At 68.1% G+C, this 53,727-nt stretch carries 63 protein-coding genes and 1 pseudogene (2 of these 64 running past the window's edge); 31 read left to right on the forward strand and 33 right to left on the reverse strand.

The window, feature by feature from the left end:
• The 13 genes from CKO33_RS02775 to CKO33_RS02835 form a co-directional block, all read right to left on the reverse strand.
• On the reverse strand, nt 1-1,037 hold the 5' portion of the coding sequence (locus tag CKO33_RS02775) for a hypothetical protein (protein WP_200179087.1). The gene continues 487 nt to the left of window position 1, outside the view; only the first 1,037 of its 1,524 coding nucleotides appear in the window; it begins with the start codon at nt 1,035-1,037; the stop codon falls past the left edge of the window.
• Nucleotides 1,030-2,037 (reverse strand): hypothetical protein, encoded by a 1,008-nt coding sequence (locus CKO33_RS02780; protein WP_200179089.1) that lies wholly within the window; start codon nt 2,035-2,037, stop codon nt 1,030-1,032. The genes CKO33_RS02775 and CKO33_RS02780 overlap by 8 nt, the downstream gene beginning before the upstream one ends.
• Entirely contained in the window at nt 2,037-2,624 is a 588-nt protein-coding gene (locus tag CKO33_RS02785) for a helix-turn-helix domain-containing protein (RefSeq protein ID WP_200179091.1), read from the reverse strand. The genes CKO33_RS02780 and CKO33_RS02785 overlap by 1 nt, the downstream gene beginning before the upstream one ends.
• 99 nt (nt 2,625-2,723) lie before the next feature.
• Nucleotides 2,724-2,921 (reverse strand): hypothetical protein, encoded by a 198-nt coding sequence (locus tag CKO33_RS02790; RefSeq protein WP_200179092.1) that lies wholly within the window; start codon nt 2,919-2,921, stop codon nt 2,724-2,726.
• The gene (locus CKO33_RS02795) at nt 2,918-3,388 is read right to left on the reverse strand and encodes a RuvC family protein (RefSeq protein ID WP_200179093.1); all 471 of its coding nucleotides are present in this window, start codon (nt 3,386-3,388) and stop codon (nt 2,918-2,920) included. Before CKO33_RS02795 ends, CKO33_RS02790 begins: the two co-directional genes overlap by 4 nt.
• Nucleotides 3,385-3,732: a DUF968 domain-containing protein gene (locus CKO33_RS02800; RefSeq protein ID WP_200179095.1), complete on the reverse strand. Its 348-nt coding sequence runs from the start codon at nt 3,730-3,732 to the stop codon at nt 3,385-3,387. The genes CKO33_RS02795 and CKO33_RS02800 overlap by 4 nt, the downstream gene beginning before the upstream one ends.
• Nucleotides 3,729-4,187 carry a recombination protein NinB gene (locus CKO33_RS02805; protein WP_200179101.1) on the reverse strand — a complete coding sequence of 153 codons (459 nt, stop codon included), beginning with the start codon at nt 4,185-4,187 and terminating at the stop codon, nt 3,729-3,731. Before CKO33_RS02805 ends, CKO33_RS02800 begins: the two co-directional genes overlap by 4 nt.
• Entirely contained in the window at nt 4,184-4,684 is a 501-nt protein-coding gene (locus CKO33_RS02810; protein WP_200179103.1) for a hypothetical protein, read from the reverse strand. Before CKO33_RS02810 ends, CKO33_RS02805 begins: the two co-directional genes overlap by 4 nt.
• 2 nt (nt 4,685-4,686) lie before the next feature.
• A complete protein-coding gene (locus CKO33_RS02815; RefSeq protein ID WP_200179106.1) occupies nt 4,687-5,508 on the reverse strand; it encodes an ATP-binding protein in 822 nt (273 codons plus the stop codon).
• Nucleotides 5,505-6,359, reverse strand: a complete 855-nt coding sequence (locus CKO33_RS02820; RefSeq protein ID WP_200179107.1) for a hypothetical protein — start codon at nt 6,357-6,359, stop codon at nt 5,505-5,507. The genes CKO33_RS02815 and CKO33_RS02820 overlap by 4 nt, the downstream gene beginning before the upstream one ends.
• On the reverse strand, nt 6,359-7,099 hold the full coding sequence (locus CKO33_RS02825) for a BRO family protein (protein ID WP_200179108.1): 741 nt from the start codon (nt 7,097-7,099) through the stop codon (nt 6,359-6,361). Before CKO33_RS02825 ends, CKO33_RS02820 begins: the two co-directional genes overlap by 1 nt.
• Nucleotides 7,100-7,236: 137 nt before the next feature.
• Nucleotides 7,237-7,482 (reverse strand): hypothetical protein, encoded by a 246-nt coding sequence (locus CKO33_RS02830; protein ID WP_200179110.1) that lies wholly within the window; start codon nt 7,480-7,482, stop codon nt 7,237-7,239.
• 14 nt (nt 7,483-7,496) lie between these two features.
• A complete protein-coding gene (locus tag CKO33_RS02835; RefSeq protein WP_200179111.1) occupies nt 7,497-7,742 on the reverse strand; it encodes a hypothetical protein in 246 nt (81 codons plus the stop codon).
• 177 nt (nt 7,743-7,919) lie between these two features.
• On the opposite strand from CKO33_RS02835, the gene CKO33_RS02840 reads away from it, so the two are divergent.
• The 26 genes and pseudogenes from CKO33_RS02840 (at nt 7,920) to CKO33_RS02970 (ending at nt 24,572) form a co-directional block, all read left to right on the forward strand.
• Nucleotides 7,920-8,426 carry a helix-turn-helix domain-containing protein gene (locus CKO33_RS02840; protein WP_200179112.1) on the forward strand — a complete coding sequence of 169 codons (507 nt, stop codon included), beginning with the start codon at nt 7,920-7,922 and terminating at the stop codon, nt 8,424-8,426.
• Nucleotides 8,427-8,434: 8 nt separating this feature from the next.
• Nucleotides 8,435-9,493, forward strand: a complete 1,059-nt coding sequence (locus CKO33_RS02845) for a hypothetical protein (RefSeq protein WP_200179113.1) — start codon at nt 8,435-8,437, stop codon at nt 9,491-9,493.
• Between the two features lie 429 nt (nt 9,494-9,922).
• On the forward strand, nt 9,923-10,231 hold the full coding sequence (locus CKO33_RS02850) for a response regulator transcription factor (RefSeq protein ID WP_200179114.1): 309 nt from the start codon (nt 9,923-9,925) through the stop codon (nt 10,229-10,231).
• Between the two features lie 296 nt (nt 10,232-10,527).
• Nucleotides 10,528-10,743 (forward strand): hypothetical protein, encoded by a 216-nt coding sequence (locus CKO33_RS02855; protein WP_200179115.1) that lies wholly within the window; start codon nt 10,528-10,530, stop codon nt 10,741-10,743.
• Nucleotides 10,744-11,005: 262 nt separating this feature from the next.
• Nucleotides 11,006-11,143, forward strand: a complete 138-nt coding sequence (locus CKO33_RS02860; protein ID WP_200179116.1) for a hypothetical protein — start codon at nt 11,006-11,008, stop codon at nt 11,141-11,143.
• Complete coding sequence (locus tag CKO33_RS02865; protein WP_200179118.1) at nt 11,140-11,286, forward strand: hypothetical protein; 147 nt, start codon at nt 11,140-11,142, stop codon at nt 11,284-11,286. The genes CKO33_RS02860 and CKO33_RS02865 overlap by 4 nt, the downstream gene beginning before the upstream one ends.
• Complete coding sequence (locus CKO33_RS02870; protein ID WP_200179120.1) at nt 11,283-11,519, forward strand: hypothetical protein; 237 nt, start codon at nt 11,283-11,285, stop codon at nt 11,517-11,519. The genes CKO33_RS02865 and CKO33_RS02870 overlap by 4 nt, the downstream gene beginning before the upstream one ends.
• Nucleotides 11,520-11,616: 97 nt before the next feature.
• Nucleotides 11,617-11,817: a hypothetical protein gene (locus tag CKO33_RS02875; RefSeq protein WP_200179121.1), complete on the forward strand. Its 201-nt coding sequence runs from the start codon at nt 11,617-11,619 to the stop codon at nt 11,815-11,817.
• The gene (locus CKO33_RS02880) at nt 11,814-12,092 is read left to right on the forward strand and encodes a hypothetical protein (RefSeq protein WP_200179122.1); all 279 of its coding nucleotides are present in this window, start codon (nt 11,814-11,816) and stop codon (nt 12,090-12,092) included. Before CKO33_RS02875 ends, CKO33_RS02880 begins: the two co-directional genes overlap by 4 nt.
• Nucleotides 12,093-12,176: 84 nt before the next feature.
• Nucleotides 12,177-13,274 (forward strand): YqaJ viral recombinase family nuclease, encoded by a 1,098-nt coding sequence (locus CKO33_RS02885; protein ID WP_200179123.1) that lies wholly within the window; start codon nt 12,177-12,179, stop codon nt 13,272-13,274.
• Complete coding sequence (locus CKO33_RS02890; protein ID WP_200179124.1) at nt 13,271-14,293, forward strand: hypothetical protein; 1,023 nt, start codon at nt 13,271-13,273, stop codon at nt 14,291-14,293. The genes CKO33_RS02885 and CKO33_RS02890 overlap by 4 nt, the downstream gene beginning before the upstream one ends.
• 48 nt (nt 14,294-14,341) lie before the next feature.
• Entirely contained in the window at nt 14,342-14,899 is a 558-nt protein-coding gene (ssb, locus tag CKO33_RS02895) for a single-stranded DNA-binding protein (RefSeq protein WP_200179125.1), read from the forward strand.
• A gap of 25 nt (nt 14,900-14,924) precedes the next feature.
• Nucleotides 14,925-16,007, forward strand: coding sequence for a hypothetical protein (locus CKO33_RS02900; protein WP_200179127.1), 1,083 nt, complete (start codon nt 14,925-14,927; stop codon nt 16,005-16,007).
• A gap of 220 nt (nt 16,008-16,227) precedes the next feature.
• Nucleotides 16,228-16,377, forward strand: a complete 150-nt coding sequence (locus CKO33_RS02905; RefSeq protein WP_200179128.1) for a hypothetical protein — start codon at nt 16,228-16,230, stop codon at nt 16,375-16,377.
• Nucleotides 16,374-16,994 (forward strand): hypothetical protein, encoded by a 621-nt coding sequence (locus tag CKO33_RS02910; RefSeq protein WP_200179130.1) that lies wholly within the window; start codon nt 16,374-16,376, stop codon nt 16,992-16,994. The genes CKO33_RS02905 and CKO33_RS02910 overlap by 4 nt, the downstream gene beginning before the upstream one ends.
• A gap of 94 nt (nt 16,995-17,088) precedes the next feature.
• Entirely contained in the window at nt 17,089-17,268 is a 180-nt protein-coding gene (locus CKO33_RS02915) for a hypothetical protein (protein WP_200179132.1), read from the forward strand.
• Nucleotides 17,269-17,404: 136 nt separating this feature from the next.
• Nucleotides 17,405-17,608, forward strand: coding sequence for a hypothetical protein (locus CKO33_RS02920; protein WP_200179134.1), 204 nt, complete (start codon nt 17,405-17,407; stop codon nt 17,606-17,608).
• A complete protein-coding gene (locus CKO33_RS02925) occupies nt 17,601-19,340 on the forward strand; it encodes a DNA cytosine methyltransferase (RefSeq protein WP_200179142.1) in 1,740 nt (579 codons plus the stop codon). Before CKO33_RS02920 ends, CKO33_RS02925 begins: the two co-directional genes overlap by 8 nt.
• 41 nt (nt 19,341-19,381) lie before the next feature.
• A pseudogene (locus CKO33_RS02935) lies at nt 19,382-20,209 on the forward strand (DNA adenine methylase).
• A 44-nt stretch (nt 20,210-20,253) separates the two neighbouring features.
• Complete coding sequence (gene rdgC / locus CKO33_RS13455; RefSeq protein WP_274600722.1) at nt 20,254-21,411, forward strand: recombination-associated protein RdgC; 1,158 nt, start codon at nt 20,254-20,256, stop codon at nt 21,409-21,411.
• Nucleotides 21,408-21,677, forward strand: a complete 270-nt coding sequence (locus CKO33_RS02945; protein WP_200179145.1) for a hypothetical protein — start codon at nt 21,408-21,410, stop codon at nt 21,675-21,677. Before rdgC ends, CKO33_RS02945 begins: the two co-directional genes overlap by 4 nt.
• A gap of 25 nt (nt 21,678-21,702) precedes the next feature.
• Nucleotides 21,703-22,476, forward strand: a complete 774-nt coding sequence (locus tag CKO33_RS02950; protein WP_200179146.1) for a hypothetical protein — start codon at nt 21,703-21,705, stop codon at nt 22,474-22,476.
• On the forward strand, nt 22,473-23,828 hold the full coding sequence (locus CKO33_RS02955) for a dATP/dGTP pyrophosphohydrolase domain-containing protein (RefSeq protein WP_200179147.1): 1,356 nt from the start codon (nt 22,473-22,475) through the stop codon (nt 23,826-23,828). Before CKO33_RS02950 ends, CKO33_RS02955 begins: the two co-directional genes overlap by 4 nt.
• Nucleotides 23,828-24,085, forward strand: coding sequence for a hypothetical protein (locus tag CKO33_RS02960; RefSeq protein ID WP_200179148.1), 258 nt, complete (start codon nt 23,828-23,830; stop codon nt 24,083-24,085). Before CKO33_RS02955 ends, CKO33_RS02960 begins: the two co-directional genes overlap by 1 nt.
• Nucleotides 24,078-24,368: a hypothetical protein gene (locus CKO33_RS02965; RefSeq protein WP_200179150.1), complete on the forward strand. Its 291-nt coding sequence runs from the start codon at nt 24,078-24,080 to the stop codon at nt 24,366-24,368. Before CKO33_RS02960 ends, CKO33_RS02965 begins: the two co-directional genes overlap by 8 nt.
• Before the next feature lie 15 nt (nt 24,369-24,383).
• Entirely contained in the window at nt 24,384-24,572 is a 189-nt protein-coding gene (locus CKO33_RS02970; RefSeq protein WP_200179152.1) for a helix-turn-helix transcriptional regulator, read from the forward strand.
• Here CKO33_RS02970 and CKO33_RS02975 read toward each other — a convergent pair.
• The 5 genes from CKO33_RS02975 to CKO33_RS02995 form a co-directional block, all read right to left on the reverse strand.
• Complete coding sequence (locus CKO33_RS02975) at nt 24,545-25,786, reverse strand: tyrosine-type recombinase/integrase (RefSeq protein ID WP_200179153.1); 1,242 nt, start codon at nt 25,784-25,786, stop codon at nt 24,545-24,547. The two genes, CKO33_RS02970 and CKO33_RS02975, sit on opposite strands and share 28 nt — an antisense overlap.
• A gap of 406 nt (nt 25,787-26,192) precedes the next feature.
• A complete protein-coding gene (locus CKO33_RS02980; protein WP_200179155.1) occupies nt 26,193-26,696 on the reverse strand; it encodes a DUF3106 domain-containing protein in 504 nt (167 codons plus the stop codon).
• Nucleotides 26,693-27,070 (reverse strand): hypothetical protein, encoded by a 378-nt coding sequence (locus tag CKO33_RS02985; RefSeq protein WP_200179157.1) that lies wholly within the window; start codon nt 27,068-27,070, stop codon nt 26,693-26,695. Before CKO33_RS02985 ends, CKO33_RS02980 begins: the two co-directional genes overlap by 4 nt.
• Nucleotides 27,067-27,678, reverse strand: a complete 612-nt coding sequence (locus tag CKO33_RS02990; protein ID WP_274600723.1) for an RNA polymerase sigma factor — start codon at nt 27,676-27,678, stop codon at nt 27,067-27,069. Before CKO33_RS02990 ends, CKO33_RS02985 begins: the two co-directional genes overlap by 4 nt.
• Before the next feature lie 9 nt (nt 27,679-27,687).
• Nucleotides 27,688-28,161, reverse strand: coding sequence for a hypothetical protein (locus CKO33_RS02995; RefSeq protein ID WP_200179158.1), 474 nt, complete (start codon nt 28,159-28,161; stop codon nt 27,688-27,690).
• Nucleotides 28,162-28,375: 214 nt separating this feature from the next.
• On the opposite strand from CKO33_RS02995, the gene CKO33_RS03000 reads away from it, so the two are divergent.
• Nucleotides 28,376-31,033: an ATP-binding protein gene (locus tag CKO33_RS03000; RefSeq protein WP_200179159.1), complete on the forward strand. Its 2,658-nt coding sequence runs from the start codon at nt 28,376-28,378 to the stop codon at nt 31,031-31,033.
• A 21-nt stretch (nt 31,034-31,054) separates the two neighbouring features.
• Here the strand turns inward: CKO33_RS03000 and CKO33_RS03005 are convergent, their stop codons facing one another.
• From CKO33_RS03005 to CKO33_RS03020, 4 genes are all read right to left on the reverse strand, one after another.
• A complete protein-coding gene (locus CKO33_RS03005; RefSeq protein WP_200179161.1) occupies nt 31,055-35,161 on the reverse strand; it encodes a chemotaxis protein CheB in 4,107 nt (1,368 codons plus the stop codon).
• A gap of 103 nt (nt 35,162-35,264) precedes the next feature.
• Nucleotides 35,265-35,732, reverse strand: coding sequence for a ribosomal protein S18-alanine N-acetyltransferase (gene rimI / locus CKO33_RS03010; protein ID WP_200179165.1), 468 nt, complete (start codon nt 35,730-35,732; stop codon nt 35,265-35,267).
• A 44-nt stretch (nt 35,733-35,776) separates the two neighbouring features.
• On the reverse strand, nt 35,777-36,484 hold the full coding sequence (locus CKO33_RS03015; protein WP_439099414.1) for a uracil-DNA glycosylase: 708 nt from the start codon (nt 36,482-36,484) through the stop codon (nt 35,777-35,779).
• 340 nt (nt 36,485-36,824) lie between these two features.
• Entirely contained in the window at nt 36,825-38,375 is a 1,551-nt protein-coding gene (locus tag CKO33_RS03020) for a 2-isopropylmalate synthase (RefSeq protein WP_200179167.1), read from the reverse strand.
• A 434-nt stretch (nt 38,376-38,809) separates the two neighbouring features.
• Here CKO33_RS03020 and folD point away from each other — a divergent pair, with 434 nt between their 5' ends.
• Complete coding sequence (folD, locus tag CKO33_RS03025) at nt 38,810-39,682, forward strand: bifunctional methylenetetrahydrofolate dehydrogenase/methenyltetrahydrofolate cyclohydrolase FolD (RefSeq protein ID WP_200179169.1); 873 nt, start codon at nt 38,810-38,812, stop codon at nt 39,680-39,682.
• Nucleotides 39,683-39,911: 229 nt separating this feature from the next.
• On the opposite strand, the gene cysS is transcribed toward folD, so the two are convergent.
• Both cysS and gltX read right to left on the reverse strand, forming a co-directional pair.
• The gene (cysS, locus tag CKO33_RS03030) at nt 39,912-41,297 is read right to left on the reverse strand and encodes a cysteine--tRNA ligase (RefSeq protein WP_200179229.1); all 1,386 of its coding nucleotides are present in this window, start codon (nt 41,295-41,297) and stop codon (nt 39,912-39,914) included.
• Nucleotides 41,298-41,417: 120 nt separating this feature from the next.
• Entirely contained in the window at nt 41,418-42,842 is a 1,425-nt protein-coding gene (gene gltX / locus CKO33_RS03035; protein WP_200179171.1) for a glutamate--tRNA ligase, read from the reverse strand.
• A gap of 402 nt (nt 42,843-43,244) precedes the next feature.
• Here gltX and CKO33_RS03040 point away from each other — a divergent pair, with 402 nt between their 5' ends.
• Nucleotides 43,245-43,817 (forward strand): peptidylprolyl isomerase, encoded by a 573-nt coding sequence (locus tag CKO33_RS03040; RefSeq protein ID WP_274600724.1) that lies wholly within the window; start codon nt 43,245-43,247, stop codon nt 43,815-43,817.
• Between the two features lie 9 nt (nt 43,818-43,826).
• Complete coding sequence (locus CKO33_RS03045) at nt 43,827-44,555, forward strand: UDP-2,3-diacylglucosamine diphosphatase (protein WP_200179173.1); 729 nt, start codon at nt 43,827-43,829, stop codon at nt 44,553-44,555.
• A gap of 100 nt (nt 44,556-44,655) precedes the next feature.
• Here CKO33_RS03045 and CKO33_RS03050 read toward each other — a convergent pair whose 3' ends face one another.
• From CKO33_RS03050 to rpsF, 7 genes are all read right to left on the reverse strand, one after another.
• Nucleotides 44,656-45,855, reverse strand: coding sequence for an O-succinylhomoserine sulfhydrylase (locus tag CKO33_RS03050; protein WP_200179175.1), 1,200 nt, complete (start codon nt 45,853-45,855; stop codon nt 44,656-44,658).
• Between the two features lie 53 nt (nt 45,856-45,908).
• The gene (alr, locus tag CKO33_RS03055; protein WP_200179177.1) at nt 45,909-47,003 is read right to left on the reverse strand and encodes an alanine racemase; all 1,095 of its coding nucleotides are present in this window, start codon (nt 47,001-47,003) and stop codon (nt 45,909-45,911) included.
• Nucleotides 47,000-48,397 carry a replicative DNA helicase gene (gene dnaB / locus CKO33_RS03060; RefSeq protein WP_200179179.1) on the reverse strand — a complete coding sequence of 466 codons (1,398 nt, stop codon included), beginning with the start codon at nt 48,395-48,397 and terminating at the stop codon, nt 47,000-47,002. Before dnaB ends, alr begins: the two co-directional genes overlap by 4 nt.
• Nucleotides 48,398-48,503: 106 nt before the next feature.
• Nucleotides 48,504-48,953: a 50S ribosomal protein L9 gene (gene rplI, locus CKO33_RS03065; protein WP_200179182.1), complete on the reverse strand. Its 450-nt coding sequence runs from the start codon at nt 48,951-48,953 to the stop codon at nt 48,504-48,506.
• Nucleotides 48,954-49,005: 52 nt separating this feature from the next.
• Nucleotides 49,006-49,917, reverse strand: coding sequence for a YybS family protein (locus CKO33_RS03070; protein ID WP_200179183.1), 912 nt, complete (start codon nt 49,915-49,917; stop codon nt 49,006-49,008).
• Nucleotides 49,918-49,943: 26 nt separating this feature from the next.
• Entirely contained in the window at nt 49,944-50,168 is a 225-nt protein-coding gene (rpsR, locus tag CKO33_RS03075) for a 30S ribosomal protein S18 (protein WP_090484306.1), read from the reverse strand.
• A 37-nt stretch (nt 50,169-50,205) separates the two neighbouring features.
• On the reverse strand, nt 50,206-50,565 hold the full coding sequence (rpsF, locus tag CKO33_RS03080) for a 30S ribosomal protein S6 (RefSeq protein ID WP_200179185.1): 360 nt from the start codon (nt 50,563-50,565) through the stop codon (nt 50,206-50,208).
• Between the two features lie 176 nt (nt 50,566-50,741).
• Between rpsF and CKO33_RS03085 the strand changes: the two genes are divergently transcribed.
• Entirely contained in the window at nt 50,742-51,425 is a 684-nt protein-coding gene (locus CKO33_RS03085) for a rhomboid family intramembrane serine protease (RefSeq protein ID WP_200179187.1), read from the forward strand.
• Here CKO33_RS03085 and rlmB read toward each other — a convergent pair.
• Nucleotides 51,394-52,161 (reverse strand): 23S rRNA (guanosine(2251)-2'-O)-methyltransferase RlmB, encoded by a 768-nt coding sequence (gene rlmB / locus CKO33_RS03090; protein ID WP_200179189.1) that lies wholly within the window; start codon nt 52,159-52,161, stop codon nt 51,394-51,396. The two genes, CKO33_RS03085 and rlmB, sit on opposite strands and share 32 nt — an antisense overlap.
• 3 nt (nt 52,162-52,164) lie before the next feature.
• Nucleotides 52,165-53,727, reverse strand: the 3' portion of a protein-coding gene (gene rnr / locus CKO33_RS03095) for a ribonuclease R (protein WP_200179191.1). The gene runs 795 nt beyond the window's last position; the window shows 1,563 of its 2,358 coding nt (coding positions 796-2,358); its start codon lies off the right edge, out of view; it ends in the stop codon at nt 52,165-52,167.

Raw genomic sequence — 53,727 nt, forward strand, 5'->3', positions numbered from 1 at the left:
ACGGCGCCGGCGAAGACGTTGGCGCGCACGTTGTTGGTCACCACCGGCACGGTCACGATCTCCACGCGCCGGGCGTCGGGCCCGCGCTCACCATAACCGATGACCCGCGCCACGACGATGGTCGACTTGTCGCGCAGTCCCTCGCCGCTGGCGATATCGGACAGCACCACCCAGCCATAGGGCTCGTCGTCGCCGATGATGCGCCCCCGGCGGTACATGGCCTCGGCCACCGGCAGGTTCATCATGTGCTTGCCCGACTCCTGCGGGAACTGGCCCAGCAGGCGCACACGGCGCTCGTCCTCGTCGTAGCTGCCCCACAGCTCCTTCAGGGCCTGGTCGCTGACCAGCGGCGACTCCAGCGAGGAGAACACCAGCGGCGTCCAGTCGCCACCGTTGAGCTTGCTCAGGTCGTGGTGCGTCCGGTAGAAGAACCCCGAGTTGCGGGTCGGCTGCGAGGTCAGCAGCATGCGGTTGTGTTCTTCGGTCAGGGCGCCGCGCAGCGTGGTCAGCACCGCGTCGGGCAGCGTCGACGCCTCGTCGCCGATGATCATCAGCCATTCGCCGTGACGGCCGGCCATCTTGTTGGCGGTCTTCTCGTTGGCGGTCTTGGACTCGACGAACCACGTATCGGGGAAGCCGATGATGCGCATCTGGCCGTTGGCCAGGATCTCGATATGGTCGGCGATCCAGCCGTAGGGCCCCTTGCGGATGCGCTCGACGGCCATGCCGATTTCCTTCCACAGCGTGGCCTTGAGCTGTGCCATGTCGTTGGCGGTCAGCAGGGTGATCGACTGCGGGTAGCAGAGCATGTGCCACAGCACGATGGTGGCCAGGGCCGTGGTCTTGCCCGTGCCGTGACCAGACGCCACCGACACCATGGAGCGCGACGGCGCCACGCTGTTGTAGAGCGTGATCTGCTGAGGCGTGGGCGGCAGCTCGACGACATCGATGGCGAAGCCCACCAGGTCGCCGGCGAAGTCGTCGCTGAACTCCTCCCAGCGCGGATCCTCGTGCAGCAGGGTGCGCTTCCTAGCCATCGCCCACCCCGCCTATGCCGCCATCGTCGACCTCGCCCGTGCTGCCGTCGATGATCAGTCCCAGGCGGTCGGCACGGTTGCGCATCTCGCGCTCGACCTGTGCGGCCTTCTCCAGTGCCGCCTCGATGCGCTCCCGGCGTGCCTCGCGATCCACCAGGGCGATGCTGGGCTTCTCCTCGACCTCCACCTTGTCCTTCCACATCTCGGGCTGGCGGTTCTTCAACCAGAACTTCGCAGCCTCAGTGTCCGGCGGAACGATCTCGGTATAGGGCACCACCACGGGCTGGCCCTGGTACTGGAACACCTTGACCGCCTGGTGGGTGTAGCCGGTGGCCTTCTTGTACAGCGAGCGCGCCACATTGGCATCGGCGTCCATGCGGCCCTGCTCCATGGCGGCGCGGAACTCGGGGTGGGCGCTCATCCAGTCGTAGACGGTCTGCTCGGTCACCTCCAGCAGGCTGGCGACGTGGGCCGGCGTCGCGCCCAGCAGGGCATGCTTGTAGGCCAGCCGGGCGTACTGGCGGCGGTACTTGGTGCGCCCCGGGGCGTCGGTCTCGTAGATGTCGTGAAGCGGGCTGTCGCCGAAGTCGTCCTCGAGCGAAATCGTGGTCACGCGCGTTAGGGTCAAGCCGTGAAGTGGCGCACCCTGCCCCTCCTCCCCCTCATTGAACGGGATGGAATCGGCCTCATCCAGCGGTACCGCCTTATCCTCGAGCTCCGGCGGCAGCTCCTCCAACTCCTCCACAGGGGTTTCCGGTTTCTGCCGTGGTTTCCGGTTTCCGGTTTTCGCCTTGGGTTTCTGGGTTTTCGGTTTCCGGGCCGGTTTCGCCCTGGCCTTGCCGCTGCCCTTGCTCCACTCCTCCTTGAGGGCTCGCTTGCGCACGGCAGGGCCCGACACGTCGAGCCCCAGCTCCCGAATCAGCCAGGCATACCCGCCACGAGAATCCGCCTCCCAGGTTTCTCTCGCCTTCTGCCACTGCTGCTCCGTCAACTTCGCCATCAGGTGTACACCAGCTCCAGTTCGGGTTGCACACCCCCGGCAGCGGCACGGGCTTCGCGATGCAGGCGCTTCAGCTTCGACTCGGCGGTACGCCCGGTGGCGGCAGCGCGCTCGACGGCGGACTGGAGGCGGGCCCCACCCTTGACGTTCTCCCAGCGGCGCGGATTCAGCTCCTCGACCCGGGACAGGGCGTCTTGGGCTTCCTGGAGCTGCTGTGCCATGAGCATGGCCAGCTCTTCCACGGCTTCGACACGCTCCTGCACCTCGCGGGTGACCAGCATGTCCCGCCAGCGGTGACGCTCCCATTCCTCGCGCATCAGGATGATGGTGTCCCGGGCGGCGTGGCAGCGGCGCTCGTCGACCTCCATGTTCTCCGTGTTGCCCAGCAGGTAGTCGATGGACACGTCGTACAGCAGGGCGGCCCGCTTCACCACCCACAGCGGTATCTGCGAGCTGTCACGACCGCCCTCGATCTTGGCCAGCTTGGTGGAGTTGGCATAGCCCAGCAGCTGGGCGGCCTTGACTTGCGAATACCCCTGCATCTCGCGGGCTTCGCGCAGCCGCTCCCCCACCTTGCACGCCAGCAATACCTGCTCCTGGCGAGACGGGACGCCGCGCCCACCTCGGCGCTTGCGCCCCACTACCGCATTGGCTGCCGCCTCGACCTGCTCCATGCCACCCCCGTGTCAGCTCGATGTGCCGTTGCTGTGCGCCTGCGCGGCCCGTTTCGCGGCGGCCGCATTCCCGCGCCACATGCCCAGACGTTCATCCCCGGCATGCAGCTCGAACCACTCCTCGCCGGACAACACCACCTTGGCGATGCGGTGCTGCCCGGCCCGGATGCAGTAGTTGCTGACCTTCTGCCACTCGAGACCCGCCTTCACGCCGCCCCCTTGGCCATGAGCTGGCGGCCGTACTCGGCCAGGCATACGGCGTCGGCGATACCGTCATGGGGCACCCGCTTCTTGCCCGGCGTGAGGTCGACCATGGGGAAGGCGCGCTTCACGAAGGCGATGGCGGCTTCCTTGTCCTTGGTGGTACCGGCGAGCACGCGCTTCTTCCAGGCCTGCGGGGTCACCAGGCGATACGGGATGCCCAGGGCCTCGCACACGCCCAGCAGGCGCCCATAGCCGGCCCCGAAGGTGAACGTCGACGTCACGCCCTGCTTGGGCATCGCGCCGACCTTCTCGATGATCACCAGGTCAGGGGCGGTAGCGGTGAGGATCCGGGCCAGCTCGTGCCCATCGATCTCCTTGCCGATGATGGGCATCACGTCGCCGGAGGCCTGGCCGGTGGCGTTGATGGAGGCGATGCCGCCGGACTTGCCGGGGTCGATACCGATGATGTTCATGCCGTAGCGCCCTCCCTGGCGTCGATGAAGGCGAGCGCATGGCTCAGCTGCTCGCGAATGTCGGGGTCGTTGGCGAACTGAGCCAGGCCGGCGCGGATCGTCTGCTGCAGCCACTCCACCTGCCAGGGCTGCCATTCGGCGCGCTGGTGCACCATGCGATGCGCCCACGGGGTCAGGGGCATCACGAACGAGTCGGGCGCCTTGAGCCCCCAGCCGGACAGGCCCCACCCCAGCCCGATGACGTGGTGAGCCTCACAGCCCTCCTCGCCGGTCATGCAGCACGGCAGGCTGCGCACCCATGCCAGATAGCGCTCGCTGCGCCAGGCCTTACTCTTGGCGATCATTGGCGGGCCTCCTTGTATTCCTCGTAGAGGGCCAGCGCGGGCTCGCTCCACTGGACGCCCTGCTCGGTACCGAAGGCGTACATGCACTCGATCAGGTCGCAGAACACGCGCTTGCTCATGCGACTGGTACTGAGCCCCACCATGACAATGCCCCCGTCGATACCGGGCACCATGCGATGGCGCTTCAGGGCCGCCGTAGAGAAGTCCTTCCACTCCGCCGGCGTGAGCTTGTAGCCGTACCAGGTGACCTGCTCGGAGAGGTCGTTCAGCATCGGCCACAGCTTCTTGTTCTGGCTGTCAGTGCGCTTCTCCTCGATGCGAGTCAAGATCACGCGCACCGGGCCGCCCTTGAGGCCGCGGCCGGCCATCTCCATGGCCTGACTCATGACCGGGGCCAGCTGCCCCGGGTGCTGGATCACGTACTCGACCTGGTTGGCGGAAGCGGTGCGGGTCATGGCTCGACACCTCCCGCGGCAAGCAGCTGCTTGCCTGTCTCGGCCAGCCAAAGGAGATCGCCGGCTGCGCCTGCCTCCCCTCGCTCATACGCCGCGGTGGCCTGCTTCCACAAAGCCTGGTGCATAGCGGCGCAACGGTTGACGAGCTCGGCTGATATCGCGGCAGACTCCTGGCGAACGATGGTTGCGATAGCAGTGGTGTCGGGGCCCTTGGCAAGATCCACGCCCACAATATCCGGCGCGGGCTCGGGCTCCGGCGTCTGTTCGACGGCCTCCAGGTCAACCGTCATGCCGTGCACCGTCGGCAGCCAGGCGCCTGAGGCAGCCCCTACCAGCCCCTTGTCGCGAAGGCGCTCCAGGGCGCGGTTCACGGCGCGCGCGGCGGCCTGGCTCGTGGCATTGCAGCCAATGCGGACGATTTGCTCGGTGACGGGGCGGCGCGTCTGGCGGTGCTCGTTGCGGATGACGGCCAGGGCCTCACGCTCATATCGCGTCATGGTTACGCCCCCTTGCCGCGGCTGCGGTAGTCTTCCCAGTCGAGCACTAGCGTGGTGCCGCCGCCCTCCTCGGTGCGGCTCATGACCCGCGGCCCCAGGTATCCCTCGAGCTCGGGCTTGTCCAGGTTGGAGATCAGGATGGTCGGCAGCTCCTCCTTGTAGCGCTCATTGATCACTTTGAAGAGCATGACCATCTCCCAGTCGGTACCCAGCTGGGCGCCCACCTCGTCGAGAATCAGCAGATCCAATCCATCCACCAGGGTGCGCACGGCCTGACGCTCGGACATTCCGCCGTCGCGGTAAACCTTCTCCTTCACCAGGTCGATCAGCTCGTAGACGTCGATGCCCAGCACGGTGTGCTCGCGATCCAGAAGGGCGTTGCCGATGGCGTAGGCGAGGTGCGACTTGCCGGTGCCAACGCCGCCGACGAACACCAGGCCGCCACCCTGCGCCAGGCGGTCATCAAAGCGGTCAACGTATGCCTGGCAGATGGCCTTCACACGGGCCTTGTCGCGGTTGTCGTCGGTCTGGTAACCGGCCAGGGTGCGGTTGCGGAAGCGCTTGGGGATCATGGCGCCTTCGCGCAACTTGGCGCGGCGCTGCTTCACAGACGTCGAGCGCTGCTCGCGGATGGCGGCCTGGCTCTGTGCCTTGAGGTCGTCGTCCAGGCACTGCGGGCACTCGCTCCACTTGCCGTTGGGCATCAGCGTCGCCACGTAGTCGCCGTGGATCCGGCACGCCTTGTCGTCCGTCTTGGCCTTGCCGGCCATCAGACTCGCCAGCTGGCCGCGAACTTCCGGGGTGGTGGTCAGGTGCTGGCTCATGATCCCTCCGTGGCCCACTGGGGCATGTCGTTATCGGCCGGGCGCTGGTAGCTGCCGGCAGGCTTGGGCTGGGCGAAGCCTGCTCGCCCGGGCTTGGCATTCGTCTGGGCGGGCGGGGGCGGCATGTCGTCTTCCCAGCGCTCGCCGTTCAGGTAGGTCGTGGGGTGCATGCGATCGAAGCCGAGCTGTTCGGCAGCGATGCGTCGGGCGATGTCGTCAGCCAGGAACAAGGCGAACTCTGCCACGGGCTTGTCGGAAGCCTTGGCAGCCGACTCGAAGGCCTTGCGGGCCGCCTTGCGGTTGGCCTTGCGCATGCCGGCTTGCCAGAAGGTCTCGAAGGCAGCGTCCAGGGAATCGACTCCAGGCGCTGAGTCCTCAGCCGAACCGGGCACATCGGGATTGTTGGTATCCTGATTCTTGGTCCCCTGATTACTGGTATCCTGATTTGTCGGAGATTTTTCCGACCCACCTCGGATATTTTTCCGACCCTCCTCGGATTTATTTCCGACCCCCCTCGGATATTTTTCCGACCCATCGCCCTTGCGGTTCCAGGTCTTCCCCTTGTCGGTCAGTCGCACCAGAGTGATGCTGCCGTTGGTCGACATTTCGATGACGCCCGCCTTGGCAAGCGCTCGAAGAAGCCGATAGGCGGTGTCCTTCTTGTTCGTCAGCAGGGGGAGCTCGTCGACGATCTTTTGCTTCGATAATGCGAAGAACAACACGCCGTCATCTGTGGTGATAGGGTTGCACCAGGACGGGCACTCGTACACGAAGGCGAACAGCAGGGCTTGCTGGGAGTTGAGCTCCCATTCCAAGGCCTTCTGCTGGTTGATAGTGAGCGTGTACTGCATCAGGCCGCTCCTTCCATGCCCACCAGGGCCAGCAGGTCGAGGAAGCGGTCGCGGTACCAGTGGGGCTGGGTCTCGCGGGGTGACTGCGGAGCGGTGATGTTCTTGCCGTAGGCCTGTCCCTCGTCGGTCACGCACCAGTAAGACTTGGTGCCGCTGCGCGCCTTGCGGTTGCGGCGCTCGAGGAGTCCCATGGCGGCCAGGCGCTGGTTGAATACCGGCGTGGTGATGCGCACGCCGAACTCGGCCAGTAGCGCGGTGGCGCTGTCGGTATCCAGGGAACCCTGTCCGGCATCGGGGGCGTCTTCGACGTATCCGGGCAGCCAGGCGGTATTCAGGCCGTGGGCGCTGCCGATCTTCTCCAGCAGCACGACGCGGCTCGACGGCGCCGGATTGTTCAGGGTGCAGAAGCACTCCAACAGGGCCAGCTCGCCGGTGAGTCGTGCTTGGTCGGGCTGCGTGGTCGGCAGCTGGTAGCCGCCGGTCTGGCGGATGGCGGGAAGGACCTCATGGGTTACCCAGCGCTTGAAGCGCTTAGCCTCCGGCTTGCGGCTGCCCAGCACGAGGCCGAAAAGCCCCGGCTCGTTGATCACGACCACGTTCTGGCGGCCGCCAGGGGTGTGAATTGAACTCACCCCCTTTTCGTCATCGTCCAGGCGCTCCAGGGCCTTGCGGTCAAGGCTCAGGGCGGCAAGCACGTCAGCCGCCACGAAAAGCGGTTCGCCGTCTTCGCCTTGAATCACACGAACTTGGCGTTCATCGAACGTGAACGGAGTCAACTGGACGCTTGGTGTTTTGTCGTTCATAATGGACCTCACAATCTAGGTGTGCAGCAACGCCCCGCGGTGCCAGCCGATCGGGGCGTTGTTGTGTCCGGGGGTTACCCGGCGTTTTGCACATCGGAAACCTCAACCGTCTCCCCGGCTTCCAGCCGAGAGAGTTCCGACGTGCTGATGCCCGCCAGGTCGGCGAGCACTCGGCGATAATGCTGGGCTCGGCGCTTGGGCTGCGCGGGAAGCCCCTTGGTACGCCAATGCCATGGAGTGGCGTGATGGACGTCGCAAGCCGCTGCCAGGCGACCATTGCCCACTACGTCGATCAGCTCTGACACACTGGAAACCACCATTGCCGTACCTCCTGTCAGATGCCGAACCCAATGCGGCGAATCTGGTCGGCCGTGAGCTCTCCCTCCCGCTGCATCCCGGCAAGCACGTCGGCACGAGACCTCTCGCGAAGCTCGGAGTACGGCAGGTGGCCGCGCTGGATCATCTTGTGGACGTTCTGCGTCGAGCAGCCGAGCTCACGCGCCACGGCGGTCGGGCCGCCGCAATCACGGATGAGCTCTCGAAGGGTCGGCATGTCTGCCTTGCAAGCGTTCTGCGTCACGGGCCTTCCACCAGAAGAATCAACATTATGGTAGAGAGTATGCCACGTAGTTTCGATTCTGCAAAAAAATGGTTGTTTCCGATGAATTGGCAAGGCGGGAATGGCGCCTATAATCAACCAAACGATTGTTGATTCGACGTTCACCACCCATCGCTGGCATGGCGGAGGAACAAGCCAATGCCGAGACCTGCCTCGGAAGAAGAAGAGAAGCGCCTTGTCTGGGAACGGATCCTTGAGTCCGCCCTCAAGCATCATCGCCGGGAGAAGGTCTACGGCATGCAGAAGGTCATTGCTCAGGACTCCGGCGCCGGCACGGCGGCGGTATCGAAGTGGGCCAAGGGAAAGTCGAAGCCGGAACGCGAAACCCTGAGACGGCTGGCCGATCTTTACGGCGTGTCGCTGGCCTGGCTATCGGGGCGGACTGGAGTGTCGAGCGGAGAGGGCAGTTTTGGACCCGCGGACCAGCTGCTTGGCATCGCCTACGACATTACCGAGCTCGTGGTCTCTGAGCTCCTTCCCAACGGCTCCATGGAACAATTCCTGTGGGTGATGCGGCGGGCGCATGATCTGCTGCTGGCCGGCAAGACGGAAAGCGAAGCGCGCGGCGACCTGCTCCTTGAGGTTGCTCAGAAAAAGCGCGAGTGGCAGTCGCGCGCTGACGGCGAACCCGAAGCCAACGGCTGAAACCCCCCATGAAGGAGCATTATCTGTCCGTCGCTGCTCTGCCCGGCGTGAAAGGTCACGACCTGGTGACCTGGGCGGAGCGCCGTGGCGGGTGGCTGTGGTGCCTGTGGGACATCGCGCCCAGCCCTGACGTGAGGCGCGCCCCGCTGATCTCGGGCTATGTGGCCAGCCAGGATGACATGCTGGCAACCGCCGCCATGCTGGGCATGACCAAGCGCCTGCGCTTCAGCCCCGACCACCATGTCAACGCCAACCTGGTCGAGCTGGCTCGCGATGCTCGCCCCTTCTTGTCCGTGCATGGCGGCCAATGGGCGGTGTGGGCCAGCCCAACCAGCTACCTTATCGGCCAGCCGCCGCTCGCCCTTCGCGACGACGACGCATTGCCGCTGCGGTCTATTGCCTGCGGCGATACGATCAGGCGTCCAGCCTCCTTCCTACAGAGGTACCGCGCACGCCAACGGCTCGCCGCCAGGGCGGCCCGGCCCGCCTCGGAGCGCTGCCAGCCAACGATCGTGACCCTGCTGTACGCCCGCGATTGGTACGGTCGCGACACTCTCCACCGCGTCATTCGTCACACGCCCCGGCGCGTGATGGTCGACGCCCTGCCCTTCCGGCCGACAGTCGGCTTCCTGCATCCCGCCTGGCGCCTTCATCTGGTCGACATCGCCGCCCTGCCCCGCGACACGCTGGAGGCGACTGGGCAGGTCGAGCACCGCCCGACCGGGCGTGCCTATCATGTGGCGCCGCCAGCCGGCTTCCTGCTTTATGGCGAAGAGGCCGACGACGACCTCGACGCCTTCATGAACGACGACTACCCGCCCGAGCGACACCGCCTCGGCTCGACATCACCGCCCAACACTCTGATCGAACTCCCCGAGAACAGCCTGCCCTGGGCGCTCACCGCGCTGGGCTTTCCGGCCGATACCTGGCCGCTACCCCTCACCTCCCTCAAAGCCGCCTATCGGCGAGCCGCTCGCCACACCCACCCCGATCGCGGCGGTCAGGCCGCCGACTTCCGCGCCGCCAGGGGCGCCTACGAATATCTCGCCTCCCTTGCCTTGCGCTAACCCACTTGCCTCCGTCCCTTTTTGACCGAATTCCCGCCAATCTCCGAAATCAACTGCGGACTTTCCCAAAAGTCAGTTAGCCGGCGATATAATGGAATTTCCCTCCGGGAGGGCCATCGCAACCAAGTCACCGTGCACAGCGGGCAGGAAAGACCCGCCAGCACAGCTATGCCGTGGGGTGCCAATGGAGAACCGCAACAACCAGCCTTCACCAGCGCCAGGGACGATGACACGCGACGCCCTCCGCCGCTTGGACACCGCCTTCGACCGACTCAGGGAGGAGCGTGCAGGGAAATTTTTTTCTACTTTAGATTCAACTCTTTACGCCAAAAACAGGCGTCCCGCCCGGTAGAAAGTCAATTCTATAGTTGACTGGTTCCGCCTCGACTCCTACTATCAACGCGTCGGTTGATTGTTGAGGCGGACGAGATGAGCCTGACCAAGCGTCAAACACAGATAGTCGAGCTCCTGGCACGCGGCAACACCGCTCAGGAAGTCGCCGACACCCTGTGCTGCGCCCTGGCCACGGTTCGTCGTCATCTCCAAATCGCTTGCGAGCGTGAAGGTGCACGCAACACCGCCCACCTCGTCGCCCTCTCTATCAGCCGTGGATTCATCAAGCCGCTGTGCCTGCTGCTCATCGTCGCCATGTGCGACGGGCATCCGGACAGCCTTCGTCGCAACGCGCCTCGGCGCCTGACGAAGCGACACGATGACATCCCGGCCGTCGTCATCTGACGCGGCCACCACGGCTCTTTAACAACTGGTCACGCCTCCCCCTGGCCTGGTAAGGGGGCGCCATCCGGCCTCATGCCGGACAGGCGGGCACGCCGACCCTAGCGGGTCGTCAGGATAATCGCGGTGGGATGCCGTAGACCCTGGCGGGCGCCGGCAAGCGCGGAGGAAAGCGACTCCACGGCGTGTCACCAGCAATACGCGGCAGCTGCGACAGTGGCACTTAGCGCCCCGCCCGGGGCTGAGAATACCGGACACGGCGCTTCCATCGATCACCACCACCCCTGACGGGAGATCGCATGGCTATCGACACTATCGACGCCGCCATGGCCGACATGGGGCGCCAACTCAACCAGAAGAAGATCGTCGACGCTATCAGGCAAACCCTGGCGGCAGGCGGTACCTACGAAGTCGTGCTCAGTGTCGTGCAAGAGAAGAATGGCGCCACGGTCACGATGCAAAGCCGCTCAGTGACCGGCCGAACCACTCTGGGACGACTGATCCGGCTTCGGTAAAACCCCGGCCCCTGGCAACAGGGGTCATCGAGAAGCGCCTTGGCGCCGCAGGTCTCTGACCCTCCCGCCGTTGTGGCGTCAGGGCGCTTCTCGATGGATCGACCATCACTCACCGCACGGCATCGAGAAGCGTCTTGGCGCGGGGTTCGCCCCATGCCTGTTGCTGCGCCAGGGCGTTTCTCGATGCCAGCGGCATCACTTCAGTTCCCTGCGCATTTGCCCGGCCACGTGCCGGGCTTTTTACGGACACCTGGAGCCTGGCATGACACCAGTCACGAAGAACGAGCGCCGCATTCTGAACGACCAACGAGGCGCGTCCCGCTATGCCTGTCGGCGAAACATCGACCAGAAGCTGCGCGACATGCAGCTGAAACGCCAGCTGAAGGAGGTGTGGCAATGAACCCGGCCGCCGCTATCGCCAACGCCCTGGCCCACTACATCAACCCGGCCGTGGCCGGGGCCATCGGTTCCATCGCCCTGTTCGCCGGCATGTTCGTCATCGCCGGGGCCGGGGCCTGGCTCGTCGAGAGGAGGTCGTCATGATCCCTATTCACCAGGGCAAGGTGGTCCGCCTTGTCGATCGCAAGACACGGGTCGTCGACCTGATTCGTGAACAAGGGCGCGCCCTGGTGTGGCGGCGTAAGGCCGTCAGCCGCCGGGCGCCTGAAGATGGACCGGCCACCGCAGCGGAGGCGGCCAACGCTCGCCGGGAGGCGGAGTACGTGTCCCGCCGAAACGGCGTGAAACCCGCCCTGCTCCAGCTCTGGAGAGTGTGATGGTCGAGCTGATCGCCAACCACGGGCTGAGCCTCGGCATGGCGCTGATCGTGGCCGCCGTGCTGGTCGCCTTCCTGACCCGCTGACGGAGGTCGCTATGGATATCGACGACATCGAGCTGCTGAACGCGCTGCGTGAGGCCGTTCACGACCCGAATCTGGGGCCCGAGCTGGCCGGCGGCCTCGCCCCGCTTCTCGCCACCGGCGGTAACAGCATGGCCGCGGCCAATGCAGCAGCCGGCAGCCTTCAGGCGGTTGCCGGTTGGCACCGCCAGCGCCAAGAGGAGTCCGCCTCATGATGAAGACCCGCATCGCTGGCATCCCCTGCCTGGTGGATGTCACCAGCTACACCCCGGCCGATTCGGGCAGCTTCTTCGAGCCGCCCAGCGGACCGGAGATCGGGTACGAGGTCTACGACCGTCGCGGCTACAAGGCCAACTGGCTGTTGGCCAAGCTCACCGACGATGACGACCTCGCCATCCTGGAACAGCACGAAGCCAGCCTTCGCGAGGGTCGGGACCAGGCGCGCATCGACGCCTACCTCGACTCGCTGGAGGCGAGGGCCCTGGCATGAGAAAGGCCCCGCCAGTTCGCACCTGACGGGGCCCGTTGCAGTGACCGACAACCGATATCGATTCACCCGAACGAGGATAGCACCATGAGCATGACCATTGAACAAGCCAAGCACGAGCTGATCACCAACCATCGCGTCGCCACCCTGGATATGCCCGAGGAGGTGTGGCTGTCGCTGCGCGGTCTGGGTATCGGGGCCAGTGAAGCCGCGGCAGCCGTCGGGGCCAGCGAGCACCGCACCCCGTTCGAGATCGCCGAGCGCAAGCTGGGCCTGGCCGCCGACGACGCCGACGCCAACTACCGCCGCCGCCAGAAGATGGCCATGGGCCACGTCATGGAGCCGGTGACTGCCGCCCGTTTCGCCGAGTTCACCGGGCTCAACGTCCAGAACTTCAACTGCATGCTGGCCCACCCCGAACACCCCTTCATGATGGCCAACATCGACCGCCGCATCGTGGGCGTTACCGATGCCCAGTCGGCCTGGCTCGAGCTGGTCATGGGTCAGACCGTGAAGGGCCCGGGCGTGGCCGAGCTCAAGAACGTCGAGTTCGCCAAGGGCTGGGGCAAGCCGGACAACGTGCACACCACCGGCGGGCTGTGCACCACCGGCGAGGTGCCGGAGGACTACTTCATTCAGGTGCAGCACCAACTGGCCGTCACCGGCTACGAGTGGGGCTTCCTGGTGGTGACCATCGCCGGCTGGGAGACTCGCTGGTATCCCATCCTGCGCGATGACGAGCTGATCGATGACCTGATCGCCCTGGAAGGCGAGCTGTGGGCCACCATCCAGCGCGGCGAGATGCCGGAGATCGATGTCGAGCATCCCAAGGCCATCGAGCTGCTCAAGCGCCTGTACCCAGGCACCGACGGCAGCATGGTCGACCTGGCCGAGCTCGAGCACTGGCGCAAGGTCGAGCAGCAGGCCAAAGAGGAGATCAAGGCCCTGGAGACCACCGCCAAGGTGGCCCGCGCCCGCATCCTCAAAGCCATGGGTGACGCCGCGGTGGCCACCTTCGGCGACGACCAGGTGATGCGCCGCAAGGTGGTGAAGCGCAAGGCCTACACCGTCGAGGTCGGCGAAAGCGAGTACGTCGATATTCGCTACGGGAAGATGAACAAGGCCGAGAAGGACCAGCTGGCCGCGCAAGCTGACGATGCCGAGCAACAAGGAGAAGCCGCATGAAGACTGATACCCAGACCGCCGAAACCGTCCAGCAGCAGCATCTGCAGGAGCCAGAGTTCCACGCCCCGGCCGAGGCCGGGGAAGCCGGCGGCGTCGAGCTCGCCACCAACGAGGTGCGCAACCAATTCATGAAGGCCATGACGCCGCGCACCTTCGACGACGTGTGGCGCATGTCCAACATGATCGCTCAAAGCGACCTGGCGCCGAAGGACTACAAGGGGAAGCCCGGCAACGTGATGATCGCCTGGCAGACCGGCGTCGAGCTGGGCATCACCAGCCCGCTGCAAGCCATCCAGAACATCGCGGTGATCAACGGTCGACCCACCATCTGGGGCGACATGATGCTGGCCATCTGCCGCGCCGCGCCGGCCTGGTCCGAGGCCGACTTTCAGGAGTGGATCGAGGGCGAAGGCGCCCAGATGGTCGCCAACTGCACGGTGCGGCGCCGGCCGAACGGCAACGTCGCCCACTACACGTTCAGCATGGCCGACGCCAAGGACGCCGGCCTGCTGGGCAAGCAAGGCCCCTGGCAGCAGTACCCGAAGCGGATGCTGCAAATGCGCGCCCGCGGCTTCGCGCTGCGCGACACCTTTACCCCCGAGCTGAAAGGCATCCGCATGGCCGAGGAGGAGCGCGATATCACCCCCGAGGCCGGTCAGCCCGCCCAGCAGACGCCCGCCAGCGGCGGCCAGCAGCAGCGTGCCGGCACCGCCGGGCGGGTCGGCGACAAGCTGGCTCAGCGCCGCCAGAAGGCCCAGCAGCAGCGCCAGGCCCGGGAGGTCTACGAGACCACGGCCGAGGCCAAGGCGGACGACGCCCCTCCGGAAGGTGTCGGCCCCGGCGGCGAGATCACCTGCGCCTACGTCTGCGAGCAGATCAAGCAGGCCACCACCCGGGAGGAGATGGCCGAGGCCATCGACCTGGCCCGCCACGTTCCGGAGTCCGACCACGGCGTGGTCAACGAGGCCTACAAGGCGCGGCTGGCAACGCTCAAGCAGCAGGCCGAAGGCGGCCAGTAACCCACTACCAGGGCGGCCCGTGCGGCCGCCCGACACCAAGGAATCACCATGGCCAGAGGCGTCAACAAGGTCATCCTCATTGGCAACCTGGGGCAGGATCCGGAGGTGCGCTTCATGCCCTCAGGCAACCCGGTCGCCAACCTGAGGCTGGCCACTACCGACAGCTGGGTGGACCGACAGAGCGGCCAGCGCCAGGAGCGCACCGAATGGCACAGCGTCGTGCTGTTCAACAAGACGGCCGAAATCGCCCAGCAGTACCTGCGCAAGGGCTCCAAGGTCTACATCGAGGGCCGCCTGCAAACCCGTAAGTGGCAGGGGCAGGACGGCCAGGACCGCTACAGCACCGAGATCGTCGCCAACGATATGCAGATGCTCGACTCCCGCGGCGAGCAGGGCCAGCAGGCCGGCGGCTACGGCGGACAGCAGCAGGGCGGCTACGGCCAGGGCGGCGGCCAGCAGCGTAGCCAGCCGCCGCCCCAGAGTCAGCCGCCCAGCTACGGTGCCCCGCCGCCCAGTCAAGCCCCGCAAGGCGGAGGCGGCGGAGGCTTCAGCGACTTCGATGATGAGATCCCATTCGCCCGGTTCCCGAATATCGCCGGGGGCTGACCCGGAAAGCCATCAAGGAGGCAGCATGCCAACGATTGATCGAAACGGCACCGTGAGCTTCGGCGATGCCAGTCTGAGCATTTGGGAAGAGCCAGACGGCCCCGTTCTTGGCGAATGGGAGCGGCAGTTCAAGAAAGACGTGTTCCTGCGCATGGCTCAGCAGCTGCGCCGACTTGGCTGGCAGACCGAGGTGCCGGCGGACATGGTTGAGAAGTACAGCCGGCGTTTCGCCGAGGGGTACCGCTACTGCCGAAAAGGCGACCTACAGGGTCGGCTCGAAGTCACCGGCCGGCGCATCAAGCTCGAAATGTGGCAGGACGTGGCCAACGTCGAGAACTCCAACGGCGGCCGCTACGACTTCGACAAAGAGAAGCGCATGCCCTACCTGCTGTGGCTCGAGATGGAGCGCACTCGCCGACGCTTGCGCGCCTACCTGTGCAATGTATTCGCCGGGTATGAGTTCAACGACAGGCTGCGCGATGGGCGTCATGCTGAACGCGGGCCAGGCGCGCTCACCGCCCTGGAATGGGTCGAGCAAGCCAATCGCTCAAGTGGACACTTCGTCGCGGAGCTGGGCCATGCCCGCATCGGCATGGCGTGCAATGCCAGATCCGCCGACGGCGGCACCATCACTCATGGCGCTCGCGTCTACGCGATTGGCTACGGCGACCGGATGGTGGTCGGCACCGCTTACTACAACCTCAACAACATGTGGTGGGTGGTGACCGGCAAGTACGACGTGCTCAACGTCCACAGCGGCGCCATCTACCTGGAGAGCCCCGGCGACCTGCGCCGTAAGCGCAACGAAACCCGCCGCCGAAAGCGCCTCGAGGGAGAGCTGTCCCTCGCCGTCAAGGCGATGGACTTCCGGCTAGCTGAAACCCTGAAAGGCATCCTGTTTCCGGCCGACGAGCCGCTCTACATGATTTGGCACAAGGGGCATGGCGCCTACCACCGCGCCGGTGCCAGCGGGTACACCAGCAACCCTATCGAGGCCGGCAAGTTCACCTGGAAGGAGTTGGGCCGCTTCCGCCCCGCCGACGGCAGCATGGAGGACGACCTGAGCCGGATCGTCCCGCTCGACGACGATCAAGCCAAGGCAGCCTGATCGTTCCCCGCGCCCGCGGGGCTCAACCAACACCCTGCTCCGCCCTGCCGCGGGGCTTCCTGTTTCTGGAGAACACCATGCAGTGCGATTGCCAAACCAAGGTCGCTGACAAGCTGGCCGAACACGTCAAGGCGAAGCTGCCCGAGGGCTTCAAGGACTTCGATGCCAAGCTCCAGGGCTACGGCTTCCCCTGACCGGCAACAAGATGTCGTCGCCGCTCATGATCAACTATCAGGGCGAGGTCTGGGTGCCGAAGAAGGATCCGACCAAAGGCATGAAGCGCCAGAAGATCGACACCTTCGTCACCGCCAACTTCTGCCCCTTCTGCGGCAAGTCCGCGAAGCCCGAAGATGACCAGGAGGTGGCATGAAAACCATCGCCGAGTTCAGTGCGCGTTTCCTGGAGCCGGTCATGCGATTCGCTGACCGGGATGGCGTGAGGGAAGGCCTGGCTGGGATGCAGGTCATTCCAGCCGCCAAAGGTGGTGTGCTTCTGGCCGCCACTAACGGCCATGTGGCCATCATAGCGCGCGACCCCGACGGCAAGATGGCCGGCACCTCCCGCGCCACCTTTCTGCCCGAGCGAAGCCTTGTCGAGGCGTCGGTTACGCACCCAGATGGGCGATTCCTTCTCACCGACTCAGGGCTGGCCCTTATCGGCAGCCGGAGGGAGCGAGCCGCTGGCGAGAGCGAGCTGGATGCCTGCCTGACTGCTGGCAAGGCCCGGCTGATCAAAGGCGACCCGCCGGACATTGCCGGCGCCTTCCCCGAGGAAGCGGCACTGGACCCGGACAGGTCGCCGAGCTTCTGCATCAACAGCGAATATGTCGGCCTGTTCAGCGACTCTTTCTCGGCAATGGCAGGGATGGAGCGAGACGGCTGGGAGGGCGTGGAGCTGCGCTGTGAGCCGCCCGAGGAAGATCGCCATCACCGGAAGGTCCTCGTCATGCCCATCACAAAAACGTGGAGGCGGCAGGGGTCATCATGAACATCCACGCAGACCCAGTCGCGTACACCAAGAGCTGGATGGAAGCCAGGGGAAAGCCTCGGATTCGCGTGGTGCCGGACGGGAGGTTCGTGGCATGAACCTACTCATCAGCATCGCCGCCATGCTCGGTACCAAGGCCCGGACATGGGCCGGCATCGAGATTCCACGCCACGAGGCGCCGCCCAAACCCAAGTACGGCAGCGTGAAACGCCACCGGCGACACGCCGCCAAACGCCGCGCGCGACGACGCGCCAGGCGGCTCAACCACTACTGACAGGCCACCCCACCGAGGTGGCCTTTTTCATGCTCGAGGAGACCGACATGCACGACATCGACACCGTGTTCGAGGCCTGGCACCAGGCCGCCCAAGCCAGTGCCCTAGCCGCCCAGCAGCTCGAGGCCTGGCTGTCATGACCGGCCAGCCGCATCCCGAATCACCGAACGCCAAGTGGGCACGCCACGGCTACCAGGTCGAGCGCATCCCGCGCCGCGGGAGCGGCGGCCATCACCGCATCATCCGCGACCCCGAGGGGCGCGTCGTGCTTCAGGACGCCGGCCATGCCGGCGAGCTGGAGTGGATCAAGGCCAACCTGGAGGGCGGCACGCATGATTGAGCGGCACGAGATTCGGCACTTCCACCTGTTCTGTGGGCTGGGAGGCGGGGCCAAGGGCTTCAACCGCGGGCACGCACGCGTCGGCAACATGGAGGCTCGCTTCCGCTGCATCGGCGGTGTCGACGTCGATGCCGCCGCCATCGCCGACTTCCAGCGCCTGGCCGGCGCCCCGGGCACCGTGCTCGACATGTTTGACCGCGACCAGTACACCGCCTTTCACGGCACGGAGCCGCCGGCCGGCTGGCAGGAGGCCACGCCCGCGGACATCCAGTCTGCCGCCGGCAACGAGCGGCCACACATCGTGTTCCTCTCGGCGCCGTGCAAGGGCTTCTCCGGCCTTCTGTCGCAGTCGCGCAGCACCACGCCGAAATACCAGGCGCTCAACCGCCTGACGCTTCGCGGCATGTGGCTGGCCCTCGAGGCCTTCGCCGACGATCCGCCCGAGCTGTTCGTCTTCGAGAACGTGCCACGCATCGCCAACCGGGGCCGGCCGCTACTGGACAAGATCGTGGCGATGCTGGAGCACTACGGCTACCACGTCGCCGAGACCACCCACGACTGTGGCGAGCTGGGCGGCCTGGCCCAGAGCCGCAAGCGCTTCTTGCTGGTGGCCCGCCACGCCGAGAAGGTGCCGCCGTTCCTCTACGAGCCGGTGAAGCGCCCGCTGCGCGCCGTCGGCCAGGTGCTGGGAGATATGCCGCTGCCCGGTGACGAACTGGCCGGGGCGATGCACCGCATCCCGCGCCTGCAATGGAAGACGTGGGTCAGGCTCGCCTTCGTGGAGGCTGGCAGCGACTGGCGGTCGCTGAACCGGCTGGCAGTCGAAGACGGCTTCCTCAAGGACTACCTGCTGGTACCCGAGGGGCGTAACAACGGCTACCTGGGCGTGCACGACTGGCGAGAAGCGGCCGGCACTGTGGCCGGCGCCAGTCGCCCGGGGAACGGCAAGTTCTCCGTAGCAGACCCTCGCTTCAATCAGTCAGCCAAGTGGAAGGACGGCCAGGCCTACGGCGTGAGGAAGTGGTGCGACACCACCGGCGCCATCACCAGCCAGAAGTCACCAGGACAGGGGGCATTCGCGGTCGCCGACCCACGCCGGGCAGGCAGCGCCTTCGCCGGGAAATACCAGGTGACTGCGTTCGACCGCGCCGCGAGTACCGTCATCGCCGGCAGCACCACGGGGCAAGGCGCGTTCGCCGTCGCCGACCCCCGCCCGGGACTACGCCGCGGCAAGGGTGACAGCTACCTGACGGCTGGCCACTACGGCGTAGTGCCCTGGCAAGCGTCCTGCGGCGCTGTCTCGGCATCGGCGGGCCACGACAACGGGCCCTGGTCCATCGCCGATCCGCGGCAGGGGCTCGCGCACCCTCCCCTCGAGGGTGAATACCTGCCGGCGGCCAACGAGCGGCTGGTCGGCCAGATTCGCACACTGGATGGCACCTGGCACCGGCCCTTCACCACGCTCGAGCTCGCCGCGTTGCAAGGCCTCGTCGATCCCTGCGAGCACCTGGAGCTGGAAGGGCTGAACGACAGCGCCTGGAGGGAAAGGATTGGGAACGCAGTGCCAGCGCCGGCTGCCGAGGCCATCGCCGGCGTGATGGGTACCACGCTGCTGCTGGCCTGGAGCGGCGAGACGTTCGCCTTGGGCAGCACGCCCATCTGGGTTCGCCAGGTCGCCGCCGGCCTATCACTCCACCGCCCCGAGAAACCCGACCCCAAGGCCGCCCACTGAGGCGGCCTTCCTACGGAGGCTGCCTCATGCACTGCCCTGTCATGCGTTACCACGGCGGCAAGTGGCGCATCGCCAGCTGGGTGATATCGCACTTTCCGCGCCACCAGGTCTACGTCGAGCCATTCGGCGGCGCCGCCGGCGTGCTGATTCAGAAGCCGCCGGTATCGGCCTAGGTCTACAACGACCTCGACGGCGAGATCGTCAACGTATTCCGCGTGCTGCGCGACCCGGCGAGCGCCGAGCGCCTGGCCGAGCTCTGCCGCTTCACGCCCTACGCCCGCGCCGAGTTTGATCTATCGCAAGAGCCGGCCGACGACTCCATCGAGCAGGCCCGACGCACCCTGCTGAGGGCCTGGGCCAGCTTCGGGTCGGCCGGCGCCACACGCGGCAACTCGGGCATGCGCACCTTCACGCGCCCGGACGGCGTTTATCTGGGCGTGGCGCACGCCTGGGCCCGCGTTGCCGACGCGATACCCGGGTTCGCCGACCGCTTTCGCAACGTGGTGATCGAGAGTCGCCCGGCCACCGACGTCATGACGCAGCACGACAGCCGGGAGACGCTGCACTACGTCGACCCGCCCTACCTGCCAGAGACGCGCAGCCAGGGCAGCAGCCGCTACTACCGCCACGAGATGAGCGTCGAGGAGCACGAGGTGCTGCTGGAGGCCGTCAGGCAGCTGGAAGGCTTCGTAGTGATCAGCGGCTACGACTCCGCGCTCTACAACAACCGCCTGCCGGGATGGATGCGCGTCACGCTGCCCACGTCCGGATCCAGCCGCTTCGGCAGCGTGAAACGCACCGAATGCCTGTGGCTTTCGCCGCGGACAGCAGACCAGCAACGCCAGCGCGACATGTTCGCCACCGCCTAAACCAGCGCGGCCACCGGGCTGCGCCTTCAACCTGGAGAAACCCCATGTGGTTCAAGAACCTTCGCCTGTATCGCCTGCCCGCCGCCGGCAGCATCGCCGTTGAAGCCCTCGCCGAGGCCATGGCCCGCTTCGCCGCCCGCGACATGGGCGGTCACGAGGCCAAGCATCTCGGCTGGACGCCGCCGGCCGGCCGCAAGAGTGACGCCCTGGTGCACGCCATTCAGGGTCAGTTCCTGCTGACCATGCAGCGCCAGGAACGAATCCTGCCCGCCTCCGTGGTGAAGGAGGAGGTGGAAGCCCGCTGCGAGGAGATCGAGGCCGTTCGCGGCGGCCCGGTACCGCGCGCGGAGAAGATGAGCATCAAGGAGCAGGTCTACGAGGAGCTCCTGCCCCGTGCCTTCGTGCGCAGCCATCGGGTCGACGCCTGGTGGGACATGGCCGGCGGCATGATCGCCGTCAACACCTCGTCGGCGAAGCGCGCCGAGGAGGCGCTGGACCTGCTGCGCGCCACGCTGGGCAGCCTGAAGTTGGTGCCGGTCGCCACCCACTCCCTGCCCATGCGGGTCATGACGCACTGGCTTCAGGACCCGAGCCTGCGCCCGTCCTGGCTGGAGGTCGGCGACAGCATGAAGCTCATGGCCAAGGGCGACGACGGCAAGGTGACGGCCAAGAACGTCGACCTCGACACCGACGACATGCAACAGCTGCTGGAGTCCGGCCGCCAGGCCGCCGAGCTGAGCATCACCCTCGACGAGCGCGTATCGCTGACGCTGACCGACGACCTCTCGCTCAAGGGGCTGCGCTTCTCCGATGCCCTGCTGGATGAAGCCAGTCAGGCGGACGACGGCGACGATGCCATCATCCGGTTGGAGACCGACTTCATCCTGATGGCCAACGCCCTGCGCGACGTCATCAAGCTACTGCTGACCGGCTTGGGCGGCGAGGCCGCCCCGGAGCTCAAGAGCATGGAGGAGGCGGCGCCCACGCCAGCCTCGCCCGGTGCCGACGAACCCGATCCACTGCTGAGCGAGGTACGCGCCTTCGTGATCGAGAGTCGCAAGGCGTCGATATCCGCCGTGCAGCGGCACTTCAAGATCGGCTACAACCGCGCGGCGCGCCTCATCGAAGACCTGGAGCGCCAGGGCGTGGTTTCCCCCATGGACAACAGCGGCACCCGCAGGGTGCTCAAGGAGGTGGCATGACATCGCTGGCCTACACCCCGCCCCCGGTCGGAGCAACGGACTGCCCGTTTTGCGAACAGGTGCTTCAGCGCAACCAGGAGCTGGAAGACGACAAGGCACGGCTCGCCGACCAGCTCGAGGACCAGGAGGAGGCGCGCCGCCTCCTCGATGAGGTCATCCGCCGCGCCGGCATGCTCAAGAAGCCCACCACTTTCCTGGAGGCCGTAGCCGCCGTCTGCGAGGGCAGTCACGAGATCCGCCGGCAGCTGGCCAACCATCGCGCCTGACACCCGCCCACCACCGATGGAGCCCATGATGAACTCACAAGCCCACGCCAGTGAGGGCGCGCCCGCGCGCGCCCCGCTCGACCCCTACGACGAGGCCATTCGCCTGGCCCTGGACAACAAGGACATGCGCCAGGAGCTGGCCGCCGCCCTGCGCCGCGCCGAGAGCGCCGCTGCCAGCCGCCCCAACGCCGAGGCCAACGAGGCCTTCGTGGCCGCCACCAACCCCAAGGTGATGTTGGGCCTGCTGCGTCGGCTGCGCGATGCCGAGGGCAACCATGCGGCGTCGTGTATCTACTGCGGCGAAGCCATCATCTACGACACCCGCAAGGTCGACGATATGGAGGCCGCCCACCGGATGCTGATGGAGCACGACCGCCAGTGCCCGAAGAACCCAGTGGCACAAGAGGTGGCCACCCTGAAGGCGCACTGCCGTGAGCTCCGGTCGACGCTGTTCGCCGCTGGCGTGGAGGCTGCCCGTGTGGCCGAGCGCATGGCGGAACGGTCAGATATCGGCCCGGCCGACACCCTGAGGCAACCGCTGCTGGACATCCACGATGCCGCTGCCGAGGCGCTGCGCGGCTACCCGGCCATGAGCCTGGCCCGGGAGCAGGCCGGCAGCCAGCAGTCGGACGCCACGGAAACCGCCAAGACCAAGGCCACCATGCTGCTGGAACTGGCCCGCGAATACCGCGACATGGACGTCGACGCCGACGTCATCGAGAACCTTCGCGCCCGGGCTGGCATGGAGCTCGCCACCGTGGGCATCCCCCTTCAAGTCTTCGAGGAGACTCAATCATGAGCGGAACGGCACCGATGCAACGGCTGCAAGCTGTCGAGCAGGAAAACGCGCGGCTGAAAGCGGAGAACGAACGCCTGGCCAACATCTCTCCCCACGGCCATGTCGAGAATACTCGAGCACTGCTGGAACTCGAAGAGACGCTTGAGGCAACTGCTGACTATGCCGGGGATCGCGACCGCATGCTGGGCATGATCGCGGAACGCCTGGGCGTCGCCGATGAGCCCCGCCAGGGGCGGGATGAGCGCATCCTGGAGGCGCTGGACACCCTCATGGAGAGCAACCGGCGCATGGAGGAGGCCATCGACTTCGCCTGCGCGCCCGACATGTGGGAGGAGTGCCCCGGCCAGGCCGGCGAGGTCTACGAGTACAAATACCTGGAGTGGTATGGCGACGTGCTGCAGGAGTCCCTGACACCGCATGACCTGCACGCCGACGACGCCATGGTGGAGGCCGCCGCCCTGGACATGCGCAAGAAGCTCGCCGCCAAGCGCCGCGAGGGGCGAGGCGGCTGGGAATCCTGCAGCCTGGCCCGCCTGAACAGCATGCTGGTCAACCACATCGCCAAGGGTGACCCGGTGGACGTGCTCAACCTGGCGGCCATGATCCATGCCCGCGGCGAGCGCACCAGTCTCCAGCGCCTGGCGCCGTCAGAGGAAGGCAAGGCGCCGGGCTGGTACGTCACCGACGACAAGCCGTGGTTCGCCTACTGCCCCGACCAGGGGCTGATGGCCTTCGGTACCGAGGCCGAGGCCGTCGAGCAGGCCGCCGACTTCATCGACAGCTGGCTGGACGGCGATACCGGATGGGACGAGCTTGTCGGCCAGGTGTTCGTCGGCCGCGCCACTCAGATCAGCGGTCAGGTCGATAGAGTCGACAGGCCCGACGAGAGTGAACTGGACGAAGAAGGATTCGACGCCGAGGGCAACAACTGGAGCGAAGAATTCGACTTCATGTGCAACTACACGCTGCTGCCCGTCGTCAGCGATGCCGCCAAGGCATGGGCGGCCACCGGCGGCGGCGACGCGAGTGGCTACGACCTGGTGGCGCACATGCGCCGACAGATCGCCTTCTCGAAGCGAGCCTTCGGCCCGGGAGGTCGCTGCCAGGGCCTGGCCGACCACATCCGCAAGGAGCTCGAGGAGATCGAGGCCGCCCCGTATGACCTCGAGGAGTGGATCGACGTCGTGTTGCTCGCCTTCGACGGCGCCTGGCGCTCAGGCCACACCGCCGAGCAGGTGGCGGCAGGGCTGGAGGCGAAGCTCACCAAGAACGAGGGGCGCGACTGGCCAGACTGGCAATCCGCCGACCCCACCAAGGCCATCGAACACAACCGGCACAGCGAGGAGGCGTAATGGTCAAGTTCTGCGAGGAGAAGGACATTCCCGACCTTCGGGAGCGCGCCGTGCTTACCCTGAGTATCGATGGAGCCCGGTTCAGCGACATGGACATGGGGCGCGTCGGCGAGATATTCGGCTTGCTGGCCAAGATTGCCGGCGAGGACTCGGTACTGGTCCGCTATTCCGGCGGCGAGATCATCGTCAAGGAGGGGCGCCCGGGTGGTGCCGCCGAGCCGATGCGCGAGGATGTCGAGGAGGAGAGCGATGCCTAGCTTTGTATGGCGGCCGAAGCCGCCCACCCTGGAGGAGGTCGTGGCCGCGGGAGGCGTGGCCCACTACTGGGCGCGCGGCTGGAACTTCAACCGACCGGTGATCGCCGAGGTGTCGGTCTCCACCCGCGTCGACCCGCTGGAGAACTTCGTGACCGTGGTCAGCGTTGGTGGCAAGGAGGTGCTGGAGCCCACCACCAGCCCGCGCTTCACCAACCACGAGATGCTGCCGGGGTGGGCGCCCCTGGAGTGGGCCGGCCCCATCCCTACGCCGGAAAGTAACTGAAGAAGGAAAGCATTCATGGTTAAAGGCTATCTGACCACCAAAGACCTTTGCGAGCGCTACAAGGTTGAGCGCTCGACTCTGTACCGCTGGATGAAGCGCAAGAAGCATCCGTTGCCGGCGCCACGCATCAGCGGCCAGGCGGGCTTCAATCGCTGGGCAATCGACGACATCGAAGCCTACGAGGCGTCGCTGGAAGCGGCCTGACCGGCCGCCACCATCTGCTGCAACCTCTCCCACCAAGCCTGGTAGGCCTCCTTCTGCTCGGCCAGGTAGTCGTAGTGATCGTAAACCCGCCACTGACCAGGCATCGTGTGCCCCAGCATCTTCTCGGCGATATGCGGTGCCGTGAGGTCCGACAAGTTGGTTCGCACCGTGCGCCGGAGGTCGTGCATGGACCAGTGCTCCATCTCGACCTTCCGGTGCCGGCGCAGCCACTGCATGATGTTGTAGGGCAGCGGCAACAGCGAACTACGGCTGATCCTCTCCCTGCTATCCCTGTTGTTGAACAGCGGCCCCTCTGAAGGCGATGCCGAAAGCTGCATGGCCTCCCTCACCAGCTCCTTCACCGGTTCAATGATCGGCCTGACGATCGGCAGACCTGTCACCTTCCCTGTCTTGTGGTTCTCGGGCGGAACCGTCCATACCCCCTTATCTAGATCCCAGTGCTCCTTGTCGCTCAGCCTAAGCTCGCCGGTACGGCACCCAAAGGCCAGGCACAGCATGACAAAGAGTGCGTTCTTGCGCGTCATGCGAGAGCGCTCCAGCACCTCCCAGACCAACCTCACCTCGCCCCTGTCCAGAACCCGCTTACCGATGTTCTTCTTGATGTGGAGGTCAGTGCGAGTGCCGACATGCGCGATCACGTTCGTCGGCACGCGCTGGCGGCGCACTCCCCACTTCAGCATCTGCTTGGAGTTGATGACCAGGCGCTCGGCAATGGATGGCGCGCCGGCCTGCACGCGCTCGAACTGCTCCATCCAGTGGCGCAGCTCAAGCTGATCGGCGGGCAAGTGCCCAATCTCAGGGAACAGGTGGATCTCGAAGCTGCGTTTGATCAGGTGGGCATTGGACTTATGCTTGATGCAGTACTTCTCGTACCACTCGTTGAACAGCTCTGCGACGCTGGGCGCCTCCGCCTGTGATAGCCTCTCGAGCTCTTTGGCGAGCTTCGGGTCTTGCCCATCCTCCACCATGCGGCGAATGTCTTCAGCTTCCGCCCTGGCCGCCTTGAGGCTCTTGAGCGGGTAGGAGCCGATATCGATGCGGCTCTGCTTTCCGTTGAGCCAGTACCGTACGTAGAAGGTCAGCTTGCCCTTCTTGGAGATCCTGACCCCCAGCCCGTTCTGGTCGCTCCGCGTCTGTATCCTGTCTACGGCCTTGCCGTTGTTGGCCTTCAGCCAGCTATCGGTGAGCGGCATCCCCATCCCTCGCTACCGTGGTAAGTACATGCGAATGTTAGCACGGCTAGCTGGCAAGGATATGTACTCAGATGTGTACTTAAATCGGCTGCCTCGTGATGTCTCGTGGCGCCTTGGGGTGCAACACCTCTATTTGGCAAACCCGCCATTAAACAAGGCTTGGGCGGCATTTTAGGCAACTGGATGCAACTTGGCGCCACACGCACAGCCATAAGGGTGGGAGATGATGGCGAAGGTGCGCCGGCGGGCGGTCTCGGTGGCGTGCTTGGATGGCATGGGGGCGTCTGCAGTGGGGCTGGATGAAACCGGCTATTGTACCGGCCCTGGCCGGGGCGCGGCCATCCCGGCCCCGCCAGGGCCCCATACCGGCAGGGGCGTGCCATCCCAACGGGGTCTCCCGCCGTTCCTAGCGGCAGTGTCCGTGCATGCCCCCCGGCGGACCGCCGTTGCCCCCATGGGGGCCCTGCCGGTGCTGGCGCAGGCGCTCGCGCTGCTCGGGGGAGAGGGCCTCCCAGCGCTCGCGCAGCTGCCGGCGATGTTCCGGCGGGAGCTGGCGGTAGCGCTCCCAGCGCTGGCGCAGGGCCTGGCGCTGTGCCTCGGTCATGGACTGCAGCCGCCGGTGGTGCTCGCGGATGCGTTCCCGCTCCTGCGGCGACAGATCCCGCCAGCGCTCCAGGCGCCGGGTGATGCGCTGCCGCTGCTCCGGATCCATCTCCCGCCAGCGCCCGGCCATCTCCAGGAGCCGGCGGCGGTGCTCCTCGGAGAGCCCGTCCCAGGCCTCTTCCATGGGCGCCAGCACGGTGCGCTGCCCGGCGTCCAGATCCGACCAGTCCGGCACCCCCTGCGCCATCACCTCCCCCCAGGGCAGGCAGAGCAGGACACCGGCCAGAAGCAGGGCCGCGGCCCTCATGGCTGCGACTCCGCGGCCCAGACGAGGAAGGCGGGATCGTCCAGATCCTCCACCCAGAAGGGATCCTCCTCCGCGGCCATGAGCCAGTCCCAGTCCTGGGGCTCGGCCAGGGCCGCTGGCAGGGGCTGCGGCCCCCGGGGGAATGGGGTGAGGGCGAGGCCCAGGGCGACGGTGAGCACCAGGGAGGCCGCCAGGGCCAGGCGCCCCACGGGCAGTTCCGGCAGGGCCAGGGGCAGGCGGCGCACGGGACGCTGCAGGGCCTCGCGCCGGGCACGACCCAGGCGCGCCCGTTCCGCGGGGGTCAGCCCCGCCTGTTGATCCAGGGTCCGGCCGATGCGCCGAAGCAGCGCGTCATGGTGTTCTCCGGTATTCATCGGTAGGCCTCCAGTTGGCCCTGCAGGGTCTGCAGGGCACGATGCAGATGGGTCTTCACGCTCCCCTCGCTGATGCCCAGGGCGGCGGCGGTGGCCGCCGTGTCCAGGCCTTCCCAGTGGCGCAGCAAAAAGGCCTGCTGCTGGCGCAGGGGCAGGGCCCGCAGGGCGGCCTCCAGGTCGCGGGCGAAGCGCCCGTCCGCCAGGGCCCGGTCCGGACCGGGGGTGACGGGGTCGGGGAAGGCGGCCATGGGGTCCTCCTCCCCCTCCTCCCCGGACCCGCCCCGGCCCAGGACCGCCATCACCCGCTGGCGCACCCGCCTGCGGCGGTAGAGATCCCGGATGCGGTTTTGCAGGATGCGCCAGAACAGGGGCCCCCAGGAGCCGGATGGCCGCTGCCGGTAACGGGTGATGAAGGCGGTCATGGCGTCCTGCACCAGGTCCAGGGCGGCCTCCCGGTCGTCCAGGGCCAGGGCCGCCATACGCACGGCCCGGCCCTGGATCCCCTCCAGGAAGGCGTCCAGCGTGGGGGCGGCCCCGGCCTCCATGGACGCGGCCGGCGGGAGCGGCCCGTCATCCATGGCACCGGCATCCGGCGTGGATGTGTCCATAGCCCCGGCTCAGCCCTGCCGCTCCAGCCATGCCCGGCGCTCGGCGGGGTCCATGTCCCGCACCCGGTCGCGCATCTCCCGGCGCTCCTCGGGGGACATCCCCCGCAGGGTCCCGCGCAGGGCCTGCCGCGCCTCCGGATCCATGGCCCCGGGACGGGTATCCATGGCTCGATCCTGGCTGCGGCGGTTGCCGGCAGAGGGACAGTCCCCCGGACCACCCGGGCCGGAGCGGCGTTCCTTCATCTCCCGGCCGGCGGCGGTGCCCTTTTCCTGGCGTGGCCCGGAGGGGTCCCCCATGGCCTGGCGCGGCTTGTTGCCCCCGCTCATGCCGGCACAGGGGCGGTCGTTGTCCATGCGTGCCCCGGGGCCCCCGGGGGCGGCCTGGAGGCTGCCGGCAGCGGTTAGGGTCAAGACCAGGCACAGGCCCGCCGCGGCGGCGCGCATGGGGCGCGGGGGATTGCCGGGGAATCTTCTTGCGTTCATGACGGCATGCTCCTTCGGGTTGCGGTGTTGTGATGCGTTCATGGGGCTATACGCGCCGCGGCGGATACGGTTGACCCGGCCAAGGGTATGGGGGTTGCGCACTTCCCGGTTGCATTGTGTCAACCCGGGGACTCCTATAAAGTCCTGCCGGGTCATGCAGGGTGCCACGGCGCGGCCCCATGCCCCTCCCCCCGAGCCCCGAACAGAGTCCGCCATGCCCGACAACCAGACGCCGAAGGACGACGTGCCGGCGCGCGCCCTGCGCGCCCTCAGGGAAGGCGATCACCGACAGACCGAACAACTGCTGCGCGAGATCCAGGCCCGCTGGCAGGAGACAGAGACAAAAACGGAGACCCTGCGCCGGCAGCTGGATGCGGCCCGGGAGCGGCTGGAGCGCGTCGAACTGCGCTACCGTGTCGCCGCCCACTATTCCCCGGACTGGGAGTACTGGTATGGACCGGACCGGCACTATGTCTATGTCTCCCCGGGCTGCGAATCCATCAGCGGCCACCCGCCCGAGGCCTTCATGGAAAACCCGGACCTCATGGCCACCCTGGTGCACCCCGAGGACCGCCCCCTGTGGCTGCAGCATCTGGAAGAGGCGGTGCACGGCGAAAGCCCCCATGAACATGAGGCCCTGGAACTGCGCCTGAAGCATCCGGACGGTGGCATCCGCTGGATCGAGCACCAGTGCCGCCCCGTGCAGGGGGAGGACGGGCGCTACCTGGGCCGCCGCGGGGTGAACCGGGACATCACCGCGCGCAAGGCGGCCGAGGCCCGGCTGCAGCAGGTCACCCGCCTGTACGTGACCCGCAGCCAGGTAAACCAGGCCATCACCCGCATCGAGGATGAGACCCGCCTGCTGCGCCAGGCGGCCCGCATCATTGTGGAACAGGGGGGCTTCGATGTGTGCATCATCAGCCTGCGCCGCACCGGCAACGCCCCCCTGACCCCCACCGCCGTGCACGGACTGGACCCGGAGCAGGCCCGCGCCCTGCCCCTGGACGCCGTCTGGGAGGTGATCCGCGCCCACCCCTGGGACTTCATCCGTGAGCGCCCCCTGCTGTGCGGCGATGCCGAGGACCCCAAGATCCCCGCCGCCTGGCGCGAACAGGCCCGCCGCCTTCACCTGCGCAACTGCGGCCACTTCCCCCTCTTTCGCGGGGACCAGCTCCTGGGCATGGCCAGCTTTCTCTCCCGCCAGGGGGAATACTTCACCCCCGAGGTGCTGCAACTGGTGAAGGGGATCGTGGAGGACATCTCCTACGCCCTCTTCCAGATGCAGATGAACCGCCGGCGCAAGGCCGTGGAGGCGGCCGCCCACGAACGGGAGACCCGCGCCCTGCAGTTCACCCAGGCCATCATCGACTCCCTGCGCTCCAGCATCTGCGTGCTGGATGCCCATGGCGACATCATCACCGTCAACCGCTCCTGGAGCGAGTACGCCCGCCACTACAAGCCCCATTGGGATCGTTTTGGTGAAGGGGAGAACTACCTGGACGCCTGTGATGCCCTGGAGGGGGCCGGCGGCGGCGAGGCCCGGGGCGTGGCCGAAGGCATCCGGCATGTCCTGCGACAGGAGACGGGACTGTTCGAGGGAGAGTTCCCCCTGGGAGGGGCGGTGTTCCTGGTACGGGCAGCCCCCCTGAAGTCGGGTCCCGACGAGGACCATAGGCTGGTGGTGAGTCACATGGACATCACGGCCATGAAACGGGCCGAGGCGGAACTTCGGCATGCCAAGGAGGAGGCGGAGCGGGCCAGCCAGGCCAAATCCGAGTTCCTCTCCAGCATGAGCCACGAACTGCGCACCCCCATGAACGCGGTGCTGGGCTTTGCCCAGCTCCTGGAGACGGACCCCGCGCTGGGGGAGATGCAGGCGGAGAACGTGCGCGAGATCCTCAAGGGGGGCCGGCATCTGCTGGATCTCATCAACGAGGTCCTGGACCTGGCCAGCGTGGAATCCGGCCGGGTGGAACTCTCCATCGAGGACATCCCCCTGGGGGAACTGCTGGAGGAGTGCCTGACCCTGGTCACCCCCCTGGCGGATCGCCGCGGCATCCGCATCGATCCGGGCCCGGAGACGGAGCTGGCCGCCCGGGCGGACCGCATCCGCCTCAAACAGGTGCTCATCAACCTGCTCTCCAATGCCATCAAATACAACCGGGACCAGGGTCAGGTGACCCTGCGCATGGAGGCCACGGACGACCAGGTGGAGATCGCCGTGACCGACACGGGCAAGGGGATCCCCCAGGAGCGCATCGACGACCTGTTCGAACCCTTCAGCCGCCTGGAGGACGGCAACAGCGGCGTGGAGGGTACCGGCATCGGCCTGGCCATCTCCCTGCGGCTGGTGCAGATCATGGACGGCGAGATCCGCGTGGAGAGCACCTGCGGTGAGGGCAGCACCTTCCGCGTGCGCCTGCCCCGGGGTACGGCCGAGGCCCGCAGCACCCACCGCGCCGCCACCACCACCGCCCTACCCGCCCAGGGGGATGGGGGCACGCGCACGGTGCTGCATATCGACGACAACCCGGCCAACCTGCGTCTGGTGTCCCAGATCCTCACCCGCCGCCCCCAGGTGACCCTGCTGAGCGCGCCGGACCCGCGCCTGGGCCTGGAGCTGGCCATGGCCCACCGCCCCGAACTGATCCTGCTGGACATCAATATGCCCGAGCAGGACGGCTACCAGGTGCTCTCGCGGCTGCGGGCGGATGCGTCCACCGCCCACATCCCGGTGGTGGCCCTCACCGCCTTCGCCACCCACCGGGACGTGGAGCGGGGGCGGGACGCGGGCTTCGACGCCTACCTCACCAAGCCCCTGGAGGTGGAACGCTTCCTGGCGGTCCTGGACGGCATGCTGGAGGACCGCTGACCGGGGGGCGGAGCGGATGCCTCAGGCCGGATGGCCGAAGGCGGAAAGCACCTCCTCCAGGTCCGAGAGCCGGAAGGGCTTCTCGATGTAGGCGCAAAAGCCCCGTTCCAGGGCCTCGGTGATGCGCAGTTCCCCGGCGTCGGCGCTCACCGCCACCACGGGGATGCCGGCGGTGCGCCGGTCCGCCCGCAGGCGCGAGAGCACCTCAAAGCCGTGCATGTCCGGCAGGTTCAGGTCCAGCAGGATGAGATCCGGGGGCTGCCGGCGTGCCGCCTCCAGCCCCTGATCCCCATTCACCGCCTCCCTGAGCCGCACCCCGGAGACGGTCTGCATGAGCCGGCGCACCAGCTTCAGGTTGGCGGCATTGTCCTCCACATAGATCACGTCCAGATCCAGGGAAGGCTTCTCTGTCTCTGTGGCGGCCTCCTGGGCGCAGACCCCGGTACGGGTGGGATGTCCCTGGGGATGCTCCCGGGGCAGGTCCACGGTGAAGACACTGCCCCGGTCGGGTTCGCTCTCCACCTCCAGGCTGCCGTGCATCATGTCCACCAGCCGGCGCGACAGGGACAGGCCGATGCCCACCCCCTCGACCTGGTCCTGGGCGCGTCCCGGGCGCTCGAAGGGCTGGAACAGGGAGGCCATCTCCTCGGCACTCATGCCGATGCCGTTGTCCTCCACCCGGATGGCCACCCGCTTCGGCCCCATCCGGGTACGCACCCGCACCCATCCTTCCGGCTGGTTGTACTTGATGGCGTTGGAGAGCAGGTTGATGAGCACCTGGCGCAGGCGGGTGGCGTCGGCCCGCACATAGACCCCCTCCTGGGGCTCCACCTGCAGGTCCACCCCCTTGTCCTGGGCCATCTGCCGCAGGGTGGCGGCACATTCGTCGATGATCTGTGCCAGTTCGACGCTGTGGCTGTCCACCTGGAGGCGTCCGCTCTCCAGCATGGACAGGTCCAGGATGTCGTTGATCAGGGCCAGCAGGTGCCAGCCGGCGGCGAGGATCTCCCGCACCGCCTCCCCCTCACCGTCCCGGCATTCCACCTCCAGGATCTGGGCGAACCCCAGGATGGCGTTGAGGGGGGTGCGCAGTTCATGGCTCATGTGGGAGAGGAAATCGGTCTTGGCCCGGTTGGCCTTCTCCGCCTCGTCCCGGGCCCGGGCCAGGCGACGCTCGTCCTGCTTGCGGGCGGTGATGTCCAGGGCCTTCATGCAGGCAGCATTGGCCACCCCGCGCTCATCGCGCAGGGCGAAATGCTGCGCCAGCAGCACCACCTCGTGCCCGTCCAGCTCCAGGTGATGCTCCCGCTCCAGGATGCCGTCCACGGCCATGGCCTCGTGGTCCGCCAGGCGCAGCAGGCGCGCGATCTCCGGCGGGAAGAGCTCCTCGTCCACGTGGCCGATGACCGCCTCCTGGGTCTGGCCGATCCCCCCCAGGAAACGCTGGCTCACCAGGCGGTAGCGGCCGGCCCGGTCCTTCACGTAGCTCCACAGGGGCGACTTGTCCAGGATCTGGCGCAGCTGGGACTCGCTCTCCCGCAGGGCGCGGTGGGCCTCCAGGATCTCGGCGTTGTCCCAGAAGGACAGCAGGGCCCCCTGCTCCCGTCCCGCGGCATCGGTGAAGGGCTGGATGCGCAGCAGATGCGGCCCCGGTTCGGAGATCTGTTCCTGCACGGGCTCCCCGGAGGTCAGCACCCGGTTCACCAGATCCATGAGACCGGGCACCCCGCGCAGGGAGTCCACCCCGGCCAGGGGCTTGCCCACATCCGCCTCGGTGACGCCGAACACCGTCGTGGCGCCGGGATTGATCAGGGTGAGGGCCTGGTTGCGGTCCACCACCAGCAGGGCATAGGGCAGGCTGTCCTTGACGTTGGCCAGGGTGGCGTTGAGGCTCGCCAGCTCCTCGCTCTTGTTCTGCAGCTCCTGGTTGACGGTGAACAGTTCCTCGTTGGTGGCCTGCAACTCCTCGTTGGAGGTCTCCAACTCTTCGTTGGAGGACTGCAACTCTTCATTGGTGGACTGCAGTTCCTCGTTGGAGGACTGCAATTCCTCGTTGGTGGTCTCCAGTTCCTCCACCACCGTCTGCAGGTGTTCCCGCGTGGCGGCGAGTTCGTGCTCCAGGGCATGCACCAGGTCGCCGTTGCCCTGCACCCCCTCGGCGGCGGCCTCCAGGGGCGGCGGCCGGCCCGCGGCGGGCTCGAACAGCACCAGGAACAGGTCCCCCTCCGCCTGGGACAACCGGCGCACCGCAAGTCGCACCGCCTCTGTGGCCTCTGCGGCGGGGGAGGCCAGGGCCCGGCCACGGGCCATCTCGCCGGAGCGCTGCACCCGGGCCACCAGGCCGCGCAGTTCCATGGCCAGTTCCCGGGGCAGCAGTTCCATGGCGTTGAGGCTGGTCTGGCCCGCGCCGTGGGAGAGATGATCCCCCGCCCGCCCCAGCACGCGCCGGATCTCCAGCTGTTCGGTGAGCACCAGGCCGGGCGGGGCATACGCCTCCATGAGCACGTCCAGCACCTGCTGCAGCTCCCGGGAGTCGCCACTGGCCTGCGTCCGCCGCCGCGTCCGTCCCGAACGGGGGCTGCCCATGCCGGCGCCGGAATAGCGGGCATCGCCGGGCAGGCGCCGGTAGATGCGCCCGGCCTTGGAGCGGGTGTCGAACAGATGCTGGAGCCCGCCGGGGGTCTCGGATCGCCCCAGGAACAGCAGGCCGTCCACCTGCAGGGCGTAGTGGAAGCGCTCCAGGACCCGTTCCTGCACGGAGGCCTTGAGGTAGATGAGCAGGTTACGGCAACTGACCGCATCCAGGTGCAGGAAGGGGGGATCCCGCAGCAGGTCGTGGCGGGCGAAGACGATGACATCCCGCAGGGCCTGGCTCACCTGGAACTGGTCCCGCCGCCGGCTGAAGTAGCGTTGCAGGAGTTCGGGGTGCATCACCTCCAGGGCACCGGCGCTGTAGATGCCCCGCCGGGCGGTGGCCAGGGCGTCCACGTCCACGTCGGTGGCATAGATCTGCAGGCGCAGGTCCCGCCCCTGGGTGCGCAGGATCTCCTGCACCAGGATGCCCACGGAATAGGCCTCCTCCCCGGTGGCGCAGCCGGGCACCCACAGGCGCAGGGGCTCCCGGTCCCCCCGCTCCTGGATGCGTTGTTCCAGGGCGGTGCGCAGTTCGGCAAAGGGCCTCTCGTCCCGGAAGAAGCTGGTGACCACGATGTGCAGCTCCCGCACCAGGGCCTCCGCCTCGCCGGGATGATCCCCGAGATGCGTCAGGTAGTCCTCCAGCGTGGAGCACCCGGTGTGATCCAGGCGGCGCTGCAGGCGGCGCAGCAGGGTCCCCTCCTTGTAGTGGTTCAGATCGACGCCGGTGTGCTCCCGCACCTGCCGCAGGATGCGCTCCACCGTGCCGGGGTCCCCCAGGTCCTCCGCCTTGCGCGGTGGGGGACCGGGCTCGCCGCGGGCGATCGCGGCGATGGCCCCGGCGATCTGCTCCGGGGACATGGCCCGGTCCACCACCCCGGTGGCCAGGGCCGCCTGGGGCATGCCGGGATACTTGGCCGTGGCCTCGTCCTGGACGAAGACCCGGCCCGCCGCCTGCTTGATGGCGCGCAGACCATCGGCCCCGTCGGAGCCGGTGCCGGAGAGGATCACACCGATGGCATGATCCCCCAGTTCCACGGCCAGGGAGCGGAACAGCAGGTCGATGGAGGGTTTGGGGATGCCGCGGGTGCTGGTGCGGCGCAGGCGGAAGCACCCCTCCTCCAGCAGCACGTTGTGGCCCGCGGGGGTGGTGTAGAGGGTGTCGGGTCCCGGACGCAGGCCGTCCTGGATCTCCTCCACCGGCATCGCGGCCTCCCGCCCCAGGATGTCCCGCAGCATGCTCTGGTAGTCCGGGGACAGGTGCTGGGCCACCACGTAGGCCATGCCCGTACACGCCGGCAGGGCCGAGACCATGCGCCCCAGGGCCTCGATCCCCCCGGCCGAGGCACCGATGCCCACCAGGGTGAGCACCGGCTGCGTCGCGGCGGGGTGCATGTCCGCGGCGGTCCCGTCCGGGGTCGCGGTGAGGGAGTCACCAGGGACGGCATCGCCTGTGGCGTCCATGCCATCCGGGGTCTGCTCGGTAGCGCTCAAAGGTGCGGATTCCAGATACGGTATGCGGTCGGGACTGGGTATGGTAACGATTCCCGACCCGAAAAGGCACTGCCACCCCCACCGGCGGGGCAGAACGGGATGATCACAGCTGGCGGGCCATCACCAGGGCGTCCTCCCGCCCCCGGCCGGCGGGGTAATAGCCCCGGCGCAGCCCCACCTCGTTGAAACCCTCGGAGCGGTAGAGGGCCAGGGCCGGGGTGTTGGACGGGCGCACCTCCAAAAAGGCGGTTTCCGCCCCGCGCTCCCGCGCCTTGTCCAGGAAGGCCCGCAGCAGGTGACGGCCATGGCCCTGCCCCTGGCGTTCCGGGCGCACCGTGAGGTTGAGGATATGGCACTCCCCCACGGCCAGGGACAGGACCCCGTAGCCGATGAGTTCGTCCACCTGGGGGGCCTCCACCACCCAGCAGGAATAGCCCACCCGCAGGCAGTCGCGGAAGATCCCCACGGTCCAGGGATGGGAGTAGGCCCTGGGTTCCACCTCCATCACCCGGGGCAGATCACCGCGTTGCATGGGGCGCAGTTCCAGCTTCAGGGCGGTGACGGCATTCATGACGACTTCCGGCGCTCCAGGATCGTGACTTTCAGGGACATGGATCAGGACCACCCCCGCGGTTCCGTCCCCTCCCCCTGCACGGCCCGCCGGGCCAGGCACAGGTCATCCCAGGCCTTGCGCTTGTCCTGGGGCTTTCTCAGCAGATAGGCGGGGTGATAGGTCACCACCAGGGGGGTGCCGCGGTAGTCCAGGATGCGGCCCCGCAGGCGCCCCAGGGGCTCGGTCGTGTCCAGCAGGTTCTGGGCGGCGACGCGGCCCAGGGCCACCAGGACCCGGGGGCGCACCAGGGCGATCTGCCGGTCCAGGTAGGGCCGGCAGGCACGGGCCTCTTCGGGCCTGGGATCCCGGTTGTTGGGGGGGCGGCACTTGAGGATGTTGGCGATGTAGACCCCCTGCTCCCGGTCCATGCCCAGGGCCGCCAGCATGCGGTCCAGGAGCCGTCCGGCGCGGCCCACGAAGGGCTCGCCCCGCCGGTCCTCCTCGGCCCCCGGGGCCTCGCCGATGAACATCCAGCCGGCCCCGGGATCACCGGTACCAAAGACGGTGTGGTTGCGGTTGCGGGCCAGGTCCGGGCACAGGGTGCAGGCCGCGACCCGGGCCTGCAGGGCCGCCCAGTCCAGATCGGCCACTCCATCGGGGTCGGCCTCATCCGCCCCGGCGCTGGCGGTGTGCTGATCCGGCTCCTCCCGTGCATCCTGTGTTGCCTGTGCCGCCCCCTGCCCCGGGGCAGGGGACATCGACGGGGGCATGATCTCGCCAGGGGAGACCGCCCCGGACACCGCCGCCTCCGGGGGGGCATCGTTACGCCCCGGATCGGGAGGGACCCACCCCTCCCGCATCGCTTGGGGATCCCCATCCGGCCGACCATCCGGCTGGTCCTGGGGCTGGTCCTGGGGCTGGTCCCGGGAGGGGACACCCGCCGGCGCCGCCCGGGCCCCATCGAGGGCCGCGGACGGCATCCCAGGGGCCTCATCCGGCGCAGGGGGCAAAGAGACGGCGGCGGATTGTCCGGCCCGGGGGATCCAGAGCTGGATCCCCATGGCCCGCAGGCAGCGCCGTCGCCAGGCCTCATCCATGCCCGGGCCCGCCTCAGACATCCCCGTGCTGCGGATGGGGCCGGCGGTCCGGGGTCACCAGGCGGTTGAGGGCGTTGAGATAGGCCTTGGCGGAGGCGATGACGATGTCGGTGTCGGCCCCCTGGCCGTTGACGATGCGGCCGGCCTTCTCCAGACGCACGGTCACCTCCCCCTGGGCATCCGTGCCGCTGGTGATGTTGTTCACCGAATAGAGCAGCAGTTCGGTATGGCTGTGCATCACCGTCTCGATGGCCTTGAAGGCGGCATCCACGGGGCCGCTGCCGTCCGCCTCGCCGTGGTGCTCCTCCCCCTCCACGTTCAGGGTGAGGGTGGCCACCGGGGTCTCGCCGGTCTCGGAGCACACCCGCAGGGACACCAGCTTGACCCGCTCGTATTCCATGGCGATGGCCGCCTCGGTGGCCAGGGACTGGAGGTCCTCGTCGTAGATCTCGTGCTTCTTGTCCGCCAGCTCCTTGAACCGGGCGAAGGCCTCGTTGAGTTCCTCCTCGGAGTCGAAGTCGATGGCCAGATCCTTCAGCCGCGCGCGGAAGGCATTGCGGCCCGAGTGCTTGCCCAGCACGATGCGGTTGTCGGACCAGCCCACATCCTGGGCGCGCATGATCTCGTAGGTATCCCGGTGTTTGAGCACACCGTCCTGATGGATACCCGACTCGTGGGCGAAGGCGTTGGCCCCGACGATGGCCTTGTTGGGCTGCACCGGGAAGCCGGTGATGGTGGAGACCAGCCGCGAGCAGGGCACGATCTGGGTGGTATCCAGGGTGGTGTCGCAGGGGAAATGATCCTGGCGGGTGCGCACCGCCATGACCACCTCCTCCAGGGCGGCGTTGCCGGCCCGTTCCCCCAGGCCGTTGATGGTGCACTCCACCTGCCGCGCCCCGTTGAGCACCGCCGCCAGGGAATTGGCCACGGCCACCCCCAGGTCGTTGTGGCAGTGCACGGAGAACACGGCCTGGTCGGCGTTGGGGATGCGCTCGCGCAGGTTGCGGATCAGTGCGCCGAACTGCTCGGGGATGTTGTAGCCCACGGTGTCGGGGATGTTGATGGTGCGGGCCCCGGCGTCGATGACGGCCTCGATGACCCGGCAGAGGAAGTCCAGTTCGGAGCGGCCCGCGTCCTCCGGCGAGAACTCCACGTTGTCGGTCCACTGCCGGGCCCGGCGCACGGCGGCCACCGCCTGTTCCAGCACCTCATCGGGGCTCATCCTGAGCTTGTGCTCCATATGGATGGGCGAGGTGGCGAGGAAGGTGTGGATGCGGGCGGAAGCGGCCTCCTTCAGGGCCTCCCCGGCACGGTCGATATCCGCCTCCCGGGCCCGGGCCAGGCCGCAGACGGTGCTCTCGCGCACGGCCCGGGCCACCGCCTGGACGGATTCGAAATCGCCGATGCTGGCGGCGGGGAACCCGGCCTCGATGACGTCCACGCGCATCTTTTCCAGACCCTTGGCGATGCGGATCTTCTCCTCGCGGGTCATGGACGCGCCGGGGCTCTGCTCGCCGTCGCGAAGGGTGGTGTCGAAGATGTAGAGCTTGTCTTTGCCTGCCATGTCTCTGAACTCCCGTGGTCCGGCCCGGTGCCGGCCACTTGATACGGATCGAATGCCACATGGACCCTCCGCCCCTTCGGGCCGGGTCTTTCCTGCGTCGCGGATGCGTTTGGCCTCGCCAGGCGAAGTATGCGCCGCTAGCGCGGCAGTCGCAGGAGGGCAGTCAGGGACAGGCTGGGGAGGCGCACGTGCATCGCCGCGCCCTGGTGGGGCACGCCACGGATACCGGACTGTGCGCTGGGATGGATCATCATGGAATCTCCTTGTATTTGACTCTAGCAAAGCCCCCGGGCAAAACCAACCCCGGACCATCCGGCCGGGGTCCGCCCTGGCCCGGGTTCCTGTGCAACGCCTCCTGTGCCATGGCGTGGCTTGGCGGGAGTGATGCAACATGGGAAAATTGCTTCATCCATCAAGCCTTCAGGACATTCCCCATGCCCGCCCAGATCATCGACGGCCGCGCCATCGCCAAGACCGTTCAAGAGGAGGTCCGCCAGGCGGTGGACGCCCGCATCGCCGCCGGGCGCCGTCCACCGGGCCTGGCGGTGGTGCTGGTGGGCCAGGACGCCGCCTCGCAGATCTACGTGCGCAACAAGCGCCGCACCTGCGAGGCGGTGGGCATGGTCTCCCAGTCCATCGACCTGCCGGACAACGTCTCCCTGGGGGACCTTTTGGATGTCATCGACGAACTCAATGCCGACCCCGCCGTGGACGGCATCCTGGTGCAGCTGCCCCTGCCCCGGCACATCGACCAGGAGAAGGTGATCGAGCGCATCGACCCGGCCAAGGATGTGGACGGTTTTCACCCCTACAACATGGGCCGCCTGGCCCTGCGCCTGCCGCGGCTGCGGCCCTGCACCCCCTTTGGCATCCGGCGCCTGCTGGACCACACGGGGGAGACCTACAAGGGCCGTCATGCCGTGATCATCGGCGCCTCCAACATCGTGGGCCGGCCCATGGCCCTGGAGCTCATGCTGGCCGGGGCCACGGTGACGGTATGCCACCGCTTCACCCGGGAGATGGAGAGCCACGTCCAGCGCGCCGACATCCTGGTGGCCGCCGCGGGCCGGCCGCGGCTGGTGCCCGGGGAGTGGGTGCAGCCGGGGGCAACCGTGATCGACGTGGGCATCAACCGCCAGGAGGACGGCTCCCTGGTGGGGGACGTGCAGTTCGACGCCGCCGCCGAGCGGGCCGCCTGGATCACCCCCGTACCCGGCGGCGTGGGCCCCATGACCGTGGCCATGCTGATGAAGAACGCCGTCCAGGCCTGCGAGGACTCGGAACGCGCCGGGGACTGTCCCGCCTGATCCCAATGGGCCGAGAGGTCCGGCAGGGTCTCCATTCCAGTCTTCCGGGGCTGATCCCCTAGAGGCTTGTCGGGGAAGCCGTTCGGACCCTACCCTGGGCGGCAGGTCCGGAGCCGGGCGCGCGCCGCAGGGAAGCGGCGCGCGAGCCTCCGGGGACGGATGTACGGCGTCCCGGCGCAGGGCCTGCCGCCCCGGCCAGGGCATCCGGCCCCCTCCCTCGCCCCAAAGGTCACCCCCGCCGCCAGGTGGTCCCCTCCGGCCCGTCCTCCAGCAGGATGCCCCGGGCCTTGAGATCGTCCCGGATCCGGTCGGCCTCGGTGAAGTCCCGGCGCTGGCGGGCCTCCAGGCGCTGCTGGATCAGGGCCTCGATCTCCGCGGCATCCACCGCATCCCCGGTCCCATCCTGCTGGAAGAACCCCTCCGGATCCGCCTGCAGGAGGCCGAGAATCCCTCCCAGGGCCTTCAGGCAACCCGCCAGGGGGGCGGCTTCCTGCGGGTCCGTCTGTCTCAGACGGTTCACCTCCCGGGCCAGGTCAAAGAGCACCGACAGGGCCTCCGGGGTGTTGAAATCATCGTCCATGGCCGCGTTGAAGCGGTCCCGCCAGGGCGCCCCCGCGTCCCCCGGATGCGCCGGTTCCAGCCCCCGCAGGGCGGTGTACAGGCGGGACAGGGCGCTGCGCGCGGCCTCCAGGGCCTGGTCGTTGTAGTTCAGGGGGCTGCGGTAGTGGCTGCCCAGGATGAAGTAGCGGATCTCCTCCGGCCGGTAGTGCTCCAGCACCTGGCGCACGGTGAAGAAGTTGCCCAGGGATTTGGACATCTTCTCCTCATCCACCCGCACGAAGCCGTTGTGCATCCAGTAGTTGACGAAATGCTCGCAGGTGGCCGCCTCGCTCTGGGCGATCTCGTTCTCGTGGTGGGGGAACTGCAGGTCCTGCCCGCCGCCATGGAGATCGAAGTGGTTGCCCAGGTAATGGGTGGACATGGCCGAGCACTCGATATGCCAGCCGGGACGGCCCGGCCCCCAGGGGGAATCCCAGGCGGGCTCACCGGGCTTGGCGGCCTTCCACAGCACGAAGTCCAGGGGATCCCGCTTGGATTCGTCCGGGGCCACCCGCTCCCCGGCCCGCAGGTCCTCCAGGCGCCGGCCCGAGAGCCGTCCGTAGCCATCGAAACGGGACACGCTGTAGTACACGTCCCCGTTCTCCCCAACGTAGGCGTAGCCCCGGTCCATGAGGCGCTGGATCATGTGGAGGATATCGTGGACGTGCTGCGTCGCCCGGGGCTCGTGGGTGGGACGCAGCACCCCCAGGGCATCGGCGTCCTCATGCATGGCCTGGATGAAACGCCCTGTCAGGGCGTCGATGGCCTCACCGTTCTCCGCCGCCCGCCGGATGATCTTGTCATCGATATCGGTGATGTTGCGCACATAGGTGACCTCGTAGCCCTGGGCCAGGAGGTAGCGGTAGACCATGTCAAAGACCACCAGCACCCGGGCATGGCCCAGATGGCAGTAGTCGTAGACGGTCATACCGCAGACATACATGCGCACCTTGCCCGGTTCCATGGGACGGAAGGGTTCCTTCTGACGGGTCAGGGTGTTGTAGAGATTCAGCATGGATTCGGCCGGTTGCGGATGGAATGCCGTACCGCCCGCCGTGCGGGCGGTGGAGAAACGCAGGGCCTCATGATAGCGCACCGCCGGGGGCCCGCGCCCCCGCCGACGGCGCATCGGTGTTCAGGCGGCGGCCAGATCCCGGGCCTGCTCCAGCCTCCGGCGCACCTGTTCGGGCCCCAGCAGGTCCCAGACCCGGTGCATCTCCGGACCGTGAGGGGCGCCGGTGAGGGCCAGGCGCAGGGGCATGTACAGGCCCTTGCCCTTGTGCCCGCTGGCCCGGCCCACGGCCTTGGCGAAGTCCGGGAAGGCCTTCGGCCCCTCCTCCAGGACCGCCAGGGCCGCGTCAAAGAAGGCGGCGCCGGCCTCGCGCAGCGCCTCCCGCTGGGCCTCGTCCAGAGGCGGCTCGGGGGCGAACAGACGCCGCGCCCAGGCATTCAAGTCCACCGGGAAGAGGATGTTGTCCCGCACCGCCGCCACCAGCGCCCCGCCCTGCCCCGCCGGCACGGGGGCGTCGGGCTCCAGCCAGGCCACCAGGTCCGCGTCCGGGGCCGCCGCCACCGCCAGACGCTGCCAGTGATCCAGTTGCGCCGGGTCGTGCCGGGCCGGTGCCCGGCCCAGGCGGGCGGTGTCAAAACGCGCCGCCAGGGTGTCCCGGTCCATGAGGCCATCGTCTTCGTAGACATGCCCCAGACGGGCCAGGTGGTTCAGCAGGGCCAGGGGCAGATACCCCTGCCGGTGCAACTGGCGCAGGCTGAGGGCCCCGCTGCGCTTGGACAGCGGACCGCCGTCCTGATCCAGGATCAGGGAGATATGGCCGTAGTCCGGGGCGGTAAGCCCCAGGGCCTCCAGCAGCAACAGCTGGCGCGGGGTATTGGCGATGTGATCCTCCCCGCGCAGGACGAGGGTCACCCCCATGAGGGCATCATCCACGGCATTGCTGAAGAAGAACGACGGGGTTCCGTCGGAGCGGCGGATGATGAAATCCCCGATATCATCCGTGGCAAAACGCTGCGGCCCGCGCACCCGATCCTCAAAGACCACCGTGCGCCCCCAGGGCACACGAAAGCGCAGCGTGGGCCGCTCCCCCCGCTCCAGCCGTGCCTGCACCTCCTCCGGGGTGAGGCGGGCGCAGGTGCCTGGATAGCGGGGCGGCTGCCCCGCGGCCATCTGCGCCTTGCGCGCCAGCCGCAGGCTCTGGTCGCTGCAAAAGCACGGGTAGACCAGACCCCGTTCCTCCAGCAAGCGGAAATACGTGGCGTAGAGCTCCCCCCGCTGCGACTGCAGGTAGGGCCCGGCCGTCCCCTCCGCCTCCGGCCCCTCCTGCCAGTCCAGCCCCAGCCAGCGCAGATCCTCCATCAGGTCCCGGGTGTACTGCGCACGGCTGCGTTCGGCATCGGTGTCCTCGATGCGCAGCAGGAAGGTCCCCCCCTGGCCCCGGGCGGCCAGGGCGTTGAACAGGGCGGTGCGCAGGTTGCCCAGGTGCAGATGACCGGTGGGACTGGGGGCGAAACGGGTCTTCATGGCGATGTCGGCGTCTTCTGGCATGGCGCGGGATGGTAGCTCAAAAGGGGATCGACGGCACAGCGCACATCCCCACAACATGGCCCTGGATCAAGCGGCGCGCAAGCTCCCGGGGAGTGGATCCACAACGGCCATCGCAGGGTCCGGAAGACCCGCCCGGGGTGGAGGGGGTTCCCGGAGACGGGTGTGCGCCGCAGGGAGGCGGCGCGCAAGCCTCCAGGGATGGATCCACGGCGGCCCGGCGCAGGGAACCCCCTCCACCCCGGGCACCTCTCCCCGCGCTTTCCCGCACAGGACGCATGAGGCTATCATCACCCCGGCGGGCATCGGCCCGGTCCACTCCTCCCAAAAAGAACGGATGCGGGGAACCCACGGCGGCGGAACCCCCACAGATACAAGGCGCCCGACACGATGCGCATGCGATCCATGTTCAGACGGCTGCTGGTCACCCTGGCCCTGCTGTCCACAACCACGGGAAACCAAGTAATGGCTGAAAGCGAAAACCCACGGGTCCAGCTGGAAACGACCATGGGCACGATCGTCCTGGAACTCTACCCGGACAAGGCCCCGGAGACGGTGGAGAACTTCCTGGGCTACGTGCGCGAAGGGTTCTACGACGGCACCATCTTCCACCGCGTGATCCCCGGATTCATGGTCCAGGGCGGCGGTTTCACCCCGGACATGCAGCAAAAACCCACCCACGACCCCATCCGCAATGAGGCCAACAACGGCCTGAGCAACGAACCCGGCACCGTGGCCATGGCCCGCACCCCCAACCCCCACTCCGCCACGGCGCAGTTCTTCATCAACGTGGAACATAACCGCTTCCTGGACTTCACCGCCGAGAACCCCCAGGGCTGGGGCTATGCCGTCTTCGGCCGCGTGGTGGAGGGGATGGACGTGGTGGAACGCATCGTGGCCGTACCCACGGGCAACCACGGCATGCATCAGGATGTGCCCCGGGAACCCATTGTCCTCGACCGCGTCAGCGAACAGTAACGCGGTCCGGTGCGTTCCACACTCTTCGTCTCGGACCTGCACCTGGATCCGGACCGCCCCGCCATCCTCGCCGCCTTCGAACGCCTCCTGCGCGGCCCCGCGCGGGAGGCGGACGCCCTGTACATCCTGGGGGACCTGTTCGAATACTGGATCGGGGACGACGACCCGGCCCCGCATCTGGAACCGGTCTTCCACGCCCTGGCCGATCTGGCCCGGGCCGGCGTGCCGGTGTGCTTCACCCACGGCAACCGGGACTTCCTGGTGGGCGAAGGCTTCGCCCGCCGCTGTGGCTGCCGGCTGCTGGACACGGAGACGGTGATCGATCTCTACGGCACCCCCGTGCTGCTCATGCACGGGGACAGCCTGTGCACCGATGATCACGAATACATGGCCTTCCGGGACATGGTGCGGGATCCGCAATGGCAGGCGGCCTTCCTCGCCCGCCCCCTGGCCGAGCGCCATGCCGAGGCGGAAGCCATGCGCGCCCGCAGCCGCCACTCCACCCGCCGCAAGCCCGCGGACATCACCGACGTCCACCCCGGGGCGGTGGAGGCGGCCCTGCGGCGCAACGGCGTGCGCATCCTCATCCACGGCCATACCCACCGCCCCGCCCTGCACGACCTGACCCTGGACGGGGCCCCCGCCCGGCGCATCGTGCTGCCGGACTGGTACGAGACCGGCGGTCTGCTGCGGGCCACCCCCGAAGGCATGGCCCTGGAGACCTGGCCGGTGGAATGAACCCCCTATCCCCGGGGTGGGATTCCGCCGCTGCATCCCGTGACCACCCGCGGCGCACCGGGATCCCCCGGAACCCACCGGTACAGGCCCCCGGGACGGTTCACACCCGCTCCAGCCCCCGGGCCAGATCGGCGCGGATATCCGCCGGGTCCTCCAGACCCACGGCCACACGGATCAACCCCTCGTCGATGCCCTGCTCCGCCCGCTGCTCCGAGGTGAGGCGGCCATGGGTGGTGGTGGCCGGATGGGTGACGGTGCTGCGGGTATCCCCCAGATTGGCGGTGATGGACAGCATCCGGGTGGCGTCGATCACCCGCCAGGCCGCCTCCCGGCCGCCCCGCACCCGGAAGGAGACGATGCCCCCGAAGCCGGACTGCTGGACCGAAGCCAGCCCATGCCCGGGATGGGAGGCCAGCCCCGGGTAGTGCACCCGTTCCACCGCCCCGTGCCCCTCCAGCCAGCGGGCCAGCTCCAGGGCCGCGGCGCTGTGGGCCCGCATGCGCAGAGGCAGGGTCTCCAGGCCCTTGAGGAAGACCCAGGCATTGAACGGGCTCATGCTGGGTCCCGCCGTGCGCAGGAAGCCGAACACCTCCTTGCCCACCCGCTCGGCATCCCCCACCACAGCCCCGCCCACGCAGCGGCCCTGCCCGTCCAGGTACTTGGTGGCCGAATGCACCACCAGATCGGCCCCCAGATCCAGGGGGCGCTGCAGCACCGGGGTGCACAGACAGTTGTCCACCACCAAGAGGGCGTCCCGGGACCGGGCCAGCCGCGACAGGGCCTGCAGATCCACCACCTCCCCCAGGGGGTTGGACGGGGTCTCGACGAACAGCATGCGGGTGCGCGGCCCCATGGCCGCCTCCCAGGCCCCCAGGTCCCCCAGGGGGACATGGCTCACCTGGATGCCGAAGCGGGTGAGGTAGTTGCTGAACAGGGCCGTGGTGGAACCGAAGACGGAACGGGAGGAGACGATGTGGTCCCCCGCCTGCAGCAGGGCCAGGCAGGTGGAGAGGATGGCCGCCATGCCCGAGGCGGTGGCCACGCAGGCCTCGCCCCCCTCCAGGGCCGCGAGGCGGTCCTGGAAGGTGCGCACCGTGGGATTGGTGAAGCGGGCGTAGATGTTGCCCGGCGCCTCGCCGGCGAAGCGGGCGGCCGCCTCGGCGGCGCTGGAGAAGACGAAGCTGGAGGTGGCGTAGATGGGGTCGGAATGCTCCTGTTCCGAACCCCGCCGCTGTCCCGCCCGCACCGCCAGGGTGTCGAAACCGGGATCGCGGCCCCATGCATCGGAAAGATCCTCCACGGATGAGCCCCCAAAATGAAAAAAATCAATCTATGGGGGACTGCTCCCGGCTGTCAATGCGCCGGACCGGGCACCTCCTCCACCCGCACCCGTCCGGCCACGGCGCAGAGCAGGTCGTAGCTGATGGTCTCGGCGGCCCGGGCCACCTCCTCCACCGGCAGGCCCTCGCCCCATAGGGTCACGGGATCCCCCACCGCGGCCCCGGGAAGGTCCGTCAGATCGATGGTGATCAGATCCATGGAGACCCGCCCGATGAGCGGTGCCCGGCCCTGGGGCAGGCACACCGGCACCCCGCTGGGGACGTGCCGGGGATAGCCGTCGGCATAGCCGATGGCCACCACCCCCACCCGCGTGGGGCGGCGGCAGCGGAAGGTGGCGCCGTAGCCCACCGCATCCCCCGGGACCAGATCGTGCACCGCCACCAGGGGGGCCTGCAGGGTCATCACCGGCTGCAGGCCATGACGACGGGCATCGCCATCGGCCAGGGGGGAGGCCCCGTAGAGCAGGATGCCCGGGCGATTCCAGTCCCCGTGGGCCCGGGGCAGCCCCAGGATGGCCGCGGAATTGGCCAGGCTGCGCCCCCCGGGAAGATCACGGGTGGCGGCCTCGAACCGGGCCAGTTGCGCGGCGTTCTCCGCCCGCCCCGGCTCGTCGGCGCAGGCCAGGTGGGTCATGAGCACCGGCGGGCCGGCCACGTTGGGACAGGCCCGCAGGGCCCGTAGACGCGCAAAGGCCTCCTCCGCCGGAAACCCCAGCCGGCCCATGCCGCTGTCCAGTTTCAGCCAGACCCGCACCGGCCGCGGCAGGGGGGTCGTCTCCAGCAGCCGCAGCTGTACGGGATCATGCACCGCCACGGTGATCCCCTGGCGCGCGGCATGGACGAGTTCCTGGGCATCACGAAAGCCCTGCAGGACCAGCAGCGGCAGGGTATGACCCGCATTGCGCAGGGCGAAGGCCTCCTCCAGGCAGGAGACGGCGAAGCCGTCGGTGTGCGGGGCCAGGGCATCCGCCACCCGCAACAGGCCGTGGCCGTAGGCCTCGGCCTTGATCACCGCCAGGATGCGGGAGCGGGGGGCGGCGCGGCGGGCGATGCCCAGGTTGTGCACCAGGGCGGCCGGGCGCAGGCGGGCTGTGGCGGCCCGTTTCACGCCTCGTAGTCCCCGCCGGAATAGACCTCCGGCACGTAGTTCTCGAAGCGGGTGTACTGCCCCAGGAAGGTGAGCCGCAGGGTGCCGATGGGGCCGTTGCGCTGCTTGGCGATGATGATCTCCGCCGTGCCCTTGTCGGGGCTGTCCTCGTTATAGACCTCATCGCGATAGATGAACACGATCACGTCTGCATCCTGTTCGATCGCCCCCGATTCACGAAGATCGGACATCACCGGCCGCTTGTTGGGGCGCTGCTCCAGGCCGCGGTTGAGCTGGGACAGGGCGATCACCGGGACGTTCATCTCCTTGGCCAGGGCCTTGAGGCCGCGGGAGATCTCGGAGATCTCCGTGGTGCGGTTCTCCGCGCTGCCGGGGATCTGCATGAGCTGCAGGTAGTCCACCACGATCAGCCCCAGCTGCTTGTGCTCGCGCATGAGCCGGCGGGAGCGCGCGCGCAGGTCGTTGGGGGAGAGGGCCGGGCTGTCGTCGATGTAGAGCTGGGCCTCGGAGAGCATGGACACGGCGCTGGAGAAGCGGGGCCAGTCATCGTCCTGCAGCCGGCCGGTGCGCAGGCGCTGCTGGTTGATGCGCCCCAGGGAGGACAGCAGGCGCATGGTCAGCTGTTCGCCGGGCATCTCCATACTGAAGATGGCCACGGGGTACTGCTGCTTGAGGGCGGCGTACTCGGCCATGTTCATGGCCAGGGTGGTCTTGCCCATGGAGGGCCGGGCGGCGAGGATCACCAGGTCCCCGGGCTGGAGGCCGGAGGTGAGCTCGTCGAACTCGTCATAACCGGTGGGCAGCCCGGTGATGGGGCTGTCCCGCTCGAAGAGCATCTCGATGTGCTCGACGGTGGACTTGAGCAGATTGCGCATGCCGCGAAAGCCCTGGCGGGAGCGCTTGCTCTGCTCGGCGATCTCGAACACCCGCTGCTCGGCCTCGTTGAGCAGGTCGTCGCTGTTGCGGCCCTCGTTGTGAAAGGCGCTGTCGGCGATGCCCGTGCCCACGCTGATGAGCTGGCGCAGCACGGAACGCTCGCGCACGATATCGGCGTAGGCGGTGATGTTGGCGGCGCTGGGGGTGTCCCGGGCCAGGAGCCCCAGGTAGGCCAGGCCACCGGCGTCCTCCAGCTCGCCGCGGGCCTCCAGGCGCTCGGAGATGGTGACCAGATCAAACGGGGCGTTGCGTCCTGCCAGTTCGGCGATGGCGCGGAAGATGAGGCGGTGGTCGTAGCGGTAGAAGTCCACCTCGGCCACCCGGTCGGAGACCCGGTCCCAGGCGCTGTTCTCCAGCATGAGACCGCCCAGCACCGCCTGCTCGGCCTCAATGGAATGGGGCGGGATCTTGAGGGCGTCGGTGTCTTGCCCGCGGGGGGCGGTCGGTGTATCGGACATGGACCTGATCCCGATGGGGGAAGGGGCGGGTCCCAAGGGACCCGCTCCGTCGGTCCCGGCCGGCGAGGGGATACCGCCGTCCGGGGGAGGCACGCCCGGGGGCGGCTCAGTCCTGGGCGGTCACCACCACCTTCAGGGTGGCCTTCACGTCCGTGTGCAGCTGCAGGTCCACCTCATACTCCCCGGTCTGGCGCAGGGGGCCCTCCGGCAGGCGCACCTCGCGCTTCTCCAGCTCCACGCCCATGGCCTTGACGGCGTCGGCGATGTCGGCCGTGCCCACGGAGCCGAAGAGCTTGCCCTCGCCACCGGCCTTGGCGGTGATGGTGACCGTCATGGCCTCCAGCTTCTCGCGGCGCGCCTCGGCGGCGGCCAGGGCCTCGGCGGCGGCCTTCTCCAGCTCGGCGCGCCGGGCCTCGAATTCAGCCAGGTTCGCCGCAGTGGCGAACTTGGCCTTGCCCTGGGGCAGCAGATAGTTGCGCGCATAGCCGGGACGCACCCGCACCTTGTCACCCAGATTGCCCAGGTTTTCCACCTTTTCCAGAAGAATGACTTCCATCGATCTCTACCTCAATCAAGAAACAACGATGTGGCCCGAGCGCATCGGGGCATCAGGTATCATCGGGCCGCGCCCGCTCCGGGAGGCGGCCCCGCAGGTCCAGAAGGCTGTCCACAACACCCAGGGTGGCCAGCATGACCATCACCTGGGGCAGCGCCAGGAACATCAGCACGTACACGGCCACCAGCCACAGGCGGTGCAGCCCCAGGCGGGCATGGAGGCCGTGAAGCAGGGCCAGCCCGTGCACAAAGAACGCCGCCAGGCACACCAGGGCCAGCTCGAACCAGAGGGTGGCCCCCGTGCCCCAGGCCAGGGCCATGAGCACGGCGAGGACGGCGGCCGGAGCCGGCCCCAGACGCAAAGCGTGGAACTCCCGCCGGAACCCGCCGGGGTTGTACAGCTGAGACTGCCAGTGACGCGCCAGCATCAGCCCCAGGATCAGGGCCAGCACCGACACCGCGGCCACCATGCCGTTCATGAGGGCGGCCGCCTGGCGCAGGAACTCCTCCCGGGCGACGGCCTCCATGCCGGACTGCTCGAACAACGGTCCCACGGCCTGCTGCAACACCGCCAGCCAGAGGCGGTCGATGCCCGGGGCCAGCAGCTCCAGCAGCAGCACCGCGCCGGTCCCCATGAGCACCGCGGCGAGCAGGGTCGCGGACCAGGATACCCGGGTCCGCAGCACCTGTGCCGCGGCCACGGCCGGGAGCCACTGCACCAGGGCGGTGGCCGCCCCCGCCGCCGGGCCGAACCCCGCGGCCCAGGTCATCACGGCGATGACCACGGCGGCAAGGCCCACCACCGCCAGCCCCTGGGCGGCACCGAGTCTCAGGGTCACCAGGGCGACGCTGGAACTGCCCAGCAGGGCCACCGGGGGCAGCAGCAGCCCGCCCGCGCCGAAACCGGCGGTGGCGGTCACGGCACGCAGCCGGCCCTGCATGATGAACCCTGCCAGTCTGCGCATGGGGTCAGCCGCCCGGAACGACGGACTCAGTGGTTGTCGCAGTACGGCAGCAGGGCCAGGTAACGGGCGCGCTTGATGGCGGTGGCCAGCTGGCGCTGATAGCGGGCGCTGGTGCCCGTGATGCGGCTGGGGACGATCTTGCCGGTCTCGGTCACGTAGTTCTTGAGGGTATTGAGATCCTTGTAGTCGATGAACTCGACACCCTCGGCGGTGAAGCGGCAGTACTTGCGGCGGCGGAAGAAACGGGCCATGGTCTTTCTACCTCGGAATCAGGGGGTGAACAGTGGATCAGGCGGCGCTTTCGCCGGAGGACTCGGTTTCTTCCTCGTCCCGGTTCTTGGCCAGGGGGGAAGGCTCGGTGAAGGCCCGGTCCATGCGCATGACCATGTGACGGATCACGGCATCGTTGAAACGGAAGGCGCTCACCAGCTCCTCCAGGGCGCTCTCTGGGCACTCCACGTTCATGAGGACGTAGTGGGCCTTGTGCAGCTTCTGGATGGGATAGGCCAGCTGGCGGCGGCCCCAGTCCTCCAGGCGATGGACCTCGCCCTCGGCGGATTCGACGATCCCCCGGTAGCGCTCCATCATGGCGGACACCTGTTCACTCTGGTCCGGGTGGACCATGAAGACGATCTCGTAATGACGCATGCGGATTTCCTTTCGGGTAACAGCCTCCCGGGGCATCCGGTGAGGCAAGGACGGCAGGCCGGGCGTTGGCCCGGAAAAAAGCGGAATCTTAACCCGTTGGTGCGCTACGATCAATCGACCCGCGGCGGGGGCATGCCCCGGCGCCGATCCCACCCGCTTGCGCAAGGAAACAGCCCATGATCCCCATCTCCGACGAGAACCCCACCGAGCGCCCGCCCCTGGTCTCCTGGGCGATCCTGGTCCTGTGCGTGGTGGCCTTCTTCTGGCAGGTCTCCCTGGGCCAGGAGGGGGCGGCCCGGGCCGTGTACGGCCTGGGATTCATCCCCGCGGTGGTCCTGGAGGGGGCGCAACTCCCCCCCGGGGTGCAACTGGTGCCGTCCTGGCTGACGCCCTTCACCAGCCAGTTCCTCCACGGCGGCCTGCTGCACCTGATCGGCAACCTGCTCTTTTTGTGGGTGTTCGCCGACAACGTGGAGGACGCCCTGGGGCATCTGCGCTTTGTGCTCTTCTACCTGCTCTGCGGGGCCGCCGCCGCCCTGGGCCACGGCCTGCTGGCCCCGGGTTCGGAGGTGCCCATGATCGGCGCCAGCGGGGCCATCTCCGGCGTGCTGGGGGCCTATCTGCTGCTGCACCCGGCGGCGCGGGTGACCTTCCTCATCCCCCTGGGGCTGATCCTCTACCCCGCCCGGCTGCCGGCGGCCTTCGTGCTCCTGTTCTGGTTCGTGCTGCAGCTGCTGCAGGCCCTGTTCACCCCGCCGGACCAGCCCGGGGTGGCCTTCCTGGCCCATGTCACCGGCTTTGTCGCCGGGATGATCCTGCTGCTGGTGTTCAGGCCCCGGGGGCGGTCCCCCTTCGGCTGAGGCGCTGGCGCACCGCCTCGTAGAGGCAGACCCCCGCCGCCACGGACACGTTCAGGCTCTCCACCTGCCCCTGCATGGGCAGGTGCACGCGGGCATCGCAGTGGCGGGCGGTGAGCTGGCGCATGCCCCGCCCCTCCGCCCCCAGCACCAGGGCCACGGGGCCGGTGAGGTCCGCCTCGTAGAGGCTGTCGCGGGCCTCCCCCTCCGTACCCACCACCCATACCCCCAGATCCTTGAGCAGGTCCAGGCTGCGGGCCAGGTTGGTCACCTGCACGAAGGGCACGCTCTCGGCGGCGCCACAGGCCACCTTGCGTGCCACCGCGGTGAGGCCGGCGGCCCGGTCCCGGGGGGCGATCACGGCGCTGGCCCCGGCGGCATCGGCGGTGCGCAGACAGGCCCCCAGGTTATGGGGATCGGTGACCCCGTCCAGCACCAGCAGCAGGGCCTCCTGCCCGGCCTGCATCACCCGGTCCGGCAGGTCCCGCTCCTCCACCGCACGGGCGGCGGTCACCCGCGCCAGCACCCCCTGATGGCGGCCGCCGCCGCTGGCCCGGTCCAGGTCCCCCCGGGGCACCCGCCGCACCGGCAGACCGGCCGTCTCGGCCCGGGCCAGCAGGGCTGTCATGCGCGGGTCGTCCCGGCCCTGCTGCACCTCCAGGGTCTTCACCCGCCCCGGATCCCGGCGCAGCAGGGCCTCCACGGCGTGCAGGCCGAAGACCTTGTCCCCTGCGGCCACGGCTCAGCCGTCCTTGCGCCGGGGACGGCGGCGCTTGCTGCGGGGCTTGTCCGGGGTCTCTGCGGCCGGGGCGGAGTCCTCCTTCTTGGCGCTGTCACGGGGCTGATTGCGGGGCTTGCGCCGCGAAGAGCCGCCCTTCTTGCGGGACCGTCCCCCGGCACCGGCCTCCCGGTCCCCCTCCTCCGTGGCCTCGGGCACGAAATCGATCTTGCGATCGTCCAGGTTCACCGCCGCCAGGCGCACACGGATGGGATCGCCCATGCGGTAGACCCGGCCGCTGCGCTCCCCCTTGAGGCAGTGGGCCACGGGGTCGAAATGGTAGTAGTCGTTGGACAGGCTGGTGACGTGCAACAGGCCCTCCACGTAGATGTCCTTGAGTTCCACGAACAGGCCAAAGGAGGTGACCGTCTTCACCACGGCATCGAAGGTCTCCCCCACCCGGTCCTGCATGTACTCGCACTTGAGCCAGGCCTCCACGTCCCAGGAGGCCTCGTCGGCACGGCGCTCGGCCATGGAGCAGTGTTCCCCCAGGGCCGCCATATCGGACTGGGTGTAGTCGAACTCCCGCGGCTTGCCGCCGCGCAGCACGTGGCGGATGCCCCGGTGCACCAGCAGGTCGGGATAGCGGCGGATGGGGGAGGTGAAGTGCAGGTAGTCGTCGTGGGCGAGACCGAAATGGCCCAGGCGCTCGGGGCTATACACCGCCTGGGACAGGGAGCGCAGCAGGGCGGTCTGCACCAGGTGGCCGTCGGGCCGGTCCTTCACCGCGTCCAGCAGGGCGGCGAAATCCCCCGGCTCCGGGTCGTCGCCCCCGCCCAGGGACAGGCCCAACTCACCGAGAAACTCCCGCAGGTCCGCCAGCTTCTCTGCCTTGGGTCCCTCGTGCACCCGGTACAGGGTGGCCATGCGGTGGCGGCGCATGAAGCGTGCCGTGGCCACGTTGGCGGCGATCATGCATTCCTCGATGATCTTGTGGGCATCGTTGCGCTCGTAGGGGACGATGCGTTCGATCTTGCGGTCCTCGCCGAAGACGATGCGGGTTTCGGTGGTCTCGAAGTCGATGGTGCCGCGACGCTCCCGGGCCTGGCGCAGCAGCTTGTAGAGCCCGTACAGGTCCTCCAGATGCGGCACCACTGAAGTGAACGCCTCTCGGGTCGCCTCATCCCGATCCAGGAGGATGCGCGCCACCTGGGTGTAGGTGAGCCGCGCGTGGGAGCGCATCACCGCCTCGTGGAACTGGAACTCCGTGATGCGGCCGCGGGAGTTGACGGTCATCTCGCAGACCATGCACAGCCGGTCCACGTCCGGGTTCAGGGAACACAGGCCGTTGGACAGGGCCTCGGGCAGCATGGGGATGACCCGGTCCGGGAAGTAGACCGAGGTGCCGCGGCGGTAGGCCTCCCGGTCCAGGGGGTCCCCGGGATGGACGTAATGGGAGACATCGGCGATGGCCACCCACAGCTTGTAGCCGCGCCGCCCCAGGGATTCGCAGTAGACGGCGTCGTCAAAGTCCCGGGAATCCTCCCCGTCGATGGTCACCAGGGGCATCCCGCGCAGGTCCAGCCG

Origin of the sequence: Ectothiorhodospira mobilis, from assembly GCF_016584115.1 — a bacterium.
Classification (GTDB): Bacteria; Pseudomonadota; Gammaproteobacteria; order Ectothiorhodospirales; family Ectothiorhodospiraceae; genus Ectothiorhodospira; species Ectothiorhodospira mobilis.

Excerpts from the sequence above, each read along its gene's own strand:
- CKO33_RS03040 (WP_274600724.1), top strand. The coding sequence starts at position 43,245 with ATGTTCAGACGGCTGCTGGTCACCCTGGCCCTGCTGTCCACAACCACG.
- CKO33_RS02805 (WP_200179101.1), bottom strand. The coding sequence starts at position 4,187 with ATGACCCGCACCGCTTCCGCCAACCAGGTCGAGTACGTGATCCAGCAC.
- CKO33_RS02885 (WP_200179123.1), top strand. The coding sequence starts at position 12,177 with ATGAGCATGACCATTGAACAAGCCAAGCACGAGCTGATCACCAACCAT.
- CKO33_RS03000 (WP_200179159.1), top strand. The coding sequence starts at position 28,376 with ATGCCCGACAACCAGACGCCGAAGGACGACGTGCCGGCGCGCGCCCTG.
- CKO33_RS02970 (WP_200179152.1), top strand. The coding sequence starts at position 24,384 with ATGGTTAAAGGCTATCTGACCACCAAAGACCTTTGCGAGCGCTACAAG.
- ssb (WP_200179125.1), top strand. The coding sequence starts at position 14,342 with ATGGCCAGAGGCGTCAACAAGGTCATCCTCATTGGCAACCTGGGGCAG.
- CKO33_RS02840 (WP_200179112.1), top strand. The coding sequence starts at position 7,920 with ATGCCGAGACCTGCCTCGGAAGAAGAAGAGAAGCGCCTTGTCTGGGAA.
- CKO33_RS02880 (WP_200179122.1), top strand. The coding sequence starts at position 11,814 with ATGATGAAGACCCGCATCGCTGGCATCCCCTGCCTGGTGGATGTCACC.
- rimI (WP_200179165.1), bottom strand. The coding sequence starts at position 35,732 with ATGAATGCCGTCACCGCCCTGAAGCTGGAACTGCGCCCCATGCAACGC.
- CKO33_RS02975 (WP_200179153.1), bottom strand. The coding sequence starts at position 25,786 with ATGCCGCTCACCGATAGCTGGCTGAAGGCCAACAACGGCAAGGCCGTA.
- CKO33_RS02915 (WP_200179132.1), top strand. The coding sequence starts at position 17,089 with ATGAACCTACTCATCAGCATCGCCGCCATGCTCGGTACCAAGGCCCGG.
- CKO33_RS02870 (WP_200179120.1), top strand. The coding sequence starts at position 11,283 with ATGATCCCTATTCACCAGGGCAAGGTGGTCCGCCTTGTCGATCGCAAG.
- CKO33_RS02795 (WP_200179093.1), bottom strand. The coding sequence starts at position 3,388 with ATGAACATCATCGGTATCGACCCCGGCAAGTCCGGCGGCATCGCCTCC.
- CKO33_RS02905 (WP_200179128.1), top strand. The coding sequence starts at position 16,228 with ATGATCAACTATCAGGGCGAGGTCTGGGTGCCGAAGAAGGATCCGACC.
- dnaB (WP_200179179.1), bottom strand. The coding sequence starts at position 48,397 with ATGTCCGATACACCGACCGCCCCCCGCGGGCAAGACACCGACGCCCTC.
- gltX (WP_200179171.1), bottom strand. The coding sequence starts at position 42,842 with ATGCCAGAAGACGCCGACATCGCCATGAAGACCCGTTTCGCCCCCAGT.
- CKO33_RS02830 (WP_200179110.1), bottom strand. The coding sequence starts at position 7,482 with ATGGTGGTTTCCAGTGTGTCAGAGCTGATCGACGTAGTGGGCAATGGT.
- CKO33_RS02875 (WP_200179121.1), top strand. The coding sequence starts at position 11,617 with ATGGATATCGACGACATCGAGCTGCTGAACGCGCTGCGTGAGGCCGTT.
- CKO33_RS02855 (WP_200179115.1), top strand. The coding sequence starts at position 10,528 with ATGGCTATCGACACTATCGACGCCGCCATGGCCGACATGGGGCGCCAA.
- folD (WP_200179169.1), top strand. The coding sequence starts at position 38,810 with ATGCCCGCCCAGATCATCGACGGCCGCGCCATCGCCAAGACCGTTCAA.
- CKO33_RS03020 (WP_200179167.1), bottom strand. The coding sequence starts at position 38,375 with ATGGCAGGCAAAGACAAGCTCTACATCTTCGACACCACCCTTCGCGAC.
- CKO33_RS02955 (WP_200179147.1), top strand. The coding sequence starts at position 22,473 with ATGAGCGGAACGGCACCGATGCAACGGCTGCAAGCTGTCGAGCAGGAA.
- CKO33_RS02820 (WP_200179107.1), bottom strand. The coding sequence starts at position 6,359 with ATGCAGTACACGCTCACTATCAACCAGCAGAAGGCCTTGGAATGGGAG.
- CKO33_RS02965 (WP_200179150.1), top strand. The coding sequence starts at position 24,078 with ATGCCTAGCTTTGTATGGCGGCCGAAGCCGCCCACCCTGGAGGAGGTC.
- CKO33_RS02925 (WP_200179142.1), top strand. The coding sequence starts at position 17,601 with ATGATTGAGCGGCACGAGATTCGGCACTTCCACCTGTTCTGTGGGCTG.
- CKO33_RS02900 (WP_200179127.1), top strand. The coding sequence starts at position 14,925 with ATGCCAACGATTGATCGAAACGGCACCGTGAGCTTCGGCGATGCCAGT.
- rpsF (WP_200179185.1), bottom strand. The coding sequence starts at position 50,565 with ATGCGTCATTACGAGATCGTCTTCATGGTCCACCCGGACCAGAGTGAA.
- rplI (WP_200179182.1), bottom strand. The coding sequence starts at position 48,953 with ATGGAAGTCATTCTTCTGGAAAAGGTGGAAAACCTGGGCAATCTGGGT.
- CKO33_RS02995 (WP_200179158.1), bottom strand. The coding sequence starts at position 28,161 with ATGAACGCAAGAAGATTCCCCGGCAATCCCCCGCGCCCCATGCGCGCC.
- CKO33_RS03085 (WP_200179187.1), top strand. The coding sequence starts at position 50,742 with ATGATCCCCATCTCCGACGAGAACCCCACCGAGCGCCCGCCCCTGGTC.
- CKO33_RS03015 (WP_439099414.1), bottom strand. The coding sequence starts at position 36,484 with ATGCCCCCGTCGATGTCCCCTGCCCCGGGGCAGGGGGCGGCACAGGCA.
- rpsR (WP_090484306.1), bottom strand. The coding sequence starts at position 50,168 with ATGGCCCGTTTCTTCCGCCGCCGCAAGTACTGCCGCTTCACCGCCGAG.
- CKO33_RS03070 (WP_200179183.1), bottom strand. The coding sequence starts at position 49,917 with ATGCGCAGACTGGCAGGGTTCATCATGCAGGGCCGGCTGCGTGCCGTG.
- CKO33_RS02810 (WP_200179103.1), bottom strand. The coding sequence starts at position 4,684 with ATGACGCGATATGAGCGTGAGGCCCTGGCCGTCATCCGCAACGAGCAC.
- cysS (WP_200179229.1), bottom strand. The coding sequence starts at position 41,297 with ATGCTGAATCTCTACAACACCCTGACCCGTCAGAAGGAACCCTTCCGT.
- CKO33_RS02980 (WP_200179155.1), bottom strand. The coding sequence starts at position 26,696 with ATGAGGGCCGCGGCCCTGCTTCTGGCCGGTGTCCTGCTCTGCCTGCCC.
- CKO33_RS02815 (WP_200179106.1), bottom strand. The coding sequence starts at position 5,508 with ATGAGCCAGCACCTGACCACCACCCCGGAAGTTCGCGGCCAGCTGGCG.
- CKO33_RS02845 (WP_200179113.1), top strand. The coding sequence starts at position 8,435 with ATGAAGGAGCATTATCTGTCCGTCGCTGCTCTGCCCGGCGTGAAAGGT.
- CKO33_RS02850 (WP_200179114.1), top strand. The coding sequence starts at position 9,923 with ATGAGCCTGACCAAGCGTCAAACACAGATAGTCGAGCTCCTGGCACGC.
- rdgC (WP_274600722.1), top strand. The coding sequence starts at position 20,254 with ATGTGGTTCAAGAACCTTCGCCTGTATCGCCTGCCCGCCGCCGGCAGC.
- CKO33_RS02780 (WP_200179089.1), bottom strand. The coding sequence starts at position 2,037 with ATGGCGAAGTTGACGGAGCAGCAGTGGCAGAAGGCGAGAGAAACCTGG.
- CKO33_RS02860 (WP_200179116.1), top strand. The coding sequence starts at position 11,006 with ATGACACCAGTCACGAAGAACGAGCGCCGCATTCTGAACGACCAACGA.
- CKO33_RS02865 (WP_200179118.1), top strand. The coding sequence starts at position 11,140 with ATGAACCCGGCCGCCGCTATCGCCAACGCCCTGGCCCACTACATCAAC.
- CKO33_RS02945 (WP_200179145.1), top strand. The coding sequence starts at position 21,408 with ATGACATCGCTGGCCTACACCCCGCCCCCGGTCGGAGCAACGGACTGC.
- CKO33_RS02950 (WP_200179146.1), top strand. The coding sequence starts at position 21,703 with ATGATGAACTCACAAGCCCACGCCAGTGAGGGCGCGCCCGCGCGCGCC.
- CKO33_RS02800 (WP_200179095.1), bottom strand. The coding sequence starts at position 3,732 with ATGATCGCCAAGAGTAAGGCCTGGCGCAGCGAGCGCTATCTGGCATGG.
- CKO33_RS02890 (WP_200179124.1), top strand. The coding sequence starts at position 13,271 with ATGAAGACTGATACCCAGACCGCCGAAACCGTCCAGCAGCAGCATCTG.
- CKO33_RS02910 (WP_200179130.1), top strand. The coding sequence starts at position 16,374 with ATGAAAACCATCGCCGAGTTCAGTGCGCGTTTCCTGGAGCCGGTCATG.
- CKO33_RS02985 (WP_200179157.1), bottom strand. The coding sequence starts at position 27,070 with ATGAATACCGGAGAACACCATGACGCGCTGCTTCGGCGCATCGGCCGG.
- CKO33_RS02960 (WP_200179148.1), top strand. The coding sequence starts at position 23,828 with ATGGTCAAGTTCTGCGAGGAGAAGGACATTCCCGACCTTCGGGAGCGC.
- CKO33_RS02990 (WP_274600723.1), bottom strand. The coding sequence starts at position 27,678 with ATGGACACATCCACGCCGGATGCCGGTGCCATGGATGACGGGCCGCTC.
- CKO33_RS02920 (WP_200179134.1), top strand. The coding sequence starts at position 17,405 with ATGACCGGCCAGCCGCATCCCGAATCACCGAACGCCAAGTGGGCACGC.